Raw genomic sequence first — 56,620 nt, 5'->3', positions numbered from 1 at the left:
CCAGCCGGGCACCGGAGTGCCAGCCGGGCACCGGAGTGCCAGCCGGGCACCGGAGTGCCAGCCGGGCACCGGAGTGCCAGCCGGGCACCGGAGTGCCAGCCGGGCACCGGAGTGCCGGCCGGGCGCGGGAGTGCCGGCCGGGCGCGGGAGTGCCGGCCGGGCGCGGGAGTGCCGGCCGGGCACCGGCCTTCGGTCCGGCGCCCGGCCCTCAGGCCGGTCACGCCGTCAGGCCGGTCACGCGACCACGCCGTCAGCCGGTCACACCGTCGGGCCGGCCGGCGCCCGTGAAGCCGGTCACGCCGTCAGGCCGGCCGGTCAGGCCGTCAGGGCCTCGTCGTTGCGTTCCCCGCGGGAGTCCGTGAGGAGGCGCGGCGGGGGTGACGGTACGGGCAGGCGGTGGGCCGGGTCCCGGACCTCGCCCACCAGCATCTCCAGGACGTCCTCCAGGGCCACCAGCCCGAGCACCCGGCCGGCACCGTCGGAGACCTGGGCGAGATGGGTCGCCGCGCGGCGCATCACGGTGAGCGCGTCGTCGAGCGGCAGCTCGGCCCGGAGCGTCGCCATGGGGCGCCAGACGTGCTGCGGCACGGCCCGCTCCCGCTCCTCCAGGTCCAGGACGTCCTTGACGTGCACGAACCCCATGTACGTCCCGCGCCCCTCGGCGCACACCGGGAAGCGCGAGTAGCCGGTGCGCACGGTGAGCTCCTCGATCTCCCGGGGGGTCACCGACGGCGTGACCGTCACCAGCGCCGAGGGGGCGATGAGTACCTCCGTCACCGGGCGGCTGCCCAGCTCCAGGGCGTCCCCCAGGCGCTCCTGCTCGACCGGGTCGAGCAGGCCGGCCTGTCCCGCGTCCTCCACGAGCCGGCCGAGCTGGGTGCTGGTGAAGACCGCCTCCACCTCGTCCTTCGGCTCGACGCGGAACGCCCGCAGCACCAGCCGGGCGCAGGCGCCCAGCGCCCGCGTGACCGGCCGGCAGAGCCGGGCGAAGCCGACGAGGGCGGGGCTGAGCCAGAGCGCGGTCCGCTCGGGCGCGGCCATCGCGAGGTTCTTCGGGACCATCTCGCCGATGACGAGATGGAGGAAGACGACCGCGGCCAGCGCCACGACGTATCCGAGCGGATGGATGAGCCCGTCCGGCACGCCGACGGCGTGGAAGACCGGTTCGAGGAGATGTGCCACGGTCGGCTCGGCGACCGCGCCCAGGGTCAGGGAGCAGACGGTGATGCCGAACTGGGCGGCCGCCATCATCTGGGGCAGGTTCTCCAGGCCGTACAGGACCTGCCGTGCCCGCGCGCCGCCGAGCGGCTCGATCTGGCTGCGGCGTACGGAGACGAGCGCGAACTCGGCCCCGACGAAGAAGCCGTTGGCCACCACGAGGAGGACGGCGAACAGCAGTTGGAGCAGGCTCATCGGACCGCCTCCGGCGCCGTGGGCACCTCGGCCGTCCGCACGATCCGCACCCGCTCGGCGCGGTAGCGGTCGACCTGTCGCACCAGGAGCCGCCAGCCGGGGAGTTCCGCCCGGTCGCCGGGGGCCGGGATACGGCCGAGCAGGTCGGCGACGAGGCCCGCGACCGTCTCGTACGGCCCGTCGGGCACGTCGAGTCCTATCCGGTGCAGGGTGTGCACCCGGCAGGAGCCGTCGGCCTCCCAGGCGGGGTTGCCGTCCTCCGCGGCCACGGCGGCCAGCTCGGGCCGCTCGTCGGCGGCCCGGTCGTGCTCGTCGCGGACCTCGCCGACGAGCTCCTCGACGATGTCCTCCAGGGTGACGACTCCGGCCGTGCCGCCGTACTCGTCGACGACCACGGCGATGGGCTGCTCTCGGCGCAGGCGCTCCAGGAGCGCCTGTGCCGGCAGGGTCTCCGGGACGAGCAGCGGGGGCACGGCGATGGTCCCGACCGGTGTGCGCGTCCGCTCGTGCGGACGCACGGCGAGCGCGTCCTTGAGGTGGACCATGCCGACGATCTCGTCGATGCGCTCGCGGTAGACGGGGAACCGGGAGAGTCCCGTCGCCCGGGTGAGGTTGAGGACGTCGGCGGCGGTGGCGTCCGACTGCAGGGCGCTCATCCGCACCCGTGGCGTCATGGCCTGCTGCGCGGTGAGTCCGCCGAGCGTCAGGGTCCGTACGAAGAGGTCGGCGGTGTCCTGTTCCAGCGCGCCCGCCCGGGCCGAGTGCCGGGCGAGCGAGACCAGCTCGCCGGGGGTGCGGACGGAGTCGAGCTCCTCGGTGGGCTCGACGCCCAGGAGCCGGACGAGCCGGTTGGCGACCCGGTTGAGCAGGGTGATGACGGGGCGGAAGAGGGACGCGAAGAGGTGCTGCGGGCCCGCCACGAACCGCGCCACCTGGAGCGGGCGGGAGACCGCCCAGTTCTTCGGGACGAGTTCCCCGACCACCATCTGGACGGCGGAGGCGAGCAGCATGCCGATCGCCACCGCGACCCCGGACACGGCGCCCTCGGGGAGTCCGGTGGCGGTGAGGGGGCCGTCGAGGAGCTGGGCGAGCGCGGGCTCGGCGAGCATGCCGACGACGAGGGAGGTGATCGTGATGCCGAGCTGGGTGCCGGAGAGCTGGAAGGACAGCTCGCCGAGCGCCTTGACGACGGTGCGGGCGCGCCGGTCGCCGGCGGCCGCGGCACGTTCGGCCTCGGGGCGTTCCACGGTGACGAGACCGAATTCGGCCGCCACGAAGAAGCCGTTGGCGAGGATCAGGAGAAAGGCTGCGGCGAGCAGCAGAAGCGGGATGATCATGCCGCCGCCTCCGTGGAGGGGGCGGCGCAGGTACTACCGGACGATCCGTCCATTGCCGGAGGGAGTCACTCCTCGGGTCGCAGGGAGGCCTCGCGGGCCGCGGCGGAGCGGCCCTGCACACGCGAGGCGGTGGTGCCGCTCGGCACCACCGCCTCCAGAGTAGTCACGCACCCGGTGCGTGGGGCAGGGGGTCGGCCCCCGTATGGGGGACTCAGCCGCCGTCCGGGCGGGTGCCGCGGCTGTCGGCCAGGGCGCGCAGCGCACGGGCGTCGCGGATGGCCTGCTCCTTGGCGATTCCGGGCTGGATGCCCAGGGCGGGCATGCTGGTGCCGTCGCTCAGGTCGAGGAAGACCCAGGGGTCGCCGGGGCGCAGGTTGACCCGGAGGATCTCGGCCCACGCCAGTCGGCGTGTCCGGGTGATGTTGACGACCGTGACGCCCTCGTCGTCGGCGACCACCTTGGGGCGGCTGAGCAGCGTGAGGATGCCGAGGAAGAGCGCGGCCGTGAAGACGAAGCTCGCCCGTTCACCGGGGCCGAGCTGTTCCAGCATCAGCGCGATGGCGGTGATGACGACGAACATCACCGCCCCCACGGTGAGCAGCACCGCGCGGGTGCGGCCCGGCCGGAACGTGACCGGGAGGGCGGGCGTCGGGGCCTCGGACATCGGTGTTCCTCGGTGGTTCGGTGCCGGGCCGTCAGAGCCGGCAGGCGTGGATGGCCGTCGTCAGGATGGCGCGGGCACCCAGCTCGTACAGGTCGTCCATGATCCGCTGGGCCTCCTTGGCCGGGACCATGGCCCGGACCGCGACCCAGCCCTCGTTGTGCAGGGGCGAGATGGTCGGCGACTCCAGGCCCGGGGTGAGGGCCACGGCCTGCTCCAGGTGCTCGGCCCGGCAGTCGTAGTCCATCATCACGTAGCTGCGGGCCACCAGGACGCCCTGGAGGCGGCGCAGGAACGTCTGGACGCGGGCGTCCTCGGTGTCGGCGCCGGCCTGCCGGATCACCACGGCCTCGGAGGTGAGGATCGGCTCGCCGATGACCTCGAGGCCGGCGTTGCGCAGGCTGGTGCCGGTCTCGACGACGTCCGCGATGATCTGGGCGACGCCCAGCTTGATCGCGGTCTCGACGGCGCCGTCGAGGTGGACGACGGAGGCGTCGATGCCCTGGTCCGCGAGGTGCTTGGCGACGATGCCCTCGTACGAGGTGGCGATCGTCATGCCGTGGAAGTCCTCGGGGCCCTTCGCGGTGCCGGGCCGAGTGGCGTAGCGGAAGGTCGACCGGCCGAAGTTCAGCGGGAGGATCTCCGCGGCGTTGGCGCCCGAGTCGAGCAGCAGGTCACGGCCGGTGATGCCGATGTCCAGCTTGCCGGAGGCGACGTAGATCGCGATGTCCTTCGGGCGCAGGTAGAAGAACTCGACCTCGTTCTCGGGGTCGATGACCACGAGCTCCTTGGACTCCTTGCGCTGGCGGTAGCCGGCCTCATGGAGCATCGCCGACGCAGGTCCGGACAGTGAACCCTTGTTGGGGACGGCGATGCGCAGCATGGGATGAGCTTCCTTTGCCTGGGAGTCTGCGGGGGAGGGTGTTCGGTCGCGCTCGGAGGTGTCGCGTGGGATGCGGGCGTACGGGTCAGAGATGGGCGTAGACGTCGTCGAGCGAGATCCCGCGCGCGACCATCATCACCTGGACGTGGTACAGCAGCTGCGAGATCTCCTCGGCGGCGGCTTCCTTGCCCTCGTACTCCGCGGCCATCCAGACCTCGGCGGCCTCCTCGACGACCTTCTTGCCGATGGCATGGACGCCCTTCTCCACCAGTTCCGCGGTGCGGGAGGTGGCCGGGTCGCCGTTCTCGGCCTTGAGCTTGAGCTCGGCGAAGAGCTCTTCGAAGGTTTTGTTCGCCATGATGGTCCTAAGAGTACGGGGTGAGGATCTCCACTCAGCGCCAGGGTTCGCTGACGGTGCGCAGTGTGGTCGCGGTGGCGACGGCGGCGGTCACGGCCTCGTGGCCCTTGTCCTCGCTGGAGCCCTCGAGGCCTGCCCGGTCGAGGGCCTGCTCCTCGTTGTCCACGGTCAGGACGCCGAAGCCGACGGGTACGCCGGTGTCGATCGAGACCTGGGTGAGGCCGTGAGTGACGCCCTGGCACACGTACTCGAAGTGCGGCGTTCCGCCGCGGATGACGACGCCGAGCGCCACGATGGCATCGTAGCCCCGACCGGCGAGGACCTTCGCCACGACCGGCAGCTCGAAGCTGCCCGGGACGCGGAGGACGGTCGGCTCGTCGATGCCGAGCTCGTGCAGGGCCCGCAGGGCACCGTCGACGAGTCCGTCCATGATCTTCTCGTGCCACTGGGCCGCGATCACGGCCACCCGCAGGTCGCCGCAGTTCTTCACGCTGAGGACGGGTGCGCCCTTGCCGCTCATGTCTCTCCTAGCTCCGTACTGATCGCTGACTTACTGGTTGCCGCAGGTGGACGCGGCTTCCGCGTCCAGCCAGGGCAGGTCGTGCCCCATCCGGTCCCGCTTGGTGCGCAGGTAACGGAGGTTGTGCTCGCCCGCCTGGACCGGCATGGGCTCGCGGCCCTCGACCGTCAGGCCGTGCTCGGTGAGGGCGGAGATCTTGTCGGGGTTGTTGGTCATCAACCGCATGCTGCGGACCCCGAGGTCGCCGAGGATCTGGGCGCCCGCCGCGTAGTCGCGGGCGTCGGCGGGCAGCCCGAGCTCCAGGTTGGCGTCGAGGGTGTCGCGGCCGCGCTCCTGGAGCTCGTACGCGCGCAGCTTGGAGAGCAGGCCGATGCCCCGGCCCTCGTGGCCGCGGAGGTAGACCACGACGCCGCGGCCGGCCTCGGTGATGCGGTCCATGGAGGCCTGAAGCTGCGGGCCGCAGTCGCAGCGCAGCGAGTGGAAGATGTCGCCGGTCAGGCACTCGGAGTGGACCCGGACGAGGACGTCCTCGCCGTCGCCGATCTCGCCGTGGACGAGGGCGACGTGCTCGACGCCGTCGACCGTGGAGCGGTAGCCGTACGCGGTGAAGTCGCCGTGGGCCGTGGGCAGCTGGACCTCGGCCTCGCGCCGGACGGTCGGCTCGGAGCTGCGGCGGTACGCGACGAGGTCTTCGATCGAGATGATCGTGAGGCCGTGCTTGCGGGCGAACGGGACGAGCTCGGGCAGGCGCAGCATGACGCCGTCCTCGCCCGCGATCTCGACGATCGCGCCGGCCGGGCGCAGGCCCGCGAGGCGGGCGAGGTCGACCGCGGCCTCGGTGTGGCCGTTGCGGACGAGGACGCCGCCGGGCTTGGCGCGGAGCGGGAAGATGTGGCCGGGCCGGACGAAGTCGCCGGGCTCGTGGCGGCCGCTCGCCAGCATCCGCAGGGTGGTGGCGCGGTCGGCGGCGGAGATGCCGGTGGTGACGCCGTGGGCCGGAGCCGCGTCGACGGAGACGGTGAAGGCCGTGCGCATCGACTCGGTGTTGTGCTCGACCATCTGCGGGAGTTCGAGGCGCTCCAGCTCCTCGCTCTCCATGGGCGCGCAGATCAGGCCGCGGCACTCGCTCATCATGAAGGCGACGACCTCGGGGGTGGCCTTCTCCGCGGCGATGACGAGGTCGCCCTCGTTCTCGCGGTCCTCGTCGTCGACGACGACGACGGGGCGGCCCGCGGCGATGTCGCGGATGGCCTGCTCGACGGGGTCGAGGGAGAGGTCGGTGACGTCCCAGATCGGCAGCGCACTCATGCCGTCACTCCTTCCAGAGCGGTGGTCGTACGCGTCCGGAGCCACCAGTCGCGCATGCCCCAGATGACGAGGGCGAAGTAGATGACGTAGACCAGGCCGGAGAAGGCCAGGCCGCTGTTGAAGGCGAGGGGGACGCCGACCAGGTCGACCAGGAGCCAGGCGAACCAGAACTCGACCAGGCCGCGGGCCTGGGCGACCATCGCGACGAGGGTGCCGACGAAGATGTACGCGTCGGCCCACGGGGACCAGGAGAGCGACGGGTAGAGCGTGAACAGGCCGCCGACCGCGAGCGTGCCGAGGACCGCGCCGCCGAGAAGGAGACCGCGCTCCTTCCAGCTCGCGAAGCGGACGGCGATCGAGCCGTCCTGGGCCTGCTGCCGGCCGCGGTTCCACTGCCACCAGCCCCAGGCGGCGACGCCGATGACCAGGAGCTGCTTGCCGACGCCGCCGCTGAGGTGGGCGGAGGCGTAGGCGCCGACGAGGATGACGCCGGAGAGCAGCTGCGCGGGCCAGGTGAGGATGGAACGCCGCCAGCCGAGCGCGAGGGCGATCAGACCGATCGTGTTGCCGATCATGTCGGACCACATGATGTGCTGGTCGAGGACGGTGAAGGCCTCGGAGTTGAGCCAGTTCACTTGACGTTCTCCCCGGCGTTCGGGCCGAGCAGCCGCTCGACGTACTTGGCGATGACGTCCACTTCGAGGTTGACCGGGTCGCCGCTCTGCTTGATGCCGAGCGTGGTCAGCGCGAGGGTGGTGGGGATGAGGCTGATGGTGAACCAGTCCTCGGCGGCCTCGACGACGGTGAGGCTGACGCCGTCGACCGTGATCGAGCCCTTCTCGACGACGTAGCGCGAGAGCTGCGCGGGGAGGGCGATCCTGACGATCTCCCAGTTCTCGGACGGGGTCCGGTCGAGGATCGTGCCCGTACCGTCCACGTGACCCTGGACGATGTGTCCGCCCAGCCGGTCGCCGACCGCCATCGGGCGCTCCAGGTTGACCCGGGAGCCGACCTCGAGGGCGCCGAGGGAGGAGCGCTTGAGGGTCTCCTCCATCACGTCGGCCGTGAACTCCCCGTCGCCGAACTCGACGACCGTGAGACAGACACCGTTGACGGCGATGGAGTCGCCGTGCTTGGCGCCTTCCGTGACCAGGGGGCCGCGCAGGCGGAAGCGGGACGCGTCGGCCAGCTTCTCGACGGCGGTGACCTCGCCCAGTTCTTCGACGATTCCGGTGAACACGCTCAACGCTCCTTGGGAGTGGCAGTGATACGAAGATCGGGGCCGATGCGCTCGGTCTCGGTGACGTCGAGCCGCAACGCGTCGGTGATGGTGGAGATTCCGGCGTCGGCGAGGGCGTTCGCGCCCGCGCCGAGGAGGACGGGGGCCAGGTAGCCGACGACCTGGTCGACGGCTCCCGCGGCGACGAAGGCGCCGGCCAGGGTCGGCCCGCCTTCGAGGAGGACGGAACGGACGCCCTCCCGGTGGAGCGCCGCGAGGAGTTCCGTGATGTCGAGGCCGCCGCCGGGCGCGCGGGAGAGCCGCCACGTCTCGGGGAGGTGGGCGGTGTTCTCCGCGGGGACGTCCTCGGCCACGGCGATCACGGTGCGGGCCGCGTCGTCGAGGACCCGGGCCCCCGGCTTCACGGCGCTCGCCTCGGTGTCGACGACGACCCGCAGCGGCTGGTCGGCCCCCGCGACGCCCCGTACGGCCAGGTGGGGGTCGTCGGTGCGAGCCGTGCCGGAGCCGACGACGACGGCGTCCGCCTCGGCGCGCAGCCGGTGGACGTCGGCGCGGGAGTCGGCGGAGGTGATCCAGCGGGAGGTCCCGTCGGCGGCGGCGATCCGGCCGTCGAGGGTGGCGGCGTACTTCCAGCGGACGAAGGGGCGCCCGAGGCGTACGGAGGTGAGCCAGGCGATGTTGCCCGCCTCGGCCTCGTCCGCGAGCAGGCCGCCGAGGACCTCGACGCCGGCCGCGCGGAGGGTGTCCGCACCGCCCGTGGCCTGCGGGTTCGGGTCGCCGACCGCGTAGACGACACGGCGTACGCCGGCCTCGATCAGCGCCTGGGCGCAGGGGCCGGTGCGGCCGGTGTGGTTGCAGGGTTCGAGAGTGACGTAGGCGGTGCCGCCGCGGGCGCGCTCGCCGGCCGCGCGCAGGGCGTGGATCTCGGCGTGCGGTCCGCCGGCGCGCTGGTGGTAGCCCTCGCCGACGGGCTCTCCGGAGGCGTCGAGGACGACGCAGCCGACGACCGGGTTGGGGCTGGTGGAGCCGAGACCACGGGCGGCGAGCGCGATGGCGCGTCGCATGGCGGTGATGTCGGACGGCTCTGCCACCGGGTCCTCCTGCCTCTTCGGGCACGGACTCCGGGGCCTGTCGATGACGACAGAGAGCGGGTACGACGCTACGCACGGGGAGGCCAAACCGGACACACCGGTCGCCGACGACGGCGACCAGCGGCGATACGGTCGGCACGCCCCTGTACAGGGTCGCCCGCCGCGCACTGCCTCCCATCCGGACTTTCACCGTCGGTCCAGGAATCTCACCTGGTCAACCGGCCGCTGGCTGCGGACGGGTCGCGGACTATACCGCCGGTTCGGAATTACACCGACCCCGGAGTGCGCTGCTGCTGATACAGGGCCAGTGTGCCACGGCGCGCCGTCGGCCATGCGGGCGACGGCCTGTGGGCTGGCTCACAGCACCCCTCGAAGCCCTTCTTTGGTCCAGACCTATTGACGCACTGGTCTAGTCCTCTTAATCTCCGTGTCACCTCCGAGGCACGGCCCGCGGTGTGCGCACTCCACGGGCCCAACACGACCCACCCCTTTGTTCGTTGTGTTCTTACACCTCCCCAGGAGGAACCGATCGTGTTGTCCCCCACGAAGACGAGGGTCTCGCTGCTCGCGTCCGGCGCGGCCGTCGCCGGTCTGCTGATCAGCTCCCTCGCGGGCGGTGTCTCGTACGCCGCCGACAACGAGGGCTGTCGCCCGGACGGGCTGTACAAGACCCCCGGTGTCGACGTCCCGTACTGCTCGGTCTACGACACCGAAGGCCGCGAGAAGATGGGCGCGGACCACCAGCGCCGGGTCATCGGCTACTTCACCGGCTGGCGCACCGGCAAGAACGGCGAGCCCGCCTACCTCGCCAACAACATCCCGTGGGACAAGATCACCCACATCAACTACGCCTTCGGGCACATCGGTTCCGACAACAAGCTCTCCGTCGGCACGGACGGGCCGAACAACGCGGCCACCGGGATGACCTGGCCCGGTGTCGCGGGCGCCGAGATGGACCCGGGCTTCGCCTACAAGGGCCACTTCAACCTGCTGAACAAGTTCAAGAAGCAGCACCCGGACGTCAAGACGCTGATCTCGGTCGGCGGCTGGGCGGAGACCGGCGGCTACTTCGACGACAACGGCACCCGGGTGAACTCCGGCGGCTTCTACTCGATGGCCACCAACGCCGACGGATCGGTCAACCAGGCCGGGATCGACACCTTCGCGGACTCGGCCGTCGCCTTCATCAAGAAGTACGGGTTCAACGGCGTCGACATCGACTACGAGTACCCGACCACGATGAAGGACGCGGGCAACCCGCTCGACTGGCAGCTCTCCAACGCCCGCCGCGCGGGCCTGGTCAAGGGCTACGACGCTCTCATGAAGAGCCTGCGCGAGAAGCTCGACCGGGCCGGGGCCGCCGATGGCAAGCACTACCTGCTGACCGTCGCCGCGCCGTCCTCGGGCTACCTGCTGCGCGGCATGGAGACGTACCAGAGCCAGAAGTACCTGGACTACGTCAACATCATGTCGTACGACCTGCACGGCGCCTGGAACGAGTACGTCGGCCCCAACGCCTCGCTCTTCGACGACGGCAAGGACGCGGAGCTGGCGGCCGCCAACGTCTACGGCTCCTCGCAGTACGGCGGCATCGGCTACCTCAACACCGACTGGGCGTACCACTACTTCCGCGGCTCGATGCCGGCCGGCCGGATCAACATCGGCCTGCCGTACTACACCCGCGGCCACAAGAACGTGCAGGGCGGCACGGACGGTCTGTGGGGCAAGGCCTCCGCGACCACCTGCCCGGCCGGCGCGGGTCTGACCAAGTGCGGTGACGGAGCCGTCGGCATCGACAACCTGTGGCACGACAAGGACACCAACGGCGCCGAGTCCCCCGCGGGCTCCAACCCGATGTGGCACGCCAAGAACCTGGAGAAGGGGATCGTCGGCGACTACGTCACCCAGTACGGCTTCCCGGCGAACACCACCCTGACCGGCACCTACGCCCGCAAGTACGACTCGACGCTCGTCGCGCCGTGGCTGTGGAACGCGCAGAAGAAGGTCTTCCTCTCCACCGAGGACGAGCAGTCGGTGGCCGCCAAGGCCGACTACGTGGTCAGCAAGGGCATCGGCGGCACGATGGTCTGGGAGATGGCCGGCGACTACGCCTGGAACGCGGGCAAGGGCCAGTACGAGATGGGCTCCACGCTCACCTCGCTGATGTACGACAAGTTCAAGACGGCCGCCCCGTACGGCGCGAAGAAGTCGAACGCCGCGCTGCCGACCAGGGCCGTGAACGTGGGCGTGGAGTTCACCGAGTTCAAGCTGGGCGACTCCAACTACCCGATCACCCCGAAGATCAAGATCACCAACAACACGGCCACCGCGCTGCCGGGCGGCACGGAGTTCCAGTTCGACTACGCGACGGCGGCTCCGGGCAACGCCTCCGACCAGTCCGGCTTCGGTACGAAGGTGATCAGCAGCGACCACACCGGCAACAACGTGGGCGGTCTGAAGGGCGACTTCCACCGGGTGTCGCTGAAGCTTCCGGCCTGGCAGTCGCTGGCCCCGGGCGCGTCCGTGGACCTGGCCTTCAACTACTACCTGCCGGTCTCCACGCCGTCGAACTGGACGGTGAACATCGGCGGCACGACGTACGCGCTCGCCGGTGACCTGGCGCGCGGCACGACCGTGGTGGAGCCGGGGACGACCACCCCGCCCACGACCCCGCCGACCACGCCGCCCACCACCCCGCCGACGACGCCGCCGACGACGCCGCCGGGTGGCACCTGCACCGCCCCGGCCTACGTGGCCGGCACGGTCTACAACGGGGGCACCGAGGTCTCCCACAAGGGCCACACGTGGAAGGCCCAGTGGTGGACGCAGAACGAGGAGCCGGGCACGACCGGCGAGTGGGGCGTCTGGAAGGACCTGGGGGCCTGCTGACGTCTCCGACCGTTCGCACCTCCGATGAACGCCCGGCGGCGGACTTCACGGCCCTTGCCGCCGCCGGGTCCTCCCCTCCTTCGCCGCGGTCCGCATGTGCGGGCCGCGGCGAAGGCGTTCAGGCTGGAGGCATGACCACCATCCTGGTGACCGGGGGCACGGGCACGCTCGGGCGCCCGGTCTGTGAGCGGCTGCGCGCGGCGGGCCACGAGGTGCGCGTCCTCAGCCGCCACTCCCCGCCGTTCGCGGTCGATCTGCGCAAGGGCGGGCCGCTGCTCGACCGGGCGGTGCGGAACGTGGACGCGGTCGTCCACTGCACGAACATCACGCGGGGCGACGAACAGGCCGCCCGGGTACTGATCCAGGCCGCGCAGCGAGCCGGGGTCCCGCATCTGCTGTACATCTCGATCGTCGGCGTGGACCGGGTGCCGCTCGGCTACTACCGCAGGAAGTACGCGGTGGAGCGGATGATCCAGCAGTCGGGCATCGGCTGGACGCTCCTGCGGGCGACACAGTTCCACGAACTGATCCTGATGCTCCTGGAGGGCCTGGCGAAGCCGCCGGTGATGTGCGTCCCGAAGGGTGTACGGGACCAGCCCCTGGAGGTCACCGAGGCCGCCGCACGCCTCGCCGAGCTGGCGGCGGGCGACCCGGCCGGCCGGGTCGCGGACATGGGCGGCCCCAGGATCGAGACGTTCGCCGAGCTCGCGGACGCGTATCTGCGGGCGAGCGGGAAGCGTCGCCGTGTCGTGGAGGTCCCGCTCCCGGGCAAGGTCTACCGGGGCCTGCGCCACGGCGGCCACCTCGCCCCCGAGCGGGCGGTGGGCCACAGGACCTTCGAGGAGTTCCTGGCCGACCGGTTCGGCACCGAGGGCAAGGACACGCCCTAGGACGGCCGGCGGCCAGGCGCCCAGGCCCGGCCCGGCCGGCGCTCAGGAGAAGAGGCGGTGTGCGGCTACGGGAAGAGCGCGTCCTGGGCCGCGTCCCGGGCGGCCAGGAGCGCGCCGCGCAGGACCGCCGTGTCACCGAGGGCCGTGGCGCGCACCTCCGTACGGAGCGGGGAGAGCCCGGCGAGCGCGGCCTCGACGCGGGCCGCGAGCTCCGGCCCGCCGCGGTGTCCGGTCTCCCCGCCGAGGACCACGCAACCCGGGTCGAGGACGGCGGCCACGGCGGCCGCGCCGACGGCGAGGCGCCGGGCCAGGACGTCGAGGAAGGGCCCGTGACCGGAGCCGAGGGCGGTCTCCGGGTCGAGACCGTGCTCCAGGGCGAGGGCATCCACCGCGGCCGCGCACGCCAGCTCGTGGAAGCCGCCGTCGCAGCCGGTCGCGGAAGGCAGCCCGGATGTTCCGGGCACCGGCAGGAAGCCGAGCTCGCCCGCGCCGCCCGAGGCGCCGCGGCGAAGCCTCCCGTCCAGGACGACGGCCGCGCCGACGCCCTGGCCCAGCCAGAGGAGCACGAACGTGTCGTGGTCGCGGGCGGCGCCGACCCGCTGCTCCGCGACGGCCGCGAGGTTGGTCTCGTTCTCGACGAGCACCGTCGCGGGCAGCCGTTCCTGGAGCGCGGCCATCAGGCGCCGGTGCCACTCGGGCAGCCCCGTCGAGTTCCGCAGCTCACCGGTGGCCGGGTCGATCAGTCCGGGGGCGCCGACGACGACGCTGTGGAGCGTCTCCACTCCGGCCTCCTTGGCCGTCCGCTCCAGGAGCGCGACCGCCTTCTCCACTGCGGGTCCGGTGCCGTCCTCGCCTCCGATCGGGGCCGAGGCCTCGGCGAGCGTGGCGCCCAGCAGGTCGGCGACGGTGAGCGAGACCGACGTGGTGCGGACGTCGAGCGCGGCGAGATGGGCGCGGTCGGCGGCGATCCCGTAGAGCTTGGCGTTGGGCCCGCGCCGCTCCGCGCCGGACTCCCCCACGATCCGGACCAGTCCCGAGCCCTGCAGCCGTTCGACGAGGTCGGCGACCGTGGGGCGGGAGAGCCCGGTCAGTGTCTTCAGCTGAGTCGCGGTCAACGGCCCCTCGTCCTGGAGCAGTCGCAGTGCGAGCCGGTCGTTGAGGGCCCGGGCGGTACTCGGGGAAGCGGCCATGCCGGGATCCTCTCAGACGCGTGGAGACGGTCTCCGTCCCCCTACTATTTATCAGGCAGGGTTCCTGATAGTTTACCGCCCACCACACCGAGGGAGGGCACACATGGCGGGCGAGAGCGTCTTCGGCACCGAGCGACTGCGGCGGGCCCGGTTCGCCGTCGCCGCCGTCTTCTGCGTCCACGGCGCGGTCACGGGCAGCTTCGCGACCCGCATCCCGTGGATCCAGGACCACGCGGACGTCAGCGCGGGCCAGCTCGGACTCGCCCTCGCCTTCCCGGCCATCGGCGCCTCGTTGTCGATGCCGCTGGCCGGCGCGATCAGCCATCGCTTCGGCGCCCGCACCGCGCTGCGCGGACTGCTCGCCCTGTGGACGCTGGCGCTGATCCTTCCCTCCCTCGCCCCGAACATCTACGGGCTCGGCGCGGCGCTCTTCGTCTACGGGGCCACTGCCGGCATGTCCGACGTGGCGATGAACGCCCTCGGCGTCGAGGTCGAGAACCGCATGGGCAAGTCGATCATGTCCAGCCTGCACGGCATGTGGAGCGTGGGCGCGCTCCTCGGCTCCGCGGCCGGCACCGTCGCCGCCCACGCCGGCGTCGACGCGCGCCTCCACCACCTCGTCGCGGCGCTCGCCCTGACCGCGCTGGGGCTCTTCTTCTGTCAGGGCGTGCTCGATCTGCAGAGCGCACCCGACGACGAGGCGCCGCCGCGCTTCTCGCTGCCGCCGAAGTCCGCGCTGATCATCGGCGCCATCGGCTTCTGCGGAGTGTTCGCCGAGGGCGCGAGCCTGGACTGGTCGGCGGTCTACCTGAAGGACGAGCTCGGCTCCTCGGCCGGAGTCGCGGCCGCCTCCACCACCGCCTTCGCGCTGACGATGGCGATCGCGCGGCTGGTCGGCGACCGCGTGGTGGACCGGTTCGGCGCCGTCCGGACGGTACGGGTCGGGGGCGTCGCCGCGACCGCCGGCGGCCTGCTCGTGGTCCTCGCCCCGCACCCCGTCGTGGCGATGGCCGGTTTCGGACTCATCGGCCTCGGGGTCGCGGTGGTCGTCCCGCTGGCCTTCGCGGCGGCCGGGCGCAGCGGCCCGAACCCCAGCCAGGCCATCGCGGGCGTCGCCACCATCACGTACACCTCGGGGCTCATCGCCCCCTCGGCGATCGGCGGCATCGCCGACGCGACCTCCCTGATGTTCTCCTTCGGCCTCGTCACACTGCTGGCCTTCGGGCTGGTGCTGGGCGCCGGCGTGCTCCGCCAGAGCGAACGCACCACGCCCGCCGCCGCGCCCACGTCCCCCGGCGCCAGGGCGAACTCGGGCCAGGTCTCGTAGCCCCCGCGACGCGACCCCGGTGACCTGCGGCGGACTACCATGTGGCTGATCTTTTTCGGCTGAGGTTTCGCGCGGCGAACCGGCCGTCGTCATCGGAGAACTGGAGCGACCACATGAACCTCGGCGTGCGCTGGACCCTGCACGGCGACGGACGAACACCCGCTCCAGGAGCCGTCGTCCGGCCGGACGAGCGGCTCTCCTGGCCCCGTACGGCCGGCCTCGGCGCCCAGCATGTGGTGGCGATGTTCGGCGCGTCGTTCGTGGCCCCCGTCCTCATGGGTCTCGACCCCAACCTCGCGATCATGATGTCCGGCGTCGCGACCGTGATCTTCCTCCTCGCGACGCGGGGGACGGTCCCCAGCTATCTGGGCTGCTCGCTCTCCTTCGTCGGCGTCGCCGCGGCCATCCGCGCCTCCGGCGGCAGCAGCGCGACCGTCACGGGCGCGGTGTTCGTCGTCGGCGGCGTGCTGTTCCTGGCAGGTCTCGCCGTACGGAGGTTCGGGGCGCGGATCATCCACGCGACGATGCCCCCGATCGTCACCGGCGCCGTCGTGATGCTGATCGGCTTCAACCTCGCCCCCGTCACGGCCGCCACGTACTGGCCGCAGGACCAGTGGACCGCGCTCCTCGTCATGCTGTTCACCGGTCTCGCCGTGGTCTGTCTGCGCGGGTTCTGGTCGCGCATCGCGATCTTCCTCGGCCTGATCTTCGGCTACGCGATCTCCTGGGTCTTCGACCTGCTCTTCGGCAAGATCCACTCCATGTCCCCGGGCGGCCAGGTCACCGACCACTGGCGGCTCGACCTCTCGGGCGTCTCCCAGGCCGACTGGATCGGCCTCCCGACCTTCCACGGCCCCAGCTTCGAGTGGTCGGCCGTCCTGGTGGCGCTGCCCGTGGTCATCGCCCTGATCGCGGAGAACGCCGGGCACGTGAAGGCCGTCGGCGAGATGACCGGTGACAACCTCGACTCCAAGCTCGGCACCGCGATCGCGGCGGACGGCGCCGCCTCGATGCTGTCGACCGCCGTGGGCGGCCCGCCCAACACCACGTACTCCGAGAACATCGGCGTCATGGCGGCCACCCGCGTCTACTCGACCGCCGCCTACTGGGCCGCGGCCGGTTTCGCACTGCTCTTCGGCCTCTGCCCCAAGTTCGGCGCGATCGTCGCGGCGATCCCCGGCGGTGTGCTCGGCGGCATCACGGTGATCCTGTACGGCATGATCGGCCTGCTCGGCGCCCAGATCTGGATCAACGCCGAGGTCGACCTCCGTAACCCGCTCAACCTGGTGCCGGCGGCGGCGGGCATCATCATCGGCGTCGGCGGCGTGAAGCTGACCTTCACCGACACCTTCGAGCTCGGCGGTATCGCGCTCGGCACGATCGTCGTGATCACCGGCTACCACGTGCTGCGGGCGTTCGCGCCGGCGCACCTGAAGCCGCAGGAGCCCCTGCTCGACGCGGGCACCAGCTCGTACGAGAGCACGGAGGAGGGCGGCCCGGCCGCCAAGTCGTAGGCATATTCGCCCGTTCTGGGGAAGCCGGGCCGAGGGAGTTCCCTCCCGGGCCCGGCTGCTGGGACGCTGCCCCCATGGCGCAGACCACGCAGATCGGGCAGTTCACCGCGGTCGACCCGGTGGTGGAGCGGATGCGGAGAATCCGCTCGGCCTGGCATCCGGCCGACGGCGTCGCCGTCTTCAACCGGGTCTATCTGACCGTCACGGAGGAGATCGGCCGGGCCATCGACTCCGGCACCTTCGCCGACCGGCGGGCCGCCGCGACCCTCGACGTCCGTTTCGCGGAGCGCTATCTCTCGGTCGTCGACACCGTCGCGACCGGCTGCCCCGCCCCGGCCTGCTGGCGGCCGCTCTTCCACTACCGGCGCCACCCCGGCGTCCGGCCGCTGCAGTTCGCGCTGGCCGGGATCAACGCGCACATCGGCCACGACCTGGCGCTCGCCGTGGTCGACACCTGCCGGACCCTCGACTGCGCCCCGCGCGACGTCGAGGACGAGTTCGACCGCGTCGGGGACATCCTCGTGCTCCTGGAGGAGCGGATCCGCGAGGAACTGATGCCGGGCCCGGACCTCCTGGAGGTCACGGACCCGCTGACGCATCTGCTGGGCTGCTGGAGCCTCGACCGGGCCCGCGACGGGGCCTGGCTCGCCGCCCGCTCCCTCTGGGAGCTGGGCGAACTGCCCGACCTGGCCGAGGAGTTCAGGGAACGTCTCGACCGGTCGGTGGGTCTGGTGGGGCGGATGCTGCTCACCCCCCTCACCCCGCGCGGCTGAGGACGGTCAGTCCTCCGGGAGCTCGACCGGGGCGATCTCGTCGTACACGTCGCCCGGTCCCGGGTTGGTGGCGTCGGTCGAGCCGCCGAAGTGGTGCATCACGCCCCACACCGCGTTGAGCGCGGTCTGCACGGCGCCCTCGGCCCAGCCGGCCGTCCAGGAGATGTCGTCGCCGGCGAGGAAGATGCCCCGCTTGTCCTCGGGCAGCCGGTCCTGCATGAAGTGCGTGAACAGGCGGCGCTGGTAGCGGTAGTGGCCCGGCAGGTTCGCCTTGAAGGCGCCCATGAAGTAGGGCTCGTTCTCCCAGGAGACCGTCACCGGGTTGCCGATGATGTGCTTCCGGATGTCGACCTTCGGGTAGATCTCGCCGAGCGACTTCAGCATCACCTCCATCCGCTCGTTCGCGGAGAGCGGCAGCCACTTCAGGCTGTCGTCGCACCACGTGTACGAGAGGCAGATCGTGGCCGGCTTGTCCGGGCCGTCGTCCAGGAGGTAGGTGCCGCGGGTCATCCGGTCGGTCAGCGTCATCGACATGACGTCGCGGCCGGTCTCCTCGTCCTTGTCCAGCCAGAAGGGCCGGTCCACCGGCACGAAGAGCTTGGAGCTCTCCATGTAGTGGGTGCGCTCGATCGCGGTCCAGTGGTCGATCGGGAAGAGCGAGTCGTCACAGGCGATCTTGGAGAGCAGCATCCAGGACTGGGCGGTGAAGATCGCCGCCTTGTACGTACGGATGTCGCCGGAGGCGTCCGTGACGGTGATCCGGTTGCCGGCGGTACGGTTCAGCCGGGTCACGGCCGGCTTCGGCGCGCCCTCGTGCAGGGACTGCAGGGAGGTGCCCTGGGCCCAGTGGACGATCTTCTCCGGCTCACGCTCCCACAGGCGCAGCGGCAGCTGCTGCGAGCCGCCCACGATGCCGCGGTGGTGGTCGTCGGCCTCGGTGTAGACGACGCGGAGGATCTCCAGGATGGAGTTGGGGAAGTCGGTGTCCCAGCCGCCGGTGCCGAAGCCGACCTGCCCGAAGATCTCCCGGTGACGGAAGGACTTGAAGGACTCCGACTCGCACAGGAAGCCGTAGAAGGTCTGGTTGTCGAGCTTCTCGACGAGCTTCGACCAGATCTCGCGGATGCGCGGGACGTCGCGCTCGCGCATGGCCTGGTTCATGTCGGAGAAGTCGGCGCCCTCGTCCAGGCAGGCGTTCCACGCGTTCATCACGTCGCGGTAGACCTGCGGGAGGTCGTCGACGGTCTGCGCGTAGTGCGACTCGCCCTTCAGGTCGACGACGGTCGACGGGGTGGACGCGGCCAGCGGGTTCGGGAACGGCTGCGTCTCCAGGCCCACCAGGTCGATGTAGTGCTGGAACGCGGTGGAGGAGGGCGGGAAGCGCATGGCGCCCATCTCCGCCGTCAGCCCCTCGGTGCCCGTCCCCTCGAAGCCGACGGTGCGCAGCCGGCCACCGATCTGGTCGGCCTCGTAGACGACGGGCTTGAGGCCCATCTTCATCAGCTCGTAGGCGGCGATGACGCCCGACAGTCCGCCGCCGATGACGGCGACCTCGGTGCCGTGCTCGGTCGCGGGTATCTGGCCCAGCCCGGCCGGGTGGGCCAGGAAGTCGTCGTAGGCGTACGGGAAGTCCGGACCGAACATGGTGATCGGCGGCTGGCCGTCGCTGTGCGGGACGGCGGTCGTGGGCACCGTGGACGTCATGGGGTACGGACTCCTTGCACGGGAAGAACGGGAGAGGTTCGAAGGGGGTGACGGCTCAGACGAGGGAGCCGTAGAGGCCGGGGCGACGGTCGCGGAGGTAGGGGTTGTCCTTGCGGGAGGCCGCGAGGACGTCGGTGTCGACGTCGCCGAACACGAGGTCCTCGCCCTGGCCGGCGCGGGCCCGGGCGGTGCCGTCGGGGCCGGCGAGCGCGGACCGGCCGACGAACTCGAAGTCGCCCTCGGGGCCGGTCCGGTTGGCGTACGCGATGTAGAGCTGGTTCTCGAAGGCGCGCACCGGGACGACCGAGTCCGGGACGATCTCGGCGGGGTGCATCAGCGCGGTCGGCACGAGGAGGAGCTCCGTGCCGGCGAGCGCCTGGGCCCGTACGTTCTCCGGGAACTCGACGTCGTAGCAGATCATCAGGCCGACCTTCACGCCGTCGACCTCCGCCTGCACGACGGGCCGGTCTCCGGGGGTGAACCAGGTGAGCTCGAACTCGCCGAAGAGGTGGGTCTTGCGGTAGTGCGCGAGGGCGGCGCCGTCGGGGCCGAAGAGCTGCGCGGAGTTGTACAGCACCCCGTGCTGCTCGGTGTCGCGCTCGGGGTACCCGTAGCCGACGGCCAGGCCGTGGCGGGCCGCGACGGCGGCGACGGCGCGGGCGGAGGGGCCGTCGGCCGGCTCGGCCAGGCGGGCGATGTCGGCGCCGATCGCGTAGCCGGTCAGGAACAGCTCGGGGGCGAGCAGCAGCCCGGCGCCCGCGGCGGCGGCGCGGCCCGCGGCCTCGTCGAGGATCTTCAGATTGCCGGCGACGTCACCGAGCTGTCCGGAGCTCTGGAGCAGGGCGGTGCGCAGCGCGGGCATGGGCGATCCTCGTGGTGGCGGAGTTGAGGGGGAAGACGTCAAAAACGGTACGGTTTCGCGCCCTGCCGGGACAAGGCGGGAGCGTTGCGGACCGACCGTCGAAGCGTTGCGCGATCTCCGACCGGGGCGGCGATTCGTTGCGCGGGGCTCCTGCCTATGTCGTACGTCTCCCCCGCCGCGCGGCGGAGACGAGGACCGTTCTCCGGCGCGACGCCCTGCGGAGGCGCGGGCGGAAGAGTGGTGACCGTCCGGTTGACCTGCCGAAAGGACCACGCGATGAACCTCCTTACGAAGCTCGCCGCCCTGTCCGCCGCGCTGTTGATCACCGCGGCCGCGGCGGGCTCCGCCACCGCCGCAGGGGAGCGCGCGAAGGCACCGCGCGAGGCGGCCGCGCTGACCGGCACGGCCAAGCTGTACCGACCGGCCGGGGACGACATCACGTTCAGCTTCGACGCGCATCTGGCGGCGAAGGACATCGAGGACCCGCAGGCGGCGACCGGCACCTTCCGCTTCAGCCACTACAAGGGTGACTGGGGCGGGTACGCGGTGGCAGAGGTGGACTGTCTGCTCACCGGCGGGAAGGTCGCGGTGGTGACCGGGGTCATCGTCGAGACCGACCTGCCGGACCGGAAGGGCGAGCGGGTCGGCATCTCCGTGCACGATCAGGGGACGCGCGACCGCCTCGGCTACAGCTGGGTCGGCCGCGACTCCGACCTGGAGGTGCCGTCCTGCCTGAGCTCGGCGCCCTTCGAGAGGACGAAGGCCGGGACGGGCGACTTCCACGTGACGCCGTGGGAGGTCCCGTACCCGACCGAGTAGCCCGAAGGGCGGTGCGGGAACCACGGCCCGCACCGCCCTTCGTACTGTCCTTCGTACCCCCTAGGGCGTGTTGCGAAAGTAGCGCCGTCCGCCCGAAGGGCGGGCCCCGCGGCGTCTGGTGCGTGCGATCGCAAGGCGGAGGGTCGTCCTCGTACCGGGTGTACTCGGACGATCCCGACAACGCAGCGAGCGTGCGTGCCAGGCGTCGCGGGGCAGGCGGGACTTTCGCAACACGCCCTAGGCGGGTGAGCCGGAGGAGAAGCGCCGCAGCAGCGGCGAGAGCACCAGGACGGACTTGGTGCGTTCCACGAACGGCTCGCCCGCGATGCGCTCCAGTACCCGCTCGAAGTGGCGCATGTCGGAGGCGAAGACCTGCACGACGGCGTCCGCGTCGCCGGTGACGGTCGACGCGGACACCACCTCGGGGTACCGCTCCAGACCTCGCCGGATGTCGTCCGGCGAGGTGTTGTGGCGACAGTAGATCTCGACGAACCCCTCGGTCTCCCAGCCGAGCGCCGCCGGGTCCACCCGTACGGTGAAGCCGGTGATGGCGCCCTCGGCCCGCAGCCGGTCCACGCGCCTTTTGACGGCGGGCGCGGACAGGCCGACGAGCGAGCCGATGTCGGCGTACGAGCGGCGGGCGTCCTCCGCGAGGGCGTGGACGATGCGTTCGTCGAGGTCGTTGAGTCGCACTACGGGTGGATCACTTCTCTGCTTCGGTGGCCCCTGCGTCGGTGGCCAGGCGGGAGCGGCGCATGCCGTACAGGAAGTAGAACACGAGGCCCGCGGCCATCCAGCAACCGAAGACCACCCAGGTGATCGAGTCCAGGCTGAACATGTTGTACACGCAGAAGCCGAAACCGAGGATCGGGAAGGTCCAGCCCAGCGGGACACGGAAGGTGCGGTCCATCGTCGGGCGCGTGCGGCGCAGCACGATCACCGCGATGTTGACCAGGGCGAAGGCGAACAGGGTGCCGATGCTGGTGGCGTCGACGAGCTTGCCCAGCGGGATGACGGAGGCGAGGGCGCCGCAGAACACCGAGACGATGACGGTGTTCACGCGGGGGGTGCCGGTCTTGCCGCTGACCTTGCCGAAGACCTTGGGCACGAGGCCGTCGCGGGACATCGCGAAGAGGACACGGGTCTGGCCGTAGAGGACGGTCAGGACGACGCTGGCGATGGAGATGACCGCACCGGCGGCGAGCAGGGTGCCCCAGAAGGCCTGGCCGCTGACGTCGTGCATGATCGCGGCGAGCGAGGCCTCGGAGCCCTCGAAGTCCTTCCAGTTCCACGCGCCGACGGCGACGGCGGCGACGAGGACGTAGAGGACGGTGACGATGAGCAGCGAGAGCATGATCGCGCGCGGCAGGTCGCGCTTCGGGTCCTTCGCCTCCTCACCGGCGGTGGAGGCGGCGTCGAAGCCGATGTACGAGAAGAAGAGGCTCGCACCGGCGGCGCTGACGCCGGCCATGCCGAGCGGCATGAAGTCGGCGTAGTTGCCGGACTTGAAGCCCATGAAGCCGATGGCGCAGAAGAGCACGAGCGCGGCGATCTTCACGAAGACCATGATCGTGTTCACGAGGGCGGACTCGCGGGCGCCGCCGAGCAGGAAGACCATCGCCAGCAGGACGACGATCAGGCCCGGCAGGTTGATGATGCCGCCCTCGCCGGGGGCCGAGGAGAGCACGTCGGGGATCGTGACGCCGATCGTGCCGTCGAGCAGCTCGTTGAGGTACTCGCCCCAGCCGACCGCCACGGCGGCGACGGAGACGCCGTATTCGAGGACCAGGCACCAGCCACAGACCCACGCCACGAGTTCACCCATCGTTGCGTACGCATACGAGTAGGAGGAACCGGCGACCGGTATGGAGCCCGCCAGCTCGGCGTACGAGAGGGCGGAGAAGAGAGCCGTGAGACCGGCGATGACGAAGGCGATCGTGACCGCGGGGCCGGCCTTGGGCACGGCGTCGCCGAGGACGACGAAGATGCCGGTGCCGAGCGTGGCACCGATGCTGATCATCGTCAGCTGCCACATCGAGAGCGTGCGGCGGAGCGAGCCGCCCTCACCCTGGCCACCCTCGGCGACCAGGCGTTCTACCGGCTTGCGCCGGGTCAGGGCGGAGAGCCCGGAGGTCTTGGGGACGGTCGGCTCGGTGGCCGGTGAGGCTGTGCCTTGATCCAGCACTGCGGAGGCTCCTTGATCGCTGCCTGACGAAATGCGACGACCACGGCGGTACGCGGGCATGCCGAACAGGCCCGCGAGGGATGGGGGAACCGCCGAGCAGGCGGTCGCCGCCACTCCTGGTACGAGGCATGAGCCTAAGCCCCCGGCCTTCGCGCTCGTAATGCAGGGTTGTTGCGCACCCGCAGATGATCATTGCGCGCTTGGAGCCCAGGCGAGGAAACATTGCGCCCCCTCGCATGAATCGGCACATTGGGGCGATAAGCGGGGTGTGAAGCACACACCCCGTGCGCATTGACTCCTTGTGCTCGATGACCGACTCTGCGAGCCCGCTGCGTCACCTCGATCGGAGGCTTCGGTGGGTTGGCTGGATCCCACTCCCTATCTGCGCGGCACGGCCTGGCTGGACGGCGGCCGTGCCGTCCGCGCCGACCCCGCCGACCTCGCCCGGCTGCCCTGGGACACGGCCGAGCGGGCCGCGCTGCCCATCGGCGTACGGGTCGAGTTCGCTGCCGCGCCCGGCACCCGGGCGGTGGAGCTGCGCTATCGCGCCTCCGTTCCGGCCACGGGGGACGCCCTGCGGGCCCTGCGGCACTGCTTCGCACTGTGGCGCGACGGCCGGTGTGTGGGCGAGAGCTTCACGGCACCCGCCGAGGAGGCCACCATCACGCTCGAACTCCCTCCCGACGGGGGGACGTTCGCGATCCATCTGCCGGAGAGCCAGGCGCCGGTCGTGCTCGGCCTGCGGGCCTGCGACGGTTCCCTCTCCCCCGCCCCGCGGCGGCCGCGCTGGCTCGTGCACGGCGACTCGATCACCGAGGGCTGGTGGTCGACGCGACCCGCCCACTCCTGGCCCGCGACGGCGGGGCGGACGCTCGGCCTGGACACGGTCAACCTCGGCTTCGCGGGCGGGGCGCGCGGGGAACTCCCGCTCGCCGAGCAGCTCGCGAGCCTCCCCGGAGAACTCGTCACGCTGGCCTTCGGTACGAACTGCTGGTCCAAGGCGCCCAGTTCGGCCGGCTGGCTGTACGAGACGGTACGGGCCTACGTGGGCCTGGTGCGCCGGGGCCACCCGGACGCCCCGCTGCTGATCCTCTCCCCCGTGCTGCGCCCGGAGGCCGAGACCGTCCCCAACGCCCTGGGAGCCACCCTGGAGGACCTGCGCACGGCCATGGAGCAGGCGGGGCGGGACCTGGCGGCGGAGGGCGACAGGCGGCTGCTCGTGCTCTCGGGCCGCCCCCTGCTCAACCCCGAGGACCTCGCGGACGGCCTGCACCCCAACGACCGCGGGCACGCCCGCATGGCGGCGGCGGTCGCGGACGCGCTGCGCCCCCACGTGCGGGGGCTGCGCACGACGGTGTGACCCCCACGGAAGGCGGGCGGGCGCCCGCCCATGGGTCCACGTGTCCACGGATCCATGGGTCCCGGGTACGACGAAGGCCCCCGCGAGGCGACTCGCGGGGGCCTTCGCACGGCGGACTAGCTCCAGCTGGCGTGCAGCGGCTTGCCCTCGGCGTAACCGGCGGCGCTCTGGATGCCGACCACGGCCTTCTCCTCGAACTCGGCCAGCGAGGCCGCGCCCGCGTAGGTGCAGGACGAGCGGACGCCCGCGATGATCGAGTCGATCAGGTCCTCGACGCCCGGGCGGGACGGGTCGAGGAACATCCGGGAGGTCGAGATGCCCTCCTCGAAGAGGCCCTTGCGGGCACGGTCGTAGGCCGACTCCTCACTCGTGCGGTTCTGCACGGCGCGGGCCGAGGCCATGCCGAAGGACTCCTTGTACGGACGCCCGTCGGCGGTGTGCTGCAGGTCGCCCGGGGACTCGTACGTCCCGGCGAACCACGAGCCGATCATGACGTTGGACGCACCTGCGGCGAGCGCCATGGCGACATCGCGCGGGTGCCGGACGCCACCGTCGGCCCAGACGTGCTTGCCGTACTTCTTCGCCTCGGCGGCGCACTCCAGGACGGCGGAGAACTGCGGGCGGCCGACGCCGGTCATCATGCGCGTGGTGCACATGGCGCCGGGGCCCACGCCGACCTTGATGATGTCCGCGCCGGCCTCGATGAGGTCGCGGACACCCTCGGCGGCGACGATGTTGCCGGCGACGATCGGGACCTGCGGGTCGAGGGCGCGCACGGCCTTGATCGCGGCGACCATCGACTCCTGGTGGCCGTGCGCCGTGTCGATGACGAGCGTGTCGACGCCCGCGTCGAGCAGCTGCTTGGCCTTGCCCACGAAGTCGCCGTTGATGCCGACGGCGGCGGCGATGCGCAGCTTGCCGTTCGCGTCGACGGCCGGGGTGTACAGGGTCGCGCGGAGCGCGCCCTTGCGGGTCAGGATGCCGGCCAGCCGGCCGTCCTTGTCCACGGCCGGGGCGTAGCGCCGGTTGGCGTGGTCGAGCGTGTTGAACGCGTCGCGCGGCTCGATGTCGGCGTCGAGGAGCAGCAGGTCCTTCGACATGACCTCGGAGAGCTGGGTGAAGCGGTCGACGCCGGACAGGTCCGCGTCGGTGACGACACCGACTGGACGGCGCTCCTCGTCGACGACGACGGCGGCGTCGTGCGATCGCTTGGGCAGCAGCGAGAGCGCGTCGGCGACGGTCTGGTGGGGCGCCAGGACGATGGGGGTGTCCAGGACGTGGTGGCGGCTCTTCACCCACGCGATGACGTCGGTGACGACCTCGATCGGAATGTCCTGGGGGATGACGACGAGGCCACCGCGGCGGGCGACGGTCTCGGCCATGCGGCGGCCGGCGATCGCGGTCATGTTGGCGACGACCAGCGGGATCGTCGTCCCGGTCCCGTCCGGCGAGGAGAGGTCCACCGCCTGGCGGGAACCCACGGCCGAGCGGCTCGGCACCATGAAGACATCGTCGTACGTCAGGTCGTAGGGCGGCTTGACGTCATTGAGGAAACGCACGTGCTGACATCCCAGTCGTTCGGATCGGCCCCTAGGCATTTCAGCCAGGGGAAAAAGCACGTAGTTCATTGTCCCACGCCTGTACGAATACCAGGACCGGGCGTTTCATCCGAGGCTTGCGGCACCGGTCTTGTCGTTTCCTCCAAGGGCGAGGAGGACGGTGAGGCCGGTGGGGCTGGCGTCGACGGCCGTGGCGAAGACGTCCTGGGCGGTCTCCCAGTCGCTCGGCCTCGCCTCGGCGTAGGACTTCCAGCCGGTGACGACGAGGGCCACCGGCTCGGGCAGGTCCGTCAGGGAGTCGGCCAGGGCGTCCCAGTTCCGGCCGAACCAGGCGGGGAGCCCGAGGGCGGTGGAGCAGCGGTCCATGAACCCGGCCTTGTCGACGATCCCGTTCAGGTCGAGGACGCGCGCGTCATCGAGCCTCATCGGTCACCACCTCACGGAAGGTCTCGTAGTGGTCGTCCGTGTAGTAGACCTCGCCGCCCCTCCCGGTGACGAGGCGCCGCGGGCCGCGGTCGCGTTCGCCGGGGGTCCGGACGGTGTACTCGCGGTAGTAGCCGCGCTCGTGGAGCGGCAGGATCCGCTCGAAGTTGGAGAAGGTCGCGCCGTCCCTGTCGTAGGGGAAGGGCCCTCCCCTCTCGATGAGCTCCAGGGCCGCCCGCGCCTCGGCCGGCAGGTCGCCGGCCTGGACGGTCACGAGCCCGGAGGATCCGGTGGGGGCGGGAGCGCCGTCGCCGACGGCGGTGGAACAGCCGACGAGTGCCGCGACGCACAGCACGAGTGCGAGCAGCGCGCGGAGGGTCCGGGGCAGCATGCGCCGACGATACCGGCGCCGGGACCGCCGGCACGGGTCCCGCGCGGACGGCGTCAGACGCCGTCCGGGTCCTTCCGTTCCAGAGCGGGGCGCGAGCCGGGGGCGGACTCGGTGAGGAGGTAGTCGGCCGCGGCGCGGTCGGTCACCAGGCTGGTGACCAGCCCGGAGCGGAGCACCGCGCCGATCGCCGCCGCCTTGCGCTGGCCGCCCGCGATCGCCACGACCTCGGGGATCCGGCGCAGCCGGTCCGCCTCGACCGTGATGCACCGCTCGCCCAGGTCACGGCCCACCCGGCGCCCCTCGGTGTCGAAGAGGTGGGCGGACATCTCGGCGGCTACACCGAGGGAGGCGTAGTGGGCGCGTTCCTCGTCCGTGAGCATGTCGTGCACGGTCGAGATGCCCGGCTCCCAGGAGCCGATGGACACGCAGGCGACGGTGACCTTGTCGAAGTACTCGAAGGCCCGTGCGATGCCCGTCTGGTTGCGGAGGGCGGCCGCCGTGGCGGGGTCGGGCAGCAGCATCGGCGCGTAGATGGGGTGCGCCTCGCCGCCGGAGACCTGGGCCGCACGCCGTACCGCCTCGACCGAGCCGCGCTCGGCGGTCCCGGCGTCGTACACGCCGGTGAGCTGGACGACGGTGCACGGGGGCAGCCGGTCGAGGGCGGCGGCCATGTGGATCGTCGAGCGGCCCCAGGCCAGGCCCAGGACGTCGCCCTCGTTCACCAGCTCGCCGAGCAGGTCGGCGGCGACCTCGCCGAGGTTCTCCGGGTCGGGCGACTCGTCCTCGCCCTCCGCCGGGGACTCGACGACGACGGCGTGGCGGAGCCCGTACCGGGCGCGGAGCGCGTCCGAGCGCTCCGCGTCCAGCTCGGCCGGGACGCGGATCTCGATCCGTACGAGGTCGCGTTCGAGCGCGGTCTCCAGGACCCGGGCCACCTTGAAGCGGCTCACGCCGAACTCCTCGGCGATCTGGATCTTGGACTTGCCCTCGAGGTAGAAACGGCGCGCCATGGCCGCCGCCTGCACCAGCTCCGCGGGTCCCATCCGCAGGGCTGACCGTCCCGCCGAGATTCCCGCCACCGCGATCTCCTTAGCTCTGTTCACGTACCGCTGCCCACGTGCCGCGTCGTGCTGCTGTCGTCCTGCTGTCGTTCACACTCTGGACTCGCCGTTCATCCTGTCAGATCCGGCGGGTCCCGATCGGTCCTGTCGGTGCTCCGACGGACCGCGTTCATCTGCCGGAGGCTCAGTGGCCACACGCCCACGCCGCCGTGGCGGTCGCGGCGTCGGCCTTCGCGCGGAGGGAGCGGACGGCCTCGGCCGGGTCGTGGGCCCCGTAGACCGCCGATCCGGCCACGAAGACGTCGGCGCCGGCCTCGGCGCACCGCTCGATGGTGGATTCGGCCACCCCGCCGTCGACCTGCAGCCACAGCTCCAGTCCGTGCTTGGAGATGAGTTCGCGGGTGCGACGGATCTTGGGCAGCATGATGTCGAGGAACGCCTGCCCGCCGAAGCCCGGCTCGACGGTCATGATCAGCAACATGTCCAGCTCGGGGAGCAGGTCCTCGTACGGCTCGATGGGGGTGGCGGGCTTCAGCGCCATCGAGGCCCGCGCCCCCTTGGCGCGGATCTCGCGCGCCAGCCGGACGGGGGCGGCGGCCGCCTCGACGTGGAAGGTGACGGACCCGGCGCCGGCCTCGACGTACTGCGGGGCCCAGCGGTCCGGATCCTCGATCATGAGGTGGCAGTCCAGCGGGGTGTCCGTGGCCCTCGCGAGCGACTCGACGATCGGCACGCCGAGCGTCAGGTTGGGCACGAAGTGGTTGTCCATGACATCGACATGCAGCCAGTCGGCACCGTCGACGGCCCGTGCCTCGTCGGCGAGGCGGGCGAAGTCTGCGGACAGGATGCTGGGGTTGATCTGCGCCATGAGCCAAGCCTGCCATGTTCTTGGGCACTTCTTTGCCGCTGAGCGGTTTCGAACCCGGATCCACCCGGGTTCGGTACGGATTCGGCCCGGATTCGGACCTGATTCCGGATTCGCCCCCTGTCCACATGCCGGACGGGGGGGCGGATCCGCCTCGGTCAGGCCGTCCGCCGCAGCAGCGCCAGGTACATCGCGTCCGTGCCGTGGAGGTGCGGCCACAGCTGGACGTCCGGCCCCTCACCGAGCGCGGGCACGCCGGGCATCAGGGGACGTACGTCGATCCACTCCGCCTCGACCGCCGGCCCGCCGCGGCCCTTGAGCACGTCCTCGACGACCACCCGGGTCTCGGCCAGGTGCGGCGAGCAGGTGGCGTACCCGACGACTCCCCCGACGCGGACCGCCGACAGCGCCTCGCGCAGCAGACCGCGCTGGAGCGGGGCGAAGCCGTCCAGGTCCTCCGGGCGGCGACGCCAGCGGGCTTCGGGGCGGCGGCGCAGGGCGCCGAGGCCCGAGCACGGGACGTCCATCAGGACGCGGTCGAAGGAGCCGGGGCGCCACGGCGGGCGGGTGCCGTCGGCGGCGATGACCTGGTACGGGCCGGGGTTGCCGGCGAGCGCGCGCTCGACGAGACGGGCACGGTGCGGCTGCTTCTCGGAGGCGAGCAGGGCGGCGCCGCGCTCGGCGGCCAGGGCGCCGAGCAGGGCCGCCTTTCCGCCGGGGCCCGCGCAGCCGTCGAGCCAGCGCTCGTCACGGCCCTCCAGGGGGGCGTTGGCGAGCGCGACGGCGACGAGCTGGCTGCCCTCGTCCTGGACGCCCGCGCGCCCCTCCTTCACGGCCTCGATGGCCCCGGGCTCGCCGCCCTCGGCCAGCCGGACCGCGTACGGCGACCAGCGGCCGGGCAGCGTGTCCTCGCCCGTGAGCTCGTCGGTGGTGGCGCGGCCCGGGCGGGCGACGAGCGTGACCTCGGGGCGCTCGTTGTCGGCTTCCAGCAGGTCCTCGATGCCGGCCCGGCCGCCGCCGAGGGCGTCCCAGAGCGCGGAGACGACCCAGCGGGGGTGCGAGTGGACGACCGCGAGATGGTCCTCCGCGTCGTCCTCGTAGGGCGGCGCGACCTGCTCCACCCAGGTGTCGAGGTCGTGCTGCGAGATCTTCCGCAGAACGGCGTTCACGAACTTGGCCCGTCCGTCGCCGAGGACCACGCGTGCGAGCTCCACGCTGGCGGAGACGGCGGCGTGGGTCGGGATGCGCGTACCGAGCAGCTGGTGGGCGCCGAGCGACAGCACGTCGAGCACCGGCGGGTCGACCTCGCGGAGCGGCCGGTCGATGCAGGCGGACACGATGGCGTCGTACGTCCCCTGGCGCCGCAGCGTGCCGTAGACCAGCTCGGTCGCGAGCGCGGCGTCGCGTCCGTCGAAGTCGCCCTTCTCCCGGGCCTTCCTGAGCAGCGGCGGCAGCACGAGATTCGCGTACGCGTCCCGCTCGTCGACCGCCCTGAGCGCCTCGAAGGCCAGGATCCGCACGGGATCCTTCTGGGGACGGCGGTACGGCTTGGGGGGACGGCGACGTGCCTGCTCGCTCAAAGGTGCTCCGCGTGAGAAATGACGGGGTCGAACCCTCTCAGCCTACGTCCGCCGCCCCCGCACGCCGAAAAGCCCCCGTGACGACGGGGACGGCCCCGGCATGATCCGAAAGACCGGCCCTAGACGCCGACACGCTCGCCGGGTGCGATGCGGACGCCGCGCGCCCAGTCGGCGGCCTTCATCGGCTTCTTGCCCTGCGGCTGGACCCAGAGCAGCTCGACGGCGTGCGAGCCGGTGCCGACGTAGACGTTGTTCTTGCCGGCCGCGAGTTCGCCGGGCGTCAGATCGGTACGGTCCGGGACCAGCGCCGCGTGGATCAGCTTGAGGCGCTCGCCGCGGAACACGGTCCACGCGCCCGGGGCGGGCGTGCAGCCGCGCACCACGCGGTCCACGCGCAGCGCCGGGGTCTTCCAGTCCACATGCGCGTCCTCGACCTGGATCTTGGGCGCGAGGGTGATGCCTTCGGCGGGCTGCGGAACGGCCTTCAGGGCGCCGTCCTCGATGCCGTCCATCGTCGCGGAGAGCAGGCCCGCACCCGCGAAGGCGAGCCGGGTCAGGAGGTCGCCGCTGGTGTCGGTGGGGCGGACGTCCTCGGTGATCACGCCGTAGACCGGTCCGGAGTCGAGACCCTCCTCGATCTGGAAGGTCGACGCGCCCGTCACCTCGTCGCCCGCCATGACGGCGTGCTGCACGGGCGCCGCGCCACGCCACGCCGGCAGCAGCGAGAAGTGCAGGTTGACCCAGCCGTGCGCCGGGATGTCGAGGGCGACCTTGGGGAGCAGAGCGCCGTACGCGACGACCGGGCAGCAGTCCGGCGCGATCTCCCGCAGCCGGGCGAGGAACGCCTCGTCCCTCGGCCGCGCCGGCCTGAGGATCTCGATCCCGGCCTCCTCCGCCCGCTGGGCGACCGGGCTCGCGACCAGGCGCCGGCCACGGCCGGCGGGGGCGTCGGGGCGGGTCACGACGGCGGCCACCTCGTGCCGGCCGGAGGCGAGCAGGGCATCCAGGGCGGGCACGGCGACCTCGGGGGTGCCTGCGAAGACCAGCTTCACTCGGAGAACCTCGCGTCTCGGGGCGATGGGGGTACCCCCCTGCTCGAGCGGAGCCGAGCGCTCGGGGGAGGGCAGCGCACCAGTCTAGAGGCCGTGGCGCGAGGGGGCGTACGTCACGGCGAGCGCCCCACGCATATGCGTGTACGCCCCCGATGCGTGACCCAACCCCGGGTGGCGCGTTGGTCAAGAGAGATTGACCGAAACGGGCCCCGCCCCCTCGTCGTGGCCCGACCCTTTTCCACGCCGGTTCGAGAGGCTTTCACATGGCCGACCACGCAACCCACGACGCCCAAGCCCGGGCGAGTCTGCACCTGTTGGTGCGGGACATCGAGCGGGTCCGGCGCCAGGTCGACGCACTGCGCACACTCACGGCCCAGTTGGGCAACGTCTACCGTCCGCGCCGCTCCGGCCCGTCGACCGGCTTCGTCGTCTACGGCCGGGCACCCGCGCCGACCGTCCGGCTCGCGCAGGAGCTGCGGGACAGCGTCGAGACGCTGGTGACGGCGGCGGTCGACTTCGACCGCTCGCTGGGGTTCTCGTGGGACGCGGTGGGCTCGGCGCTCGGGGTCACGAAGCAGGCGGTCCACCGCCGGTACGGCGCACGGCGCGCGCCGCAGCCGGGTGTGGTGGTGGAGCAGGAGCGCGCCCCGGAGCCGGTGGTGGCACGCACGCTCCCGGCGGTGCCGCCGGCCCGCACGATGCCTCCGCAGCCGGCGGCGGCGCAGCAGTCGCCCCTCCGCGAGGACCCCCGCCCCCCGGCCTTCCCGGGCCCCCGCAACGGCTGACCCGCCGCCGTCCGCCCCGCCGCCGCCCCGGTCCACCGCACCGGGGCGGCGGGGTCCCGCGACAGACCGTTCCGAGCGTCGCCGTGCCCGGGTCGCCGTACCCTGATCGATCTCCGTGACCGCCGCCCGTGGGGCGACGGGGCGTCAGATGCCGTGACGGCACGGTAAGGTGGGTGCAGCGTCGCGTGCCGGTGGCAGACCGTGCCAGGCATGGAGGCGCCGAACCGAAGGAGATCGACGATGCTCTCGTCGCACCCTTCGTTCTCGCGTGACTGAGCGCGAGACGACCAGGCTCGTCGCCTGGAGCCAAGAACTCCGCCGGGTCCACGGCCGACTGAGGGAAGCGCTGGCCCTGACCCGCGCCTCCCTTGCCGACGGCACTCCCGGTGAAGCGGCCACCCGTGAACTGCTGCTGTACTGCCATGGGTTCTGTACGGCACTCGACGGCCATCATCAGGGCGAGGACCACACCCTGTTCCCGGCCATCGCAGCTGCCCATCCGGAGCTTCGGCCGGTGCTGCGCTCGCTCCAGCAGGATCACTCGATGATCGCCCACCTGATCGGCGGCCTGCAGGCCGCGGTCGACAGGGCGGCGCCGCCCGGGGAGCTCGATCACCACCTCGAAGGCATCGCGGCGATCATGGAGAACCACTTCCGCTACGAGGAGCGGCAGCTGCTCACCGTGCTCGAAACCCTGGAGTTGGCGGCCGAGCCCAGGGAGGTGCTGGGCCCGTTGTGACCGAACCACGCCCCCCGCACGGCTGACCTGCGGGAAGGGACCCCGTGGGGCCCGACGGCGCCGCCGTCCGGCCCCACGGCGCGTCAGCCGATGTCCGGTGGATCCACCCGCACCCGCACGGCCTCCCCGCCGCCCCGTGCCAGCCGCGCCGCCTGGGCCTTCTTCATCGCCGCCGCGAGCGCCGCGCCGTTGCCCGGGGGCACGCGGACGAGTGCGCGCTCCCACTGCTCGCCCGGCGGGGTGTCCCCCGGCCGCCGCGGACCTCCGGGCCGTACGACGGGCAGCGGCACCGGTCCCAACACCTCCGCGTCACCGGGCAGTTCGGCGGCCGAAAGAAACGCCACGACCGCATCAGGCGGACCCGAGACCGCCGCCATCCGGGACACCGGCGGGAAGCCGAGCTCCGCCCGCTCGGCCAGCTCGCGCTGGGCATGGCCCACGGGGTCCCACCGCACCAGGGCCTGCACCGGCCGCAGCGTCGGCTCCGCGACCACCACCACCGTGCCGCCCTCGGCCTGCCCCCGTACCAGCGAGGCCGCGTCGATCCAGCGGCGCAGCGCCTCCTCGCCCGCCCGCAGGTCGGGGCGGCCGAGCATCGCCCAGCCGTCGAGGAGCAGCGCCGCCGCATAGCCGCCCTCGGCGACCGGCTCCGCCCCCGGCGTCGACACCACGAGCGCGGGCCGTCCGGGCACGGTGTCCAGGACGTGGTCCCGGCCCGACGTCCGTACCGGTACCGCGGGGAACGCCCGGCCCAGTTCCTCCGCCGTGCGGCGCGCGCCCACGATCTGCGCCCGCAGCCGCGTCGCGCCGCACTCGACGCAATTCCAGTCCGGCGCGCCCTGCCCGCACCACCCGCACCGCAGTTCCTGCTGCTCGGGTGCCTCCAGGGGCCCGGCGCAGTGCCGGCAGCGGGCGGGCGTCCGGCAGCGCTCGCACGCCAGCCTCGGTACGTAGCCCCGGCGCGGGACCTGGACCAGCACGGGGCCGGTCTTCAGGCCCTCCCGTACGGTCTCCCAGGCAAGCGACGGCAGCCGCGCGGCGCGCGCCGCCTCGTCGCGGGCGAGCAGTTCGTCCCCGACGGTGCGGACGAGCGGGGCGGCGACGCGCACCTGGTCACGGCCGGCGACGACGGGCGCGGCCCAGCCGGACTCCACGAGCTGTGCGGCCTCGACGGTGCAGCTGGTCGAGCCGAGCAGGAAGGCGCACCCGTCGTGGGCGGCGCGCAGCAGCAGGACGTCGCGCGCGTGGGGCTGCGGGGCGTGCGGCTCGCTGTGGCTGCCGTCGCCGTCGTCCCAGATGGCGACGAGCCCGAGGTCGCGGACGGGCGCGAACATCGCGGCGCGGGTACCGACGACCGCCCGCACGGCCCCACGCCGTACGGCGAGCCACTGGGCGTACCGCTTCTCCGGTCCGGTCTCGGCCGTGAGCAGTGCGTGCCGCCCGGGCCCCAGCAGGGCCGCGAGCGCCGCGTCCACGCGCGAGGCGGCCCGCCCGTCGGGTACGACGACCAGCGCGCCGCGCCCGGAGGCGAGCGTGGCGCCCACGGCCCGGGCCAGCTCCTCGGCCCAGTACGGCCCCGGCAGCGCGTTCCAGACGGCGCGTGGGGCGCCGCCACGGGCCAGGGCGTCCAGGAAGGCCGGACCGCGCTCGTACCTCCCCCAGCTGCCCGGCTCGGGCGCGGCGGGCGGGGGCAGCGGCTCGGGGGACGCCTTCCCCTCGGCTCGCGCGCTGCGGGGCGGAATCGCGAGCTGGAGCACGTCGGCCAGGCTCCCCGCGTACCGGTCGGCGACGGCCCGCGCGAGCCCCAGGAGCTCGGCGCTGAGTACCGGCTCGGGCGACACGACGTCGGCGAGCGCGGCCAGCGCGCCCTTGTAGTCCGACTCGGCGCGCCGCTCGACGAGGAACCCGTCGATCAGCCGCCCGCCCTCGCGCCGCCCGTCCCTGACCTGGTGCGCCCCGGCCCCGAACCGCACCCGTACCCGCACCCCCGGCTGCGCGACGGCGTCCAGCTCCTCGGGCACGGCGTAGTCGAAGAACTGGTCGAGATGGAGCACTCCCTTGTTGACCACCACCCGCGCGACGGGAAGCTCCTTGGCCAGCGCGGCCCCTCGCCACGTCCGCGGCTTGGCCCGCGGCACCTTCGCCTTCCGCACGGACTCCCGAATGAGCGCGAGCTGCTCGTGCGACTCACCGGCCGCACCCTCGGGCGTCTCGTTCTCGCTGCTCACAGCCCCATACCTACCAGACAGCACCGACAGCCGGGCCGGGCCGGACGCGCGGAGGCCCGGCACCCCCCAGGGGTGCCGGGCCTCCGTCGTGTGCGGGGGGGCGCGATGCCTACAGGCCCGCGGCCTTCTTCAGGGCGTCCACGCGGTCCGTGCGCTCCCAGGTGAAGTCGGGGAGCTCGCGGCCGAAGTGGCCGTACGCCGCGGTCTGGGCGTAGATCGGGCGGAGCAGGTCGAGGTCGCGGATGATCGCGGCCGGGCGGAGGTCGAAGACCTCGCCGATGGCGTTCTCGATCTTCTCGGTCTCGACGGTGTTCGTGCCGAAGGTCTCGACGAAGAGACCGACGGGCTCCGCCTTGCCGATCGCGTACGCGACCTGGACCTCGCAGCGCGAGGCGAGGCCCGCGGCCACGACGTTCTTGGCGACCCAGCGCATGGCGTAGGCGGCCGAGCGGTCGACCTTGGACGGGTCCTTGCCGGAGAAGGCACCGCCGCCGTGGCGGGCCATGCCGCCGTAGGTGTCGATGATGATCTTGCGGCCGGTGAGGCCGGCGTCGCCCATCGGGCCGCCGATCTCGAAGCGGCCGGTCGGGTTCACCAGGAGGCGGTAGCCGTCGACGTCCAGCTTGATGCCGTCCTCGACGAGCTGCTTCAGGACGTGCTCGACGACGAACTCACGGATGTCGGGCGCGAGCAGCGACTCGAGGTCGATGTCCGAGGCGTGCTGCGAGGAGACCACGACCGTGTCGAGGCGGACGGCCTTGTCGCCGTCGTACTCGATGGTGACCTGGGTCTTGCCGTCGGGGCGCAGGTACGGGATCGTCCCGTTCTTGCGGACCTCGGTCAGACGGCGGGAGAGCCGGTGCGCGAGGTAGATCGGGAGCGGCATGAGCTCCGGGGTCTCGTCCGACGCGTACCCGAACATCAGGCCCTGGTCGCCGGCGCCCTGCTTGTCCAGCTCGTCCTCGTCGCCCTCGACGCGCTTCTCGTACGCCGTGTCGACGCCCTGCGCGATGTCCGGGGACTGCGACCCGATGGAGACCGAGACGCCGCAGGACGCGCCGTCGAAGCCCTTCTTCGAGGAGTCGTACCCGATCTCGAGGATCTTGTTCCGAACGAGGGTGGGGATGTCGGCCCACGCCTTCGTGGTGACCTCGCCGGCGACGTGTACGAGGCCGGTGGTGATCAGCGTCTCGACGGCCACGCGGGACGTGGGGTCCTCGCGGAGGAGCGCGTCGAGGATGGTGTCGCTGATCTGGTCAGCGATCTTGTCGGGGTGACCTTCGGTCACGGACTCCGAAGTGAACAGACGACGGGACACAATGCTCCCTGGGGTTGCAGCGGCTGCTGGCTGAACAATGTCGGACGGCAGGGGGCTGCGCCCCGCGTCGTACCAAGAACAGTCTATCGGGCGTCATCAGCCATTGGGCCAGGTGTCTCGGAAGATGGGAGCGTCCCGCTCGCCGGTTCCGGTCCGTCCCGCGCCGCTCTCACCGGCTCGGATCGCCCGCTTGGACCGTTTTCCCGGGAAATTCACTCGGCCGGCACGGTGAAATCCGGCCGCCGGGAGTGAGATTTCCCCGAATTCTCTCAGGGAAGGGACCGAAGGCGGGGTGCGACCAGGTCCCAGACCTTCTCGGCCAGTGCTTCCTTCGGGCCGTACGGAACGGGCGTGTCGGAACCGTCGGAGGCGAGGATCACGGCCTCGTTCTCCTCGGAGCCGAAGGTCTTGCGCTCACCCACCTCGTTGACCACGAGCAGGTCGCAGCCCTTGCGGCGGAGCTTCTCCCGCCCGTTGGCGAGGACGTCGTCCGTCTCGGCCGCGAAGCCGACGATCACCTGGTCCGGCAGGGCCCGGTCGGCGGAGATCTCGGCGAGGACGTCGGGGTTGCGGACCAGCTCGACGACCGGTGCCTCGACGTCGTCCCGCTTCTTGATCTTGCCGGGGGCGTAGACGGCCGGGCGGAAGTCGGCGACGGCGGCGGCCATGACCACGGCATCGGCGTCGGCCGTGGCCTTGAGAACGGCCTCGCGCAGCTGGACCGCCGTGCCGACGTGGACGACGTCGACCCCGGCCGGGTCGGGGATGCCGGTGTTGGCCTCGACGAGCGTGACCCGGGCGCCCCGGGCGGCGGCGGCCTTGGCCAGGGCGTAGCCCTGCTTGCCGGAGGAACGGTTGCCCAGGTAGCGGACCGGGTCGAGGGGCTCCCGGGTGCCGCCCGCGCTGACCACGACATGACGGCCGGCGAGATCGGGGGCGGCCGTGCCGCGCGCGAGGATCCGCCGGCAGACCTCGAAGATCTCCCCCGGGTCGGGCAGCCGGCCCTTGCCGGTGTCGACGCCGGTGAGACGTCCGACCGCGGGCTCGATGACGACGGCGCCGCGCCGGCGGAGCGTGGCCACGTTCTCCTGGGTGGCGGGGTGCTCCCACATCTCGGTGTGCATCGCGGGGGCGAAGACGACCGGACAGCGGGCGGTGAGCAGCGTGTTCGTCAGGAGGTCGTCGGCGAGGCCGTGGGCGGCCTTGGCGAGCATGTCGGCGGTGGCGGGGGCCACGACGACGAGGTCGGCGGCCTGCCCGATCCGTACGTGCGGGACCTCGTGGACGGACTCCCACACCTCGGTGGAGACGGGGTTGCCGGAGAGGGCGGACCAGGTGGCCGCGCCGACGAAGTTCAGGGCGGAGTCGGTCGGCACGACACGGACGTCGTGACCCGACTCGGTCAGCCGCCGGAGCAGCTCACAGGCCTTGTACGCGGCGATGCCGCCGCTGACGCCCAGAACGACCTTCGGCTTGGTCACCACTGCCACTCCCCGCACTCGGACTGCGTACTCGGATGCGTACGACTCCATGAGACACCACAGGCCCGGCGGATGTTCCGCCGGGCCTGGGGTGACGAACGCGACGTTCGTACGTGCTTACTGCGCCGGGCCCTCGATGGCCTCGGAGGTCAGCAGACCCGCGTTGATCTCGCGCAGGGCGATCGAGAGCGGCTTCTCGTGGACGTGGGTGTCGACGAGCGGACCGACGTACTCGAGCAGGCCCTCGCCGAGCTGCGAGTAGTACGCGTTGATCTGACGCGCGCGCTTGGCCGCGTAGATCACGAGGCTGTACTTCGAGTCGGTGGCCTCGAGCAGCTCGTCGATCGGCGGGTTGATGATGCCCTCGGGCGCGGTGATGGAAGAGGACACGCTCTAGCCTTCCGAAGAAACTTCTGTGAGCTGATCGGGATGATCAGATCCAGGTGATCAGAAAAAGATCAAACAACGTTCATCAAGGCTAGCAGCTCACGCGCCACGTCCTCGACGGAGGTGTTGACCAGGGTGGTGTCGAACTCCGGCTCGGCGGCCAGTTCGATCTTGGCGGCCTCCAGCCGGCGCTCGATGACCTCGGGCGACTCGGTGCCGCGGCCGGTGAGCCGGCGGACCAGCTCGTCCCAGCTCGGCGGCGCCAGGAAGACCAGCTGCGAGTCCGTCATGGACTCCTTGACCTGCCGGGCGCCCTGGAGGTCGATCTCCAGGAGCACGGGCTCGCCGGCCTCCAGGCGCTCCAGCACCGCCTGGCGCGGCGTGCCGTAGCGGTTGCCCGCGAACTCGGCCCATTCGAGAAGTTCCCCGTTGGCGACCAGCTTGTCGAACTCGTCGTCCGTGACGAAGAAGTACTGGACGCCGTGCTTCTCGCCGGGGCGGGGCTTTCGTGTCGTGGCCGACACCGAGAGCCAGACCTCGGGGTGGACCTTGCGCATATGAGCGACGACCGTGCTCTTGCCCACCCCGGAGGGGCCGGAGAGCACGGTCAGCCGCGGACGTACCTCTGCTGCCATGCAGCGATTATTCCAGCTTTACGGGGGTGCCTGGGACGGCAGTCCCGTCTCAGGCGCCGGTGCTGCCGAACTCGCGCTCCAGGGAGGCGATCTGGTTGGAACCGAGCCCCCGGACACGGCGGCTCTCGGAGATCCCGAGTCGCTCCATGATCTGCTTGGCGCGGACCTTGCCCACGCCGGGGAGGGACTCGAGCAGGGCGGAGACCTTCATCTTGCCGATGACGTCGTTCTCCTGGCCCTGCTTGATGACCTCGTGGAGGGAGGCGCCGGAGTGCTTGAGTCGATTCTTGACCTCGGCCCGCTCCCGGCGAGCCGCGGCGGCCTTTTCGAGCGCGGCTGCGCGCTGTTCAGGGGTAAGGGGCGGAAGAGCCACGCCTACGTCACCTCGGATGTCGAACTGTCGGATACGGACCGGTGAGGAACCTGATCGCCCCACACCAGTGGAGCAGCGACCAACGCATGTGACGTTGAACGCCGACTCTGCCCCGGAGACTAGCGGCCAATGTCTCTCCAGTCAGCGAGAACAAGCGAAAAGTCCTGGTCAGCATCGACCGACCAGGACTTTTCCGGCATAACAACCGGGTTTTGGGTAAGGATCTTGTCAAGGAATGAGACGGCCCTCACCTGCGGATTGGTCCGGAGGACCCTCAGCCGGCGACGGCCTCGCGGATTTCGGTCGCGTAGCGCTCCGCCGAGGTGCGCAGTGCGGAGGCGTCCGGACCGTGCTTGAGGACGCCGCGGCTGACGTTGGGGACGACGTTGCGGACGGCCGTGCCGAAGACCGCGGGGAGGTCGGCGGGGGTCGCGCCCTGGGCGCCGAGGCCGGGGGCCAGGAGCGGGCCGTTGATGTCCAGGTCGAACGAGGACAGGTCGCCGAGCGTCGCGCCGACGACCGCGCCGAAGGAGCCCATGGGGGTCTCCCCCGCGTTCTCCTCGGCGAGGTGGGCCAGCATCGTGGCGCCGATGGTCCGGCCGTCCTCGCGGACGGCCCGCTGGACCTCCGCGCCCTCCGGGTTGGAGGTGAGGGCCAGGACGAAGAGGCCCGCGCCGTTCTCCCGCGCCAGGTCGACGGCCGGCTTCAGGGAGCCGTAGCCGAGGTACGGCGAGACCGTGAGCGCGTCCGAGAACAGCGGGGAGTCCTTGCGGAGGAAGGCCTCCGCGTACGCGGCCATGGTGGAGCCGATGTCGCCGCGCTTGGCGTCCATGACGACCAGGCCGCCCTCGGCCCGCAGATCGGCGACGGCGCGCTCCAGGACGGCGACGCCGCGCGAGCCGAAGCGCTCGAAGAACGCGGCCTGCGGCTTGAAGACGGCGACGGTCTCCGCGAGCGCCTCCACGACCGTGAAGGTGAAGCGCTCCAGGCCCGCGATGTCGTCGGTCAGGCCCCAGGAGTCGAGGAGAGCCGCGTGCGGGTCGATGCCGACGCAGAGCGGACCGCGCTCGTCCATGGCGGAGCGCAGACGGGTGCCGAACGGCAGGGGCCGGCCGAGGGGCGTCGTCGAGGGGTGGCGGTCGGGCGACGGGAGGGCGGTCACGAGGTTGCGGCCTTTCGGTTGTCGGCGCCGACGGCCTCGGCGAGGGTGGCGTACGGGGAGGCGGCGAGGCGCGCGGCGAGGCCCTTGTGGATCGCGCGGGCGTAGAACGGCCCCTCGTAGATGAAGGCGCTGTAGCCCTGGATCAGGGTGGCGCCGGCCAGGATGCGCTGCCAGGCGTCCTCGGCGTTCTCGATGCCGCCGACGCCCACGAGGACCAGCCGGTCGCCCACGCGTGCGTGGAGGCGCCTGAGGACGGCGAGGGAGCGCTCCTTGACGGGGGCGCCGGAGAGCCCGCCGGTCTCCTTGACCAGGGCCGGGTCGGACGTCAGGCCGAGGCCCTCGCGGGCGATGGTGGTGTTGGTGGCGATGATGCCGTCGAGACCGAGCTCCAGGGCCAGGTCGGCGACGGCGTCGACGTCCTCGTCGGCCAGGTCGGGGGCGATCTTGACCAGGAGCGGGACGCGGCGGTCGGTGACCGTGCGGTCGGCCGCCTCGCGTACGGCGGTGAGCAGCGGGCGCAGGGACTCGGTGGCCTGGAGGTTGCGCAGCCCCGGGGTGTTCGGTGAGGAGACGTTGACGACGAGGTAGTCGGCGTACCGGGCGAGGCGCTCGGTGGACTTCACGTAGTCGGCGGCGGCCTCGGCCTCCGGGACGACCTTGGTCTTGCCGATGTTGACGCCCACGACGGTCCTGAAGACCGGCACGCGCGCGTGGAGGCGTTCGGCGACGGCGGCGGAGCCCTCGTTGTTGAAGCCCATGCGGTTGATGAGCGCGCGGTCCGGGACGAGGCGGAAGAGCCGCTTCTTGGGGTTGCCGGGCTGGGCCTCGCCGGTGACGGTGCCGATCTCGATGTGGTCGAAGCCGAGCATCGACATGCCGTCGATGGCGACGGCGTTCTTGTCGAATCCGGCGGCGAGGCCGAAGGGGCCGTGCATGCGCAGGCCGAGGGCCTCGGTGCGCAGCTCCTTGTAGCGGGGCGCGAGCACGGCGGCGACGAAGGTGCGCAGCACCGGGACGCGGGCGGCCAGGCGGATCCAGCGGAAGGCCAGGTGGTGGGCCTGCTCCGGGTCCATCCGCTTGAAGACGAGGTCGAAGAAGAACTTGTACATGTGGGGTGTCCTCAGCAAGAGGGGGACACCGTTTCCGGTGTCCCCCTCGTGGGTTGCTAGTCGCGGGCCGCGGTCAGGTGTTCCGCGTGTTCCTGGAGCGAGCGGACGCCGACGTCGCCGTGGCCGAGCGCCTCGATGCCCTGGACGGCGGCGGCGAGCGCCTGGACCGTGGTGAGGCACGGGACGGAGCGGGCGACCGCCGCCGTACGGATGTCGTAGCCGTCGAGGCGGCCACCGGTGCCGTACGGGGTGTTGACGATCAGGTCGACCTGACCGTCGTGGATCAGCTGGACGATCGTCTTCTCGCCGTTCGGGCCCTCGCCCTCGGACTGCTTGCGCACGATCGTGGCGTTGATGCCGTTGCGCTTGAGCACCTCCGCCGTGCCCGAGGTGGCCATCAGCTCGAAGCCGTGGGCGACCAGCTCGCGCGCCGGGAAGATCATCGAGCGCTTGTCGCGGTTGGCGACGGAGATGAAGGCGCGGCCCTTGGTGGGCAGCGGGCCGTAGGCGCCGGCCTGCGACTTGGCGTACGCCGTGCCGAAGACGGTGTCGATGCCCATGACCTCGCCGGTGGAGCGCATCTCCGGGCCGAGGACGGTGTCCACGCCGCGGCCCTGGATGTCGCGGAAGCGGGTCCACGGCATCACGGCCTCCTTGACGGAGATCGGCGCGTCGAGCGGCAGGGTGCCGCCGTCACCGGTCTTCGGGAGCAGCCCCTCCTCGCGCAGCTCGGCGATGGTGGCGCCGAGCGAGATGCGGGCGGCGGCCTTCGCCAGCGGTACGGCGGTCGCCTTCGACGTGAAGGGAACGGTCCGGGAGGCGCGCGGGTTGGCCTCGAGGACGTACAGGATGTCGCCGGCCATCGCGAACTGGATGTTGATCAGGCCGCGCACGCCGACGCCCTTGGCGATGGCCTCCGTGGAGGCGCGCAGGCGCTTGATGTCGAAGCCGCCGAGGGTGATCGGGGGCAGGGCGCAGGCCGAGTCGCCGGAGTGGATGCCGGCTTCCTCGATGTGCTCCATGACGCCGCCGAGGTACAGCTCGTGACCGTCGTAGAGGGCGTCGACGTCGATCTCGATGGCGTCGTCGAGGAAGCGGTCGACCAGGACCGGCCGGGTGGGGCTGATCTCGGTCGATTCGGCGATGTACGACTCCAGGCGGGTCTCGTCGTAGACGATCTCCATGCCGCGGCCGCCGAGCACGTACGAGGGGCGTACGAGGACGGGGTAGCCGATCTCGTCGGCGATGGCCTTGGCGCCGGCGAAGGTGGTCGCGGTGCCGTGCTTGGGGGCCGGGAGGCCCGCCTCGGCGAGGACCTGGCCGAAGGCACCGCGGTCCTCGGCGGCGTGGATGGCCTCCGGGGAGGTGCCGACGACCGGCACGCCGTTGTCCTTGAGCGCCTGGGAGAGGCCCAGGGGGGTCTGGCCGCCGAGCTGGACGACGACACCGGCGACGGGGCCGGCCAGCGTCTCGGCGTGCACGATCTCCAGGACGTCCTCGAGCGTCAGCGGCTCGAAGTACAGGCGGTCGGAGGTGTCGTAGTCGGTGGAGACGGTCTCCGGGTTGCAGTTGACCATCACGGTCTCGTAGCCGGCGTCGCTCAGGGCGAAGGAGGCGTGGACGCAGGAGTAGTCGAACTCGATGCCCTGGCCGATGCGGTTCGGGCCGGAACCCAGGATGATCACGGCGGGCTTGGTGCGCGGCGCGACCTCGCTCTCCTCGTCGTACGAGGAGTAGAAGTACGGGGTCTTGGCGGCGAACTCGGCGGCGCAGGTGTCGACCGTCTTGTAGACCGGGCGGACGCCGAGCGCGTGCCGGACCTCACGGACGACGTCCTCGCGCAGGCCGCGGATCTCGGCGATCTGGACGTCGGAGAAGCCGTGGCGCTTGGCCTCGGCGAGCAGCTCGGGGTGGAGCTTCTCGGCCTCGGCGAGCTCGTCGGCGATCTCCTTGATGAGGAAGAGCTGGTCGACGAACCACGGGTCGATCTTCGTGGCCTCGAAGACCTCCTCGGGGGTGGCCCCGGCGCGGATGGCCTGCATGACCGTGTTGATGCGGCCGTCGGTCGGGCGGACCGCCTCGCTGAGCAGCTCGGCCTTGTCGCCGGGCTCGCCGACGAAGGTGAACTGCGAGCCCTTCTTCTCCAGGGAGCGCAGGGCCTTCTGCAGCGCTTCGGTGAAGTTGCGGCCGATGGCCATGGCCTCGCCGACGGACTTCATGGTCGTGGTCAGCGTGGAGTCGGCCTGCGGGAACTTCTCGAAGGCGAATCGCGGGGCCTTGACGACGACGTAGTCGAGCGTTGGCTCGAAGGACGCCGGGGTCTTCTCCGTGATGTCGTTCGGGATCTCGTCCAGCGTGTAGCCGACGGCGAGACGCGCCGCGATCTTCGCGATCGGGAATCCGGTCGCCTTGGAGGCGAGGGCGGAGGAGCGGGAGACGCGCGGGTTCATCTCGATGACGATGATCCGGCCGTCGTCCGGGTTGACCGCGAACTGGATGTTGCAGCCGCCGGTGTCGACGCCGACCTCGCGGATGATCGCGATGCCGATGTCCCGCAGCCGCTGGTACTCGCGGTCGGTGAGGGTCATCGCCGGGGCGACGGTGATCGAGTCACCGGTGTGGACGCCCATCGGGTCGAAGTTCTCGATGGAGCAGACGACCACGACGTTGTCGTTCCGGTCGCGCATCAGCTCCAGCTCGTACTCCTTCCAGCCGAGGATGGACTCCTCCAGGAGCACCTCGGTGGTGGGAGAGAGCGTCAGGCCCTGGCCGGCGATGCGGCGCAGCTCGTCCTCGTCGTGGGCGAAGCCGGAGCCGGCGCCGCCCATCGTGAAGGAGGGGCGGACGACGACGGGGTAGCCGCCGAGCGTCTCGACGCCCTCGAGGACGTCGTCCATGGAGTGGCAGATGACCGAGCGGGCGGACTCGCCGTAACCGATCTTGGCCTTGACGGCCTCGACGACGCCCTTGAAGAGGTCGCGGTCCTCGCCCTTGTGGATGGCCTCCACGTTGGCGCCGATGAGCTCGACGCCGTACTTCTCCAGGACGCCCTGCTCGTGCATGGAGATCGCGGTGTTGAGCGCGGTCTGGCCGCCGAGGGTGGGCAGGAGGGCGTCGGGGCGCTCCTTGGCGATGATCTTCTCGACGAACTCGGGGGTGATCGGCTCGACGTAGGTGGCGTCGGCGATCTCCGGGTCGGTCATGATCGTGGCCGGGTTGGAGTTGACCAAGATCACCCGCAGGCCCTCGGCCTTGAGGATGCGGCAGGCCTGGGTGCCGGAGTAGTCGAACTCGGCGGCCTGGCCGATGACGATCGGGCCGGAGCCGATGACCAGGACGGACTGGATATCGGTGCGCTTAGGCACGCTCGGCCTCCATCAGGGATACGAAACGGTCGAAGAGGTACGCGGCGTCGTGCGGGCCCGCGGCCGCCTCGGGGTGGTACTGGACGGAGAAGGCCGGCTGGTCGAGCAGCTGGAGGCCTTCCACCACGTTGTCGTTCAGGCAGACGTGCGAGACCTCGGCACGCCCGAAGGGGGTCTCGGAGACCTTGTCGAGGGGCGCGTCGACGGCGAAGCCGTGGTTGTGCGCGGTGACCTCGACCTTGCCGGTCGTACGGTCCTGCACCGGCTGGTTGATGCCCCGGTGGCCGTACTTCAGCTTGTAGGTGCCGAAGCCGAGCGCGCGGCCGAGGATCTGGTTGCCGAAGCAGATGCCGAAGAGCGGGGTCCTGCGCTCCAGGACGGCCCGCATCACGGCGACGGGACCGTCGGCCGTGGCCGGGTCGCCGGGGCCGTTGGAGAAGAACACACCGTCGGGGTTGACGGCGTAGACGTCCTCGGCGGTCGCGGTGGCGGGCAGGACGTGGACCTCGATGCCGCGCTCGGCCATCCGGTGCGGGGTCATGCCCTTGATGCCGAGGTCGACGGCGGCGACGGTGAACTTCTTGGTGCCGATCGCGGGGACGACGTAGGTCTCCTTGGTGGCGACCTCGGCGGAGAGGTTCGCGCCCGTCATCTCGGGGGCCTGGCGGACCTCGGCGAGCATGGTGCCCTCGTCGGGCAGCGCCTGGCCGGAGAAGATGCCGACGCGCATGGCGCCGCTCTCGCGCAGGTGGCGGGTGAGGGCGCGGGTGTCGATGCCGGAGATGCCGACGACGCCCTGGGCGGCGAGCTCCTCGTCCAGCGAGCGCTTGGCGCGCCAGTTGGAGGTGACGCGCGCGGGGTCGCGGACGACGTAGCCGGAGACCCAGATGCGGGAGGACTCGGGGTCCTCGTCGTTGACGCCGGTGTTGCCGACGTGCGGGGCGGTCATCACGACCACCTGGCGGTGGTACGACGGGTCGGTCAGGGTCTCCTGGTAGCCGGTCATGCCGGTGGAGAACACGGCCTCGCCGAAGGTCTCCCCCACGGCCCCGTAGGCACGGCCGCGGAAGATGCGGCCGTCCTCCAGGACGAGTACGGCGGGAACTTTGCCGGTTCCCCGGGTGGAGGTCGTCATCGTGCGGTGCCTTCCGTCGTCTTGTTCATGCTGTTGAGGGTCTCGACCCAGGTGGCGTGTTCCGCCGCCCGGTCGGACCGGAAGCCGGAGTCGAGCAGCTTCTCGCCGTGCGCCCACGTGACGATCAGCAGCCCGCCCTCGGCGAGGACCTTGCCCGCGATGCCCTTGTCGAGCCGGGCCTCGCGCAGGGCCGCGGCCGGGATGAAGAAGTCGTTCGCCCCGGGGCGTACGACCTCGATCCCCGCGTCCGTGAGGGTGAGCTCCACGCGGCTGCGGACCCCGAGGCCGTGGGCGACGATCCGGTCGAGCCACTGCCCGGCCGTGGTCGAGCCGTGGTACCGGCCGCTGAGCTTCAGTGTCGCCTCACCGGCGGTCCCGGGCATTCCCGGCAGTTCGGGGAGGTCCGACTGGAGGCTGCCGCGCCACTTCCATCCCTGGCGCATCAGCCAGTAGACGAAGGCGATGAAGAGCAGGAGTCCCGCGACCCAGCCGATCCGTCCGGCCCAGTCGGTCACCTCCGCCGACTTCTTCTCGGCCTCGGCGGCCAGTTCGATGAGTGTCACGCCAGCTTCCCGTCGACGAGCGTTGCCCGGCCCCGCAGGAAGGTGTGGGTGACGCGTCCCGGCAGCTCGCGGCCCTCGTACGGGGTGTTGCGGCTGCGGGAGGCGAAGCCCGCGGGGTCCACGGGACCACGGTATGCCGGATCGACCAGGGTCAGGTTGGCGGGCTCACCTGCCGAGACGGGGCGTCCGTGGCCCTTGGCCCGCCCGATCTCGGCGGGCTTCACCGACATCCGGTCGGCGACGCCTGCCCAGTCGAGGAGTCCGGTCTCGACCATCGTCTGCTGGACGACGGAGAGCGCGGTCTCCAGGCCCACCATGCCCATGGCGGCCGCGGCCCACTCGCAGTCCTTGTCCTCGTGCGGGTGCGGGGCGTGGTCGGTGGCGACGATGTCGATCGTGCCGTCGGCCAGGGCCTCGCGCAGCGCCATCACGTCGCGCTCGGTGCGCAGCGGCGGGTTGACCTTGTAGACCGGGTTGTAGCTCCGGACCAGCTCGTCGGTGAGGAGGAGGTGGTGCGGGGTGACCTCGGCGGTGACGTCGATGCCGCGGGACTTGGCCCAGCGGACGATCTCGACGGAGCCGGCGGTGGAGAGGTGGCAGATGTGGACCCGGGAGCCGACGTGCTCGGCGAGGAGCACGTCACGGGCGATGATCGACTCCTCGGCGACGGCCGGCCAGCCGCCGAGCCCGAGCTCGGCGGAGACGACGCCCTCGTTCATCTGGGCGCCCTCGGTGAGGCGGGGCTCCTGGGCGTGCTGGGCGACGACGCCGCCGAAGGCCTTCACGTACTCCAGGGCGCGGCGCATGATCACGGCGTCGTCGACGCACTTGCCGTCGTCGGAGAAGACGGTGACGCCGGCGGCGGAGTCGTGCATGGCGCCGAGCTCGGCGAGCTTCTTGCCCTCCAGGCCGACGGTGACGGCGCCGATGGGCTGCACGTCGCAGTAGCCGGACTCCTTGCCGAGCCGGTAGACCTGCTCGACGACACCGGCGGTGTCGGCGACCGGGAAGGTGTTGGCCATCGCGAAGACGGCGGTGAAGCCGCCGGAGGCGGCGGCGCGGGTGCCGGTGAGGACGGTCTCGGAGTCCTCACGGCCCGGCTCACGCAGATGGGTGTGGAGGTCGACCAGGCCCGGCAGCAGGATCTGCCCGTCGGCCTCGATCACCGTCGCGCCCTCGGCGGACAGTCCCGTGCCGACCTCCGCGACGGTCTCGCCGTCGATCAGGACGTCCTGCGCCTCGCCGCCCAGCACCTTGGCACCGCGGATAAGAATCTTGCTCATGGTTACTTGCTCTCCTCGGTACGCGTGTGGCTGACGGCGGGCTCGTTGCCGCCCAGAAGCAGGTAGAGGACGGCCATCCGGACGGAGACGCCGTTGGCGACCTGCTCGATGACCGTGCAGCGGTCGGAGTCGGCGACCTCGGCGGTGATCTCCATGCCGCGAACCATCGGACCGGGGTGCATGACGATGGCGTGCTCGGGCATCCTCGCCATCCTGTCGCCGTCGAGCCCGTACCGCCGGGAGTACTCGCGCTCGGTCGGGAAGAAGGCCGCGTTCATCCGCTCGCGCTGCACACGCAGCATCATGACCGCGTCGGACTTCGGCAGCACGCTGTCGAGGTCGTAGCTGATGTCGCACGGCCAGGTCTCGACTCCGACCGGGACGAGCGTGGGCGGGGCCACCAGGGTGACCTCGGCGCCGAGGGTGTGCAGCAGGTCGACGTTGGAGCGGGCGACCCGGCTGTGCAGGACGTCTCCGACGATCGTGATGCGCTTGCCGGCGAGGTCCTGGCCGAGGCCGGCGTCGCGGCCGACGAGACGCCGGCGCATGGTGAAGGCGTCCAGCAGGGCCTGGGTGGGGTGCTGGTGGGTGCCGTCGCCCGCGTTGACGACGGGAGCGTCGATCCAGCCGGAGGTGGCGAGCCGGTAGGGGGCTCCGGAGGCGCCGTGACGGATGACGACGGCGTCGACGCCCATCGCCTCCAGGGTCTGCGCGGTGTCCTTGAGGGACTCGCCCTTGGAGACGCTGGAGCCCTTGGCCGCGAAGTTGATCACGTCGGCGGAGAGGCGCTTCTCGGCGGCCTCGAAGGAGATCCGGGTACGGGTGGAGTCCTCGAAGAAGAGGTTGCAGATGGTCCGGCCGCGCAGCGTGGGCAGCTTCTTGATCGGCCGGTCGGCGACCCGCGCCATCTCCTCGGCGGTGTCGAGGATGAGGACGGCGTCGTCGCGCGTGAGGTCGGCGGCCGAGATGAGGTGACGCATCATCGGGGTGTTCTCCGTGGTCGGGAGGTGGGGGGCCCAGGGGTGTGCAGGACCGCCCCGGCGGGGGCGGGCGCGCAGGGGTGTGCCCTGGACCCGTCGGGAAGCCGGACCGGCTAGGCGGTGGTCCTGCTGCCGAGCAGCACGGTGTCGCGACCGTCCTCCTCGGCGAGCTGGACCTTGACCGTCTCGCGCAGCGACGTGGGGAGGTTCTTGCCGACGTAGTCGGCACGGATCGGGAGTTCGCGGTGACCGCGGTCGACGAGGACCGCGAGCTGGACGGCCCTGGGGCGGCCGATGTCGCCGAGCGCGTCGAGCGCGGCGCGGATCGTACGGCCGGAGAAGAGCACGTCGTCGACGAGGACGACCAGCCGGCCGTCGACGCCGTCACCGGGGATCTCGGTGCGGCCGATGGCGCGGGCGGGCTTCATCCGCAGGTCGTCGCGGTACATGGTGATGTCGAGCGAGCCGACCGGGACCTTGCGTCCGGTGATCTCGGCGAGTTTGTCGGCCAGCCGACGGGCGAGGAAGACGCCACGCGTCGGGATGCCGAGGAGGACCACGTCGTCGGCGCCCTTGGCGCGCTCGACGATCTCGTGGGCGATGCGGGTCAGGACCCGCGCGATGTCGGGGCCCTCGAGAACCGGGCGTGCCGCATCGGTGTGCTGCTGTGCGTCCATAAGAAACGGACCTCCTTCTCCGCCTCACGGGACGGACCTTAAAGGACGTCGGATTTGCGCCCTCGACTCTACCAGGGGCGGGTGACCGCCCTGCTCACCACCCTGCCGCCACTCCGGGCGCCGTCCCCCGGGAGGGGGCGGTATGGACCATTCGGCTTGACGGAGGAGAGTAACGCTGCGTAACCTCACAGTGAGTTACCAGCCAGGCGGCGGAGCCGCACGTTGTCTACAGCGTCCAGCGTCCGGGGAGCTATATGTCCAGCGAATACGCAAAGCAGCTCGGGGCCAAGCTCCGTGCCATCCGCACCCAGCAGGGCCTTTCCCTCCACGGTGTGGAAGAGAAGTCCCAGGGCCGCTGGAAGGCCGTCGTGGTCGGCTCGTACGAGCGTGGTGACCGTGCAGTGACGGTGCAGCGCCTCGCCGAGCTGGCGGACTTCTACGGCGTCCCCGTGCAGGAGCTCCTGCCGGGCACGACCCCGGGCGGGGCCGCCGAGCCGCCGCCGAAGCTCGTGCTCGACCTGGAGCGGCTTGCCCACGTCCCGCAGGAGAAGGCCGGCCCGCTGCAGCGCTACGCGGCGACGATCCAGTCGCAGCGTGGTGACTACAACGGCAAGGTCCTGTCGATCCGCCAGGACGACCTGCGCACGCTCGCGGTCATCTACGACCAGTCGCCCTCGGTTCTGACCGAGCAGCTGATCAGCTGGGGCGTCCTGGACGCGGACGCGCGCCGCGCGGTCGCCCACGAGGAGAGCTGAGCGAGAACTCAGCAGAAACGTTGCCGCCGGGGCGCGGAGGGCCTGAGAGCCTTCCGTGCCCCGGCGGTTTCTCTGTGTCCCGAGGGGGCTTCCGGAGGCCCGGGGGGCTATGGCGGTCACTGGAGCCGGAGGCAGGACCCGGACACGGCGAAGGGGCCCGCAGCACGATGTGCTGCGGGCCCCTTCGACTGCCGGAGGCCGTCTCTCAGGCGTCCCGGCGCAGGCGCGGCTTCAGGTCCTTGAAGCGCGCCAGAAGGCCGTTGACGAAGGTCGGCGACTCGTCCGTGGAGAACTCCTTGGCGAGCTGCACCGCCTCGTCGATCGCCACGGCGTCCGGGGTCTCGTCGAGCCAGATCAGCTCGTACGCGCCGAGGCGCACGATGTTCCGGTCGGCGACCGGCATCCGGTCCAGGTCCCAGTCCACCGCATAGGTGGCGATGAGCTCGTCGATCCGGTTCGCGTGGTCCGCGTACCCCTCGACCAGCACCATCGTGAACTCGTTGACCGGCGGCTGGCGGTCGTCGGACCGTGCGTGCCGAACCCAGTCCGCGAGCACCTGCTGCACGGACGCACCGCGCTGGTCGGCCTCGAAGAGGATCTGGAAGGCGCGCTTACGGGCCTTGCTGCGGGCAGCCACGGTTAGTCGTTCACCCGGCCGAGGTAGTCGCTGCTGCGGGTGTCGACCTTGATCTTCTCACCGGTGGTGATGAAGAGCGGGACCTGGATCTCGTGGCCGGTCTCCAGCGTGGCGGGCTTGGTGCCACCGGTGGAGCGGTCGCCCTGGACGCCCGGGTCCGTGTGCTGGATGGTCAGCACGACGGCGGCGGGGAGCTCGACGTAGAGCACCGAGCCCTCGTGCTGGGCGACCGAGGCGGTGAAGCCCTCGATCAGGAAGTTGGCGGCGTCGCCGACGGCCTTGCGGTCGACGTGCAGCTGGTCGTAGGTCTCCATGTCCATGAAGACGAAGTAGTCGCCGTCCATGTAGGAGAACTGCATGTCGCGGCGGTCGATGGTGGCCGTGTCGACCTTCACGCCCGCGTTGAAGGTCTTGTCGACGACCTTGCCGGACAGCACGTTCTTGAGCTTGGTGCGCACGAAGGCCGGGCCCTTGCCGGGCTTGACGTGCTGGAACTCGACGACGGACCAGAGCTGGCCGCCTTCGAGCTTGAGCACCATGCCGTTCTTGAGGTCGTTCGTGGAAGCCACGGTTGCGGAATCTCCTGGACTGACGTGGACCGGGGAGGCGTACGCGCCCTACAGCGCGAGCAGCTCCTTGGTCGTAATGGTGAGTAGCTCGGGTCCGCCGTCCGCCTCCTGGCGCACGACGAGCGTGTCATCGATCCGGACCCCGCCCCGGCCCGGGAGGTGGACCCCCGGTTCGACGGTGACCGGCACACAAGCGTCCAGTTTACCCATGGCCGCGGGTGCGAGCTGCGGGTCCTCGTCGATATCGAGCCCGACACCGTGCCCGGTGACCGGCGAAACGGCCTCACCGTGCCCCGCCGCGTCCAGGATCTGGCGTGCCGCGCGGTCCACGTCGCGGAACTCGGTACCGGGGGCGAGGGACTCCCGTCCGGCCCGCTGAGCGGCGAAGACGAGGTCGTAGAGCTCGATCTGCCAGTCCGCGGGGGTGGTACCGATGACGAACGTACGGCCGATCTCGCAACGGTAGCCGCGGTAGTTGGCGCCGAGGCAGACGGAGAGGAAATCTCCCTCCTCGACCCGACGGTCGGAGGGCTTGTGGCCGCCGCGCCCGGAGTTGGGGCCGGTGCCCACGGACGTCGGGAAGGCCGCGCCGTCCGCGCCGTGGTCGACGAGCCGGCGCTCCAGCTCCAGGGCGAGATGCCGCTCGGTCCGCCCCACGAGGATGGATTCGAGCAGCTCGCCCAGCGCCTGGTCGGCGATCTCGGCGGCGATCCGCAGACAGGCGATCTCGTCCTCGTCCTTCACGATCCTCAACTGCTCGACGGCTCCGCCGAGGTCGGCGAGCCGGAGCTGCGGGGCGACCGAGCCCATCGCCCTGTGACGGGCGACGGTCAGATGGTGCTCCTCGACGGCGAGGGCGTCCGCGCGCGCCTTGGCCGCGATGCCGACGGCCGCGACCGCCGGATCCCCTCCGGCGGCGGGCAGCACCGTCTGGCAGAGCAGCTCGTCGAGCCGCCCGTCGGCCGGATCGGCACCCGGTGCGGTCGGACAGAGCAGCACATCCTCGTCCGGGCCGAGCAGGAGTACGGCACCGGGCGGCGAACCGCCCGCGAGATAGCGGACGTTGGCGGGGCGGGAGACCAGGGCCGCCGGGCTGCCCGCTGCCGCGCACCGGTCGCGCAGCCGCGCACGGCGGTCCGCATACACCTGTGACATGTTCCGAGCCTACGAGCAGCCGGGCGTCCCGGCCCGCTCAGCGCGGCCGACCGGGCCACGGGCGGGCCGCCGAGGCCCGTCCCCGAGCGGGCCGGGCCAGGGAGCGGGCCGGCTCAGGGCCCGGGTCACCAGGCCGGCGGGCTCGCGATGGAACGGGCCAGGACCTCGTCGAGGACACGGGCGGTGGTCTCGACGTCGTACGTGGAGTTGTCGATGATCGGCAGGCCGGAGCCGTACCAGCCCGCCATCCGGCCGTGTATGGACGCGACCTCCTCGTCCGACAGACGCCGGTTGCCGCTGCGCTCGGCGTTCCGCTCCAGGACGATCTCCAGACCGGGCAGCAGGACGACCGGAAGCAGCCCGGGGCCCACGTGCCGCTTCCAGCCGCCGAGGCCCACGACGGGACGGTCCGGGAAGACGGCGTCGTCGAGGATGCAGGAGATGCCGTTGGCCAGGAAGTTCCGGGCGGCGAAGCCGCACGTGCGCCGGGCCAGGCGGTACTGGGCCTCGGAGTGCTCGTTCCAGCCCGACTGCGGGTCGGCGAAACCGGAGCAGACCCATTCGCGGACGTCGTCGAGGCTGATGTGCGCGGTCGGGACGCGACGGCTCTGCGCCCAGTGACGGGCGACGGTCGTCTTGCCGGCGCCCGCGGGGCCGATCAGCAGCACGGCGAGGGTCGCCGTTCCGGTGCCGGGTTCGGCGGGCGGCGCGGAGGGGACGGGGACGGGCGGCAGGGGCACCTGCCCGGTGATGTCACGCGGCGGGGAACCCGGCTGCCCGGAAGGCACCGGTACGCCTCCGGGGCCCCAGCCGGGGGCCTGCGGCGGCGAGTACGGGGCGGCCGCGCCGGGCGCCTGCGGGGCCGGCGGCGGTATCGACGGTCCCGGCGGAGGTCCCGGCGGGGCGGCGTGCGGCTGTGCGGGGGGCTGAGGCGCCGGATGACCGCCCTGCGGTGCGGGCGGCACGGGAGGTACGGGCGGCCGGCCCGCGCCGGGCGTCCACCCCGAGGGGTCGGGCGGCAACGGAGCCCCCACTGCGTGCTGCATCCGGTGCCACTCCGTCTCGTACGGCCGATACTTCCGGGTACGTTACCGCCCCCGGCCCCCACAGGGGGAACGGCCGGGGGCGGAAAAGGGTGCCCTGCCTGCTACTTCGGCCGGGCGGGAACCGTCGATCGCGCCGTCAGTCGGCCAACTCCTCGGCCAGAGCCCGCAGGGCCAGCCGGTAGGAGCCGATACCGAACCCGGCGACGGTCCCGGTCGCCACCGCGGCGACGACCGACGTGTGCCGGAACTCCTCACGGGTGTACGGGTTCGAGATGTGCACCTCGATCAGCGGAGCGGTCCGCTGGGCGGCCGCGTCGCGCATCCCGTACGAGTAGTGGGTGAACGCGCCCGGGTTGAGGACGACCGGGATCGAACGGTCCGCCGCGTCGTGGAGCCAGCGGATCATCTCGCCCTCGTCGTTGGTCTCCCGGACCTCCACGTCGAAGCCGAGCTGCTCGCCGAGGGCCCGGCAGGACTCCACCAGGCCCTTGTACGACGTGGCGCCGTAGATGTCGGGTTCGCGGGAGCCCAGCCGGCCGAGGTTCGGGCCGTTCAGGACGAGGACGTGCCGGGGGTCGCTCACGCGGACACCTCGCCGTAGGCGGCGACGAGGACGGCGGGGTCGGGGCCTTCGAGCACGGTGGGCTTGGCCAGGCCGTCGAGGACGATGAACCGGAGCAGGTCGCCCCGCGACTTCTTGTCGACCTTCATCGTCTCCAGCAGCTTGGGCCACTGGTCGCCGCGGTAGGTGAGCGGCAGGCCGACGGACTCCAGGACGGCGCGGTGCCGGTCGGCGGTCGCGTCGTCCAGACGCCCGGCCAGACGCCCCAGCTCGGCGGCGAACACCATGCCGACCGAGACGGCGGCGCCGTGACGCCACTTGTAGCGCTCGTTCTTCTCGATCGCGTGGGCCAGGGTGTGGCCGTAGTTGAGGATCTCCCGGCGGCCCGACTCCTTCAGGTCACCGGAGACGACCTCGGCCTTGACCTCGATCGAGCGGACGATCAGCTCGGCGGTGTGCGGGCCGGCGGGGGTACGGGCTGCCTGCGGGTCGGCCTCGATCAGGTCGAGGATCACCGGGTCGGCGATGAAGCCGGCCTTGATGATCTCCGCGAGGCCGCTCACGTAGTCGTTGACCGGCAGGGAGTCCAGCGCGGCCAGGTCGCAGAGGACCCCGGCCGGCGGGTGGAAGGCGCCGACGAGGTTCTTGCCCTCGGCGGTGTTGATGCCCGTCTTCCCGCCGACGGCCGCGTCCACCATCGCGAGAACCGTCGTCGGCACCGCGATCCAGCGGACCCCGCGCAGCCAGGTCGCGGCCACGAAGCCCGCGAGGTCGGTGGTGGCTCCCCCGCCGACACCGACGACGACGTCGGTGCGGGTGAAGTTGGACTGGCCGAGCGCCTTCCAGCAGTACGCGGCCACCTCGGCGGTCTTGGCCTCCTCCGCGTTCGGCACCTGGATGGCGATGGCCTCGTAGCCCTGCTCGGCCAGGTCCTCGCGCAGCGCCTCACCGGTCCCGGCGAGAGCCTCGGGGTGGATCACCGCGACCCGCTTCGCCTTCGTCCCGATCAGCGCGCCCAGCTCACCCAGCAGCTGCCGCCCGACCAGCACCTCGTACGCGTCGTGCCCGGCGCTCGCGCCGACCTGGATCCGCGTCACCTGGTCTGTCATACGTCCTTCAACTCCAGAGCGTCGAGGACCGCCTGGGCGACCTCTTCGGGTGTGCGGTCGTCGGTGGCCACGACGACCCGCGCGACTTCGGTGTACAGGTGGCGCCTGGCCTCCATCAGCTCGCGCCACTGGCGGCGCGGGTTGACGGCGAGCAGCGGGCGGGCGGCGCCGAGGCCCACGCGCCGTACGGCTTCCTCCACGTCCATCGACAGATAGGCGACGGGGAGGCCGGCCAGGAGGGTGCGGGTGTTCTCGTCGAGGACGGCACCGCCGCCGAGGGCGAGGACTCCGGTGTGCTCGGCGACGGCGGTGGCGACCGCCTGCCGCTCCAGCTCACGGAAGTACGACTCGCCCTCGTCGACGAAGATGTCGGAGATCTCCCGGCCCTGCGTCGCGACGATGTCCGCGTCGGTGTCCCGGTAGGAGACGCCGAGCCGCCCGGCGAGCAGGGCGCCCACCGTGGACTTGCCGGACCCCATGGGGCCGACGAGGACGACCAGCGGGCCGCCCGTCACCGGATCTGCAGGTTGTCGAGGTACGAGCGCACGTTGCGGCGGGTCTCGGGCACGGAGTCGCCGCCGAACTTCTCGACCACCGCGTCCGCGAGCACCAGCGCGACCATGGCCTCGGCCACGATCCCCGCGGCCGGGACGGCGCAGACGTCGGAGCGCTGGTGGTGGGCCTGGGCGGCCTCTCCGGTCGCGACGTCGACGGTGGCGAGCGCGCGCGGGACGGTCGCGATCGGCTTCATCGCGGCGCGGACGCGGAGCAGCTCACCGGTGGTCAGGCCACCCTCCGTACCACCGGAGCGGCCGGAGGTGCGCTTGATGCCGTCCTCGGTGCGCACGATCTCGTCGTGGGCCTGCGAACCGGGCACGCGAGCGAGCTCGAAGCCGTCACCGACCTCGACGCCCTTGATCGCCTGGATGCCCATGAGCGCGGCGGCGAGCCGCGCGTCGAGCCGACGGTCCCAGTGGACGTGGGACCCGAGCCCGACCGGAACCCCGTAGGCCAGGACCTCCACCACGCCACCCAGGGTGTCGCCGTCCTTGTGGGCCTGATCGATCTCCGCGACCATCGCCTTCGACGCGTCCGCGTCCAGGCACCGCACCGGATCGGCGTCGAGCTTCTCGACGTCGGCGGGGGTCGGGTACACGCCGTACGGAGCCTTCGCCGCGGCCAGCTCCACCACGTGCGAGACGATCTCGATCCCGGCCGCCTCCTTGAGGAAGGAGCGGGCGATGGCACCGAGGGCGACCCGCGCCGCGGTCTCCCGCGCCGAAGCACGCTCCAGGATCGGCCGGGCCTCGTC

54 protein-coding genes and 1 riboswitch are annotated in these 56,620 nt (G+C 71.7%); of the genes, 10 read left to right on the top strand and 44 right to left on the bottom strand.

Annotated features, from left to right (window positions below):
- Positions 1-315: 315 nt before the first annotated feature.
- From ACZ3IJ_RS31215 to ribD, 10 genes are all read right to left on the bottom strand, one after another.
- The gene (locus tag ACZ3IJ_RS31215; protein WP_467473627.1) at positions 316-1,413 is read right to left on the bottom strand and encodes a hemolysin family protein; all 1,098 of its coding nucleotides are present in this window, start codon (positions 1,411-1,413) and stop codon (positions 316-318) included.
- On the bottom strand, positions 1,410-2,750 hold the full coding sequence (locus tag ACZ3IJ_RS31210) for a hemolysin family protein (RefSeq protein WP_467473624.1): 1,341 nt from the start codon (positions 2,748-2,750) through the stop codon (positions 1,410-1,412). The genes ACZ3IJ_RS31215 and ACZ3IJ_RS31210 overlap by 4 nt, the downstream gene beginning before the upstream one ends.
- Positions 2,751-2,961: 211 nt before the next feature.
- Entirely contained in the window at positions 2,962-3,414 is a 453-nt protein-coding gene (locus ACZ3IJ_RS31205) for a PH domain-containing protein (protein ID WP_467473622.1), read from the bottom strand.
- Positions 3,415-3,445: 31 nt separating this feature from the next.
- Positions 3,446-4,294, bottom strand: a complete 849-nt coding sequence (gene hisG / locus ACZ3IJ_RS31200; RefSeq protein WP_467473620.1) for an ATP phosphoribosyltransferase — start codon at positions 4,292-4,294, stop codon at positions 3,446-3,448.
- 85 nt (positions 4,295-4,379) lie between these two features.
- Entirely contained in the window at positions 4,380-4,652 is a 273-nt protein-coding gene (locus ACZ3IJ_RS31195) for a phosphoribosyl-ATP diphosphatase (protein ID WP_260231097.1), read from the bottom strand.
- A gap of 34 nt (positions 4,653-4,686) precedes the next feature.
- Positions 4,687-5,172: a 6,7-dimethyl-8-ribityllumazine synthase gene (ribH, locus tag ACZ3IJ_RS31190; protein ID WP_352186594.1), complete on the bottom strand. Its 486-nt coding sequence runs from the start codon at positions 5,170-5,172 to the stop codon at positions 4,687-4,689.
- 30 nt (positions 5,173-5,202) lie between these two features.
- Entirely contained in the window at positions 5,203-6,480 is a 1,278-nt protein-coding gene (locus ACZ3IJ_RS31185; RefSeq protein WP_467473618.1) for a bifunctional 3,4-dihydroxy-2-butanone-4-phosphate synthase/GTP cyclohydrolase II, read from the bottom strand.
- Complete coding sequence (locus ACZ3IJ_RS31180) at positions 6,477-7,067, bottom strand: nicotinamide mononucleotide transporter family protein (RefSeq protein ID WP_467473785.1); 591 nt, start codon at positions 7,065-7,067, stop codon at positions 6,477-6,479. The genes ACZ3IJ_RS31185 and ACZ3IJ_RS31180 overlap by 4 nt, the downstream gene beginning before the upstream one ends.
- A 44-nt stretch (positions 7,068-7,111) precedes the next feature.
- Positions 7,112-7,720, bottom strand: a complete 609-nt coding sequence (locus ACZ3IJ_RS31175; RefSeq protein WP_383172526.1) for a riboflavin synthase — start codon at positions 7,718-7,720, stop codon at positions 7,112-7,114.
- A 2-nt stretch (positions 7,721-7,722) separates the two neighbouring features.
- Positions 7,723-8,784 (bottom strand): bifunctional diaminohydroxyphosphoribosylaminopyrimidine deaminase/5-amino-6-(5-phosphoribosylamino)uracil reductase RibD, encoded by a 1,062-nt coding sequence (gene ribD, locus ACZ3IJ_RS31170; RefSeq protein ID WP_467473783.1) that lies wholly within the window; start codon positions 8,782-8,784, stop codon positions 7,723-7,725.
- A gap of 187 nt (positions 8,785-8,971) precedes the next feature.
- A riboswitch (FMN riboswitch) is annotated at positions 8,972-9,101 on the bottom strand.
- A 241-nt stretch (positions 9,102-9,342) separates the two neighbouring features.
- Here ribD and ACZ3IJ_RS31165 point away from each other — a divergent pair.
- Complete coding sequence (locus ACZ3IJ_RS31165) at positions 9,343-11,700, top strand: chitinase C-terminal domain-containing protein (RefSeq protein ID WP_467473616.1); 2,358 nt, start codon at positions 9,343-9,345, stop codon at positions 11,698-11,700.
- A gap of 131 nt (positions 11,701-11,831) precedes the next feature.
- Positions 11,832-12,590: an SDR family oxidoreductase gene (locus ACZ3IJ_RS31160; RefSeq protein WP_467473615.1), complete on the top strand. Its 759-nt coding sequence runs from the start codon at positions 11,832-11,834 to the stop codon at positions 12,588-12,590.
- Between the two features lie 65 nt (positions 12,591-12,655).
- On the opposite strand, the gene ACZ3IJ_RS31155 is transcribed toward ACZ3IJ_RS31160, so the two are convergent.
- Positions 12,656-13,780: an ROK family transcriptional regulator gene (locus tag ACZ3IJ_RS31155; protein WP_467473613.1), complete on the bottom strand. Its 1,125-nt coding sequence runs from the start codon at positions 13,778-13,780 to the stop codon at positions 12,656-12,658.
- A 103-nt stretch (positions 13,781-13,883) separates the two neighbouring features.
- On the opposite strand from ACZ3IJ_RS31155, the gene ACZ3IJ_RS31150 reads away from it, so the two are divergent.
- The 3 genes from ACZ3IJ_RS31150 to ACZ3IJ_RS31140 all read left to right on the top strand — a co-directional run bounded on the left by ACZ3IJ_RS31150 (position 13,884) and on the right by ACZ3IJ_RS31140 (position 17,394).
- Positions 13,884-15,107: an MFS transporter gene (locus ACZ3IJ_RS31150; RefSeq protein WP_467473611.1), complete on the top strand. Its 1,224-nt coding sequence runs from the start codon at positions 13,884-13,886 to the stop codon at positions 15,105-15,107.
- 113 nt (positions 15,108-15,220) lie between these two features.
- Positions 15,221-16,621 carry a uracil-xanthine permease family protein gene (locus ACZ3IJ_RS31145; protein WP_467473609.1) on the top strand — a complete coding sequence of 467 codons (1,401 nt, stop codon included), beginning with the start codon at positions 15,221-15,223 and terminating at the stop codon, positions 16,619-16,621.
- A gap of 74 nt (positions 16,622-16,695) precedes the next feature.
- Positions 16,696-17,394, top strand: coding sequence for a DUF5995 family protein (locus tag ACZ3IJ_RS31140; protein WP_467473607.1), 699 nt, complete (start codon positions 16,696-16,698; stop codon positions 17,392-17,394).
- Between the two features lie 6 nt (positions 17,395-17,400).
- On the opposite strand, the gene ACZ3IJ_RS31135 is transcribed toward ACZ3IJ_RS31140, so the two are convergent.
- Together ACZ3IJ_RS31135 and ACZ3IJ_RS31130 are read right to left on the bottom strand one after the other, a co-directional pair.
- Positions 17,401-19,098 (bottom strand): flavin monoamine oxidase family protein, encoded by a 1,698-nt coding sequence (locus ACZ3IJ_RS31135; RefSeq protein ID WP_467473605.1) that lies wholly within the window; start codon positions 19,096-19,098, stop codon positions 17,401-17,403.
- Between the two features lie 55 nt (positions 19,099-19,153).
- Positions 19,154-19,960: a carbon-nitrogen hydrolase family protein gene (locus tag ACZ3IJ_RS31130; RefSeq protein WP_467473603.1), complete on the bottom strand. Its 807-nt coding sequence runs from the start codon at positions 19,958-19,960 to the stop codon at positions 19,154-19,156.
- Between the two features lie 276 nt (positions 19,961-20,236).
- Between ACZ3IJ_RS31130 and ACZ3IJ_RS31125 the strand changes: the two genes are divergently transcribed.
- Positions 20,237-20,779, top strand: a complete 543-nt coding sequence (locus ACZ3IJ_RS31125) for a Repetin (protein ID WP_467473601.1) — start codon at positions 20,237-20,239, stop codon at positions 20,777-20,779.
- Positions 20,780-21,016: 237 nt separating this feature from the next.
- Here the strand turns inward: ACZ3IJ_RS31125 and ACZ3IJ_RS31120 are convergent, their stop codons facing one another.
- Positions 21,017-21,472, bottom strand: coding sequence for an Lrp/AsnC family transcriptional regulator (locus tag ACZ3IJ_RS31120; RefSeq protein WP_015032260.1), 456 nt, complete (start codon positions 21,470-21,472; stop codon positions 21,017-21,019).
- Between the two features lie 10 nt (positions 21,473-21,482).
- Positions 21,483-22,964 (bottom strand): amino acid permease, encoded by a 1,482-nt coding sequence (locus ACZ3IJ_RS31115; protein ID WP_467473599.1) that lies wholly within the window; start codon positions 22,962-22,964, stop codon positions 21,483-21,485.
- 355 nt (positions 22,965-23,319) lie between these two features.
- Between ACZ3IJ_RS31115 and ACZ3IJ_RS31110 the strand changes: the two genes are divergently transcribed.
- Positions 23,320-24,324: a GDSL-type esterase/lipase family protein gene (locus ACZ3IJ_RS31110; protein ID WP_467473597.1), complete on the top strand. Its 1,005-nt coding sequence runs from the start codon at positions 23,320-23,322 to the stop codon at positions 24,322-24,324.
- Between the two features lie 116 nt (positions 24,325-24,440).
- On the opposite strand, the gene ACZ3IJ_RS31105 is transcribed toward ACZ3IJ_RS31110, so the two are convergent.
- From ACZ3IJ_RS31105 to fmt, 7 genes are all read right to left on the bottom strand, one after another.
- Positions 24,441-25,883, bottom strand: a complete 1,443-nt coding sequence (locus ACZ3IJ_RS31105; RefSeq protein ID WP_467473595.1) for a GuaB1 family IMP dehydrogenase-related protein — start codon at positions 25,881-25,883, stop codon at positions 24,441-24,443.
- Positions 25,884-25,988: 105 nt separating this feature from the next.
- A complete protein-coding gene (locus ACZ3IJ_RS31100) occupies positions 25,989-26,309 on the bottom strand; it encodes a barstar family protein (protein ID WP_467473593.1) in 321 nt (106 codons plus the stop codon).
- Entirely contained in the window at positions 26,296-26,697 is a 402-nt protein-coding gene (locus tag ACZ3IJ_RS31095) for a guanyl-specific ribonuclease (RefSeq protein WP_467473591.1), read from the bottom strand. Before ACZ3IJ_RS31095 ends, ACZ3IJ_RS31100 begins: the two co-directional genes overlap by 14 nt.
- A gap of 53 nt (positions 26,698-26,750) precedes the next feature.
- Positions 26,751-27,767 carry a sugar-binding transcriptional regulator gene (locus tag ACZ3IJ_RS31090; protein WP_352186625.1) on the bottom strand — a complete coding sequence of 339 codons (1,017 nt, stop codon included), beginning with the start codon at positions 27,765-27,767 and terminating at the stop codon, positions 26,751-26,753.
- 175 nt (positions 27,768-27,942) lie between these two features.
- Complete coding sequence (rpe, locus tag ACZ3IJ_RS31085) at positions 27,943-28,626, bottom strand: ribulose-phosphate 3-epimerase (protein ID WP_467473589.1); 684 nt, start codon at positions 28,624-28,626, stop codon at positions 27,943-27,945.
- A gap of 155 nt (positions 28,627-28,781) precedes the next feature.
- Positions 28,782-30,203, bottom strand: coding sequence for an RsmB/NOP family class I SAM-dependent RNA methyltransferase (locus tag ACZ3IJ_RS31080; RefSeq protein ID WP_391799763.1), 1,422 nt, complete (start codon positions 30,201-30,203; stop codon positions 28,782-28,784).
- 119 nt (positions 30,204-30,322) lie between these two features.
- The gene (gene fmt / locus ACZ3IJ_RS31075; RefSeq protein WP_467473586.1) at positions 30,323-31,255 is read right to left on the bottom strand and encodes a methionyl-tRNA formyltransferase; all 933 of its coding nucleotides are present in this window, start codon (positions 31,253-31,255) and stop codon (positions 30,323-30,325) included.
- A gap of 263 nt (positions 31,256-31,518) precedes the next feature.
- Between fmt and ACZ3IJ_RS31070 the strand changes: the two genes are divergently transcribed.
- Complete coding sequence (locus ACZ3IJ_RS31070) at positions 31,519-32,040, top strand: hypothetical protein (RefSeq protein WP_467473584.1); 522 nt, start codon at positions 31,519-31,521, stop codon at positions 32,038-32,040.
- A 268-nt stretch (positions 32,041-32,308) separates the two neighbouring features.
- Positions 32,309-32,779, top strand: coding sequence for a hemerythrin domain-containing protein (locus ACZ3IJ_RS31065; RefSeq protein WP_467473583.1), 471 nt, complete (start codon positions 32,309-32,311; stop codon positions 32,777-32,779).
- An 83-nt stretch (positions 32,780-32,862) separates the two neighbouring features.
- Here ACZ3IJ_RS31065 and ACZ3IJ_RS31060 read toward each other — a convergent pair whose 3' ends face one another.
- The 14 genes from ACZ3IJ_RS31060 to pyrR form a co-directional block, all read right to left on the bottom strand.
- Positions 32,863-35,007 (bottom strand): primosomal protein N', encoded by a 2,145-nt coding sequence (locus ACZ3IJ_RS31060; RefSeq protein WP_467473581.1) that lies wholly within the window; start codon positions 35,005-35,007, stop codon positions 32,863-32,865.
- A 109-nt stretch (positions 35,008-35,116) separates the two neighbouring features.
- The gene (metK, locus tag ACZ3IJ_RS31055; protein WP_260231122.1) at positions 35,117-36,325 is read right to left on the bottom strand and encodes a methionine adenosyltransferase; all 1,209 of its coding nucleotides are present in this window, start codon (positions 36,323-36,325) and stop codon (positions 35,117-35,119) included.
- 269 nt (positions 36,326-36,594) lie between these two features.
- A complete protein-coding gene (coaBC, locus tag ACZ3IJ_RS31050; RefSeq protein ID WP_467473578.1) occupies positions 36,595-37,857 on the bottom strand; it encodes a bifunctional phosphopantothenoylcysteine decarboxylase/phosphopantothenate--cysteine ligase CoaBC in 1,263 nt (420 codons plus the stop codon).
- Positions 37,858-37,923: 66 nt separating this feature from the next.
- Positions 37,924-38,196 carry a DNA-directed RNA polymerase subunit omega gene (gene rpoZ, locus ACZ3IJ_RS31045; RefSeq protein ID WP_005319902.1) on the bottom strand — a complete coding sequence of 91 codons (273 nt, stop codon included), beginning with the start codon at positions 38,194-38,196 and terminating at the stop codon, positions 37,924-37,926.
- A 68-nt stretch (positions 38,197-38,264) separates the two neighbouring features.
- Positions 38,265-38,828, bottom strand: a complete 564-nt coding sequence (gmk, locus tag ACZ3IJ_RS31040; RefSeq protein ID WP_352186567.1) for a guanylate kinase — start codon at positions 38,826-38,828, stop codon at positions 38,265-38,267.
- Positions 38,829-38,877: 49 nt separating this feature from the next.
- Positions 38,878-39,201: an integration host factor gene (locus tag ACZ3IJ_RS31035; RefSeq protein ID WP_026246651.1), complete on the bottom strand. Its 324-nt coding sequence runs from the start codon at positions 39,199-39,201 to the stop codon at positions 38,878-38,880.
- A gap of 274 nt (positions 39,202-39,475) precedes the next feature.
- The gene (pyrF, locus tag ACZ3IJ_RS31030; RefSeq protein ID WP_467473577.1) at positions 39,476-40,363 is read right to left on the bottom strand and encodes an orotidine-5'-phosphate decarboxylase; all 888 of its coding nucleotides are present in this window, start codon (positions 40,361-40,363) and stop codon (positions 39,476-39,478) included.
- Positions 40,360-41,472 (bottom strand): quinone-dependent dihydroorotate dehydrogenase, encoded by a 1,113-nt coding sequence (locus ACZ3IJ_RS31025; protein WP_467473575.1) that lies wholly within the window; start codon positions 41,470-41,472, stop codon positions 40,360-40,362. Before ACZ3IJ_RS31025 ends, pyrF begins: the two co-directional genes overlap by 4 nt.
- A gap of 56 nt (positions 41,473-41,528) precedes the next feature.
- Entirely contained in the window at positions 41,529-44,837 is a 3,309-nt protein-coding gene (gene carB, locus ACZ3IJ_RS31020; RefSeq protein WP_467473573.1) for a carbamoyl-phosphate synthase large subunit, read from the bottom strand.
- Positions 44,830-45,972, bottom strand: coding sequence for a glutamine-hydrolyzing carbamoyl-phosphate synthase small subunit (carA, locus tag ACZ3IJ_RS31015; RefSeq protein WP_467473571.1), 1,143 nt, complete (start codon positions 45,970-45,972; stop codon positions 44,830-44,832). The genes carB and carA overlap by 8 nt, the downstream gene beginning before the upstream one ends.
- A complete protein-coding gene (locus tag ACZ3IJ_RS31010) occupies positions 45,969-46,535 on the bottom strand; it encodes a PH-like domain-containing protein (protein WP_467473570.1) in 567 nt (188 codons plus the stop codon). Before ACZ3IJ_RS31010 ends, carA begins: the two co-directional genes overlap by 4 nt.
- Positions 46,532-47,818: a dihydroorotase gene (locus tag ACZ3IJ_RS31005; RefSeq protein WP_467473568.1), complete on the bottom strand. Its 1,287-nt coding sequence runs from the start codon at positions 47,816-47,818 to the stop codon at positions 46,532-46,534. The genes ACZ3IJ_RS31010 and ACZ3IJ_RS31005 overlap by 4 nt, the downstream gene beginning before the upstream one ends.
- A 2-nt stretch (positions 47,819-47,820) precedes the next feature.
- Positions 47,821-48,801, bottom strand: coding sequence for an aspartate carbamoyltransferase catalytic subunit (locus tag ACZ3IJ_RS31000; protein ID WP_467473566.1), 981 nt, complete (start codon positions 48,799-48,801; stop codon positions 47,821-47,823).
- 110 nt (positions 48,802-48,911) lie between these two features.
- Positions 48,912-49,475: a bifunctional pyr operon transcriptional regulator/uracil phosphoribosyltransferase PyrR gene (pyrR, locus tag ACZ3IJ_RS30995; protein WP_467473564.1), complete on the bottom strand. Its 564-nt coding sequence runs from the start codon at positions 49,473-49,475 to the stop codon at positions 48,912-48,914.
- A gap of 254 nt (positions 49,476-49,729) precedes the next feature.
- Between pyrR and bldD the strand changes: the two genes are divergently transcribed.
- Positions 49,730-50,230 (top strand): transcriptional regulator BldD, encoded by a 501-nt coding sequence (bldD, locus tag ACZ3IJ_RS30990; RefSeq protein WP_005319862.1) that lies wholly within the window; start codon positions 49,730-49,732, stop codon positions 50,228-50,230.
- Positions 50,231-50,435: 205 nt separating this feature from the next.
- On the opposite strand, the gene nusB is transcribed toward bldD, so the two are convergent.
- The 8 genes from nusB to aroC all read right to left on the bottom strand — a co-directional run.
- Positions 50,436-50,867, bottom strand: coding sequence for a transcription antitermination factor NusB (gene nusB, locus ACZ3IJ_RS30985; RefSeq protein WP_352186558.1), 432 nt, complete (start codon positions 50,865-50,867; stop codon positions 50,436-50,438).
- A 2-nt stretch (positions 50,868-50,869) separates the two neighbouring features.
- Positions 50,870-51,436 (bottom strand): elongation factor P, encoded by a 567-nt coding sequence (gene efp, locus ACZ3IJ_RS30980; protein WP_260231136.1) that lies wholly within the window; start codon positions 51,434-51,436, stop codon positions 50,870-50,872.
- 48 nt (positions 51,437-51,484) lie between these two features.
- A complete protein-coding gene (locus ACZ3IJ_RS30975; protein ID WP_467473561.1) occupies positions 51,485-52,591 on the bottom strand; it encodes a M24 family metallopeptidase in 1,107 nt (368 codons plus the stop codon).
- A gap of 125 nt (positions 52,592-52,716) precedes the next feature.
- Entirely contained in the window at positions 52,717-53,637 is a 921-nt protein-coding gene (locus tag ACZ3IJ_RS30970; RefSeq protein WP_467473559.1) for a P-loop nucleotide/nucleoside kinase family protein, read from the bottom strand.
- Between the two features lie 136 nt (positions 53,638-53,773).
- Positions 53,774-54,220 carry a type II 3-dehydroquinate dehydratase gene (gene aroQ / locus ACZ3IJ_RS30965; RefSeq protein ID WP_467473558.1) on the bottom strand — a complete coding sequence of 149 codons (447 nt, stop codon included), beginning with the start codon at positions 54,218-54,220 and terminating at the stop codon, positions 53,774-53,776.
- Positions 54,217-55,308: a 3-dehydroquinate synthase gene (gene aroB / locus ACZ3IJ_RS30960; RefSeq protein WP_467473556.1), complete on the bottom strand. Its 1,092-nt coding sequence runs from the start codon at positions 55,306-55,308 to the stop codon at positions 54,217-54,219. The genes aroQ and aroB overlap by 4 nt, the downstream gene beginning before the upstream one ends.
- Positions 55,305-55,823, bottom strand: a complete 519-nt coding sequence (locus ACZ3IJ_RS30955; protein WP_467473554.1) for a shikimate kinase — start codon at positions 55,821-55,823, stop codon at positions 55,305-55,307. Before ACZ3IJ_RS30955 ends, aroB begins: the two co-directional genes overlap by 4 nt.
- On the bottom strand, positions 55,820-56,620 hold an 801-nt coding region (aroC, locus tag ACZ3IJ_RS30950), incomplete at its 5' end, for a chorismate synthase (protein ID WP_467473552.1). The genes aroC and ACZ3IJ_RS30955, both read right to left, overlap by 4 nt.

It is taken from the genome of Streptomyces sp. NPDC013317 (assembly GCF_055563155.1).
The sequence above is the reverse complement of the archived record's forward strand: the minus strand, read 5'-3'. Positions and strand labels throughout refer to the sequence as shown.

Bases quoted from the DNA above. Each gene is read 5' to 3' on its own strand.
- ACZ3IJ_RS31215 (WP_467473627.1), bottom strand. From the start codon at position 1,413: ATGAGCCTGCTCCAACTGCTGTTCGCCGTCCTCCTCGTGGTGGCCAAC.
- ACZ3IJ_RS31210 (WP_467473624.1), bottom strand. From the start codon at position 2,750: ATGATCATCCCGCTTCTGCTGCTCGCCGCAGCCTTTCTCCTGATCCTC.
- ACZ3IJ_RS31205 (WP_467473622.1), bottom strand. From the start codon at position 3,414: ATGTCCGAGGCCCCGACGCCCGCCCTCCCGGTCACGTTCCGGCCGGGC.
- hisG (WP_467473620.1), bottom strand. From the start codon at position 4,294: ATGCTGCGCATCGCCGTCCCCAACAAGGGTTCACTGTCCGGACCTGCG.
- ACZ3IJ_RS31195 (WP_260231097.1), bottom strand. From the start codon at position 4,652: ATGGCGAACAAAACCTTCGAAGAGCTCTTCGCCGAGCTCAAGCTCAAG.
- ribH (WP_352186594.1), bottom strand. From the start codon at position 5,172: ATGAGCGGCAAGGGCGCACCCGTCCTCAGCGTGAAGAACTGCGGCGAC.
- ACZ3IJ_RS31185 (WP_467473618.1), bottom strand. From the start codon at position 6,480: ATGAGTGCGCTGCCGATCTGGGACGTCACCGACCTCTCCCTCGACCCC.
- ACZ3IJ_RS31180 (WP_467473785.1), bottom strand. From the start codon at position 7,067: ATGTGGTCCGACATGATCGGCAACACGATCGGTCTGATCGCCCTCGCG.
- ribD (WP_467473783.1), bottom strand. From the start codon at position 8,784: ATGCGACGCGCCATCGCGCTCGCCGCCCGTGGTCTCGGCTCCACCAGC.
- ACZ3IJ_RS31160 (WP_467473615.1), top strand. From the start codon at position 11,832: ATGACCACCATCCTGGTGACCGGGGGCACGGGCACGCTCGGGCGCCCG.
- ACZ3IJ_RS31155 (WP_467473613.1), bottom strand. From the start codon at position 13,780: ATGGCCGCTTCCCCGAGTACCGCCCGGGCCCTCAACGACCGGCTCGCA.
- ACZ3IJ_RS31150 (WP_467473611.1), top strand. From the start codon at position 13,884: ATGGCGGGCGAGAGCGTCTTCGGCACCGAGCGACTGCGGCGGGCCCGG.
- ACZ3IJ_RS31145 (WP_467473609.1), top strand. From the start codon at position 15,221: ATGAACCTCGGCGTGCGCTGGACCCTGCACGGCGACGGACGAACACCC.
- ACZ3IJ_RS31140 (WP_467473607.1), top strand. From the start codon at position 16,696: ATGGCGCAGACCACGCAGATCGGGCAGTTCACCGCGGTCGACCCGGTG.
- ACZ3IJ_RS31135 (WP_467473605.1), bottom strand. From the start codon at position 19,098: ATGACGTCCACGGTGCCCACGACCGCCGTCCCGCACAGCGACGGCCAG.
- ACZ3IJ_RS31130 (WP_467473603.1), bottom strand. From the start codon at position 19,960: ATGCCCGCGCTGCGCACCGCCCTGCTCCAGAGCTCCGGACAGCTCGGT.
- ACZ3IJ_RS31125 (WP_467473601.1), top strand. From the start codon at position 20,237: ATGAACCTCCTTACGAAGCTCGCCGCCCTGTCCGCCGCGCTGTTGATC.
- ACZ3IJ_RS31100 (WP_467473593.1), bottom strand. From the start codon at position 26,309: ATGAGGCTCGATGACGCGCGCGTCCTCGACCTGAACGGGATCGTCGAC.
- ACZ3IJ_RS31095 (WP_467473591.1), bottom strand. From the start codon at position 26,697: ATGCTGCCCCGGACCCTCCGCGCGCTGCTCGCACTCGTGCTGTGCGTC.
- rpe (WP_467473589.1), bottom strand. From the start codon at position 28,626: ATGGCGCAGATCAACCCCAGCATCCTGTCCGCAGACTTCGCCCGCCTC.
- ACZ3IJ_RS31070 (WP_467473584.1), top strand. From the start codon at position 31,519: ATGGCCGACCACGCAACCCACGACGCCCAAGCCCGGGCGAGTCTGCAC.
- coaBC (WP_467473578.1), bottom strand. From the start codon at position 37,857: ATGGAGTCGTACGCATCCGAGTACGCAGTCCGAGTGCGGGGAGTGGCA.
- gmk (WP_352186567.1), bottom strand. From the start codon at position 38,828: ATGGCAGCAGAGGTACGTCCGCGGCTGACCGTGCTCTCCGGCCCCTCC.
- ACZ3IJ_RS31025 (WP_467473575.1), bottom strand. From the start codon at position 41,472: ATGTACAAGTTCTTCTTCGACCTCGTCTTCAAGCGGATGGACCCGGAG.
- carA (WP_467473571.1), bottom strand. From the start codon at position 45,972: ATGACGACCTCCACCCGGGGAACCGGCAAAGTTCCCGCCGTACTCGTC.
- ACZ3IJ_RS31005 (WP_467473568.1), bottom strand. From the start codon at position 47,818: ATGAGCAAGATTCTTATCCGCGGTGCCAAGGTGCTGGGCGGCGAGGCG.
- ACZ3IJ_RS31000 (WP_467473566.1), bottom strand. From the start codon at position 48,801: ATGATGCGTCACCTCATCTCGGCCGCCGACCTCACGCGCGACGACGCC.
- pyrR (WP_467473564.1), bottom strand. From the start codon at position 49,475: ATGGACGCACAGCAGCACACCGATGCGGCACGCCCGGTTCTCGAGGGC.
- bldD (WP_005319862.1), top strand. From the start codon at position 49,730: ATGTCCAGCGAATACGCAAAGCAGCTCGGGGCCAAGCTCCGTGCCATC.
- ACZ3IJ_RS30975 (WP_467473561.1), bottom strand. From the start codon at position 52,591: ATGTCACAGGTGTATGCGGACCGCCGTGCGCGGCTGCGCGACCGGTGC.
- ACZ3IJ_RS30970 (WP_467473559.1), bottom strand. From the start codon at position 53,637: ATGCAGCACGCAGTGGGGGCTCCGTTGCCGCCCGACCCCTCGGGGTGG.
- aroB (WP_467473556.1), bottom strand. From the start codon at position 55,308: ATGACAGACCAGGTGACGCGGATCCAGGTCGGCGCGAGCGCCGGGCAC.